This is a genomic window from Nonomuraea sp. NPDC003214 (assembly GCF_053590035.1).
In genome coordinates this window covers 1-57,011 of record NZ_JBSFSX010000004.1, presented here as the reverse complement: position 1 = coordinate 57,011, position 57,011 = coordinate 1, and the positions used below count along the sequence as shown (strand labels likewise).

Sequence of the window (57,011 nt, the reverse complement as noted above, 5' to 3'; positions counted from 1 at the left end):
GCCCCCGCCGCCTACCTGCTGTTCCAGCGCACGATGCGGCACGACCCGACCGATCCCACGTGGCTCGGCCGTGACCGCTTCGTGCTGTCGGCCGGGCACACCAGCCTGACCCTTTACATCCAGCTCTACCTGTCCGGCTACGGCCTGACGCTCGACGACCTGCGGCGGCTGCGCCAGTGGGACAGCCTGACGCCCGGCCACCCGGAGCACGGGCACACCGCCGGCGTGGAGACCACGACCGGGCCGCTCGGCCAGGGCCTGGGCAACGCGGTCGGCATGGCGATGGCGGCACGCCGCGAGCGCGGCCTGTTCGACCCCGACGCCGAGGCGGGCCGCTCGCCGTTCGACCACCACATCTGGTGCATCGTCAGCGACGGCGACATCGAGGAGGGCATCAGCCACGAGGCGAGCTCCCTGGCCGGTCACCAGAAGCTGGGCAACCTCGTCGTCATCTACGACGACAACCAGATCTCCATCGAGGACGACACGCTCATCGCCAAGTCCGAGGACGTGGTCAAGCGTTACGAGGCCTACGGCTGGCACACGCTGAGCGTCGACTGGACCCAGTCGGGCGACTACGTGGAGGACGTGCAGGCGCTGCACGAGGCGCTGGAGGCGGCCAAGGCCGAGACCGACCGGCCGTCGTTCATCCGGCTGCGCACGATCATCGGCTGGCCCGCGCCCAACAAGCAGAACACCGGCAAGATCCACGGCTCGGCGCTGGGCGAGTCCGAGGTGGCCGCCACCAAGCAGGTCATGGGCATGGACCCGGCCAAGACGTTCGACGTGCCGGCCGCGGTGCTGGAGCACGCCCGCGAGGTGGCGCGGCGCGGCCGCGAGGCGCACGCCGAGTGGGAGCGCGGCTACGCCGCCTGGCGCGAGGCCAACCCGGAGCGGGCCGCCGAGCTCGACCGCATCTCCCGCCACGAGCTTCCCGCCGGCTGGGCCACGGCGCTGCCGGAGTTCGAGACCGGCGGCTCGATGGCCACCCGCAAGGCGTCGGGCGAGGTGCTGAGCGCGCTCGCGCCGGTGCTGCCGGAGCTGTGGGGCGGCTCGGCCGACCTGGCCGAGTCCAACAACACCACGATGAAGGGCGAGCCGTCCTTCATCCCGGAGGAATACCAGACCAAGGACTTCCCCGGTAACCGCTACGGCCGCACGCTGCACTTCGGCATCCGCGAGCACGCCATGGGCGCGATCCTCAACGGCATCGCGCTGCACGGCGGCACCCGCCCGTACGGCGGCACCTTCCTGGTGTTCTCCGACTACATGCGGCCCTCGGTGCGCCTGGCGGCGCTGATGAAGCTGCCGGTCACGTACGTGTGGACGCACGACTCCATCGGCCTGGGCGAGGACGGCCCGACCCACCAGCCGATCGAGCACCTGTGGTCGCTGCGCGCGATCCCCGGCCTCGACGTGGTGCGGCCCGCCGACGCCAACGAGACCGCCTACGCGTGGAAGACCGTGCTGGAGCACACCGACCGGCCCGCCGCGCTCGCGCTCACCCGGCAGAACCTGCCGGTGTACGAGGGCACCAGCGCCGACGGCGTGGCCCGGGGCGGCTACGTCCTGCGCGACGCCTCCGACGGCCAGCCGAAGGTCATCATCATCGCCACCGGCAGCGAGGTGCAGCAGGCCGTCGACGGCCGTGAGCTGCTGGAGGCCCAGGGCATCCCGACGCGCGTCGTGTCGATGCCGTGTGTCGAGTGGTTCAAGGGGCAGGACTCCGCATACAGGCAGACCGTCCTGCCCTCGTCGATCAGGGCCCGGGTCGCGGTCGAGGCGGGCATCGCCCTCGGCTGGCACGAGTTCGTCGGCGAGTGCGGCGAGGTCGTCAGCCTGGAGCACTTCGGTGCGTCCGCGCCGTACAAGACGCTGTACGAGCAGTTCGGGCTGACGGCGGAGCGCGTGGCTGCGGCGGCCAAGGCGAGCCTGGCCAAGCTGGGCCAGGACAAGGGCGAGACGACGGGAAACTGAGGACATGAGCGAGATCCTGAACAAGCTGTCCGGCCAGGGCGTGTCCATCTGGCTCGACGACATCAGCCGTGAGCGCCTGCGCAGCGGCAACCTGGAGCAGCTGATCCGGGACAAGAACGTGGTCGGCGTCACGTCCAACCCGACCATCTTCGCCGGCGCGCTCAGCAAGGGCGACGCCTACAACGCCCAGCTGCACGACCTGGCCGTGCGCGGCGTGGACGTGGGCGAGGCCGTGCGCGCGATCACCACCTACGACATCCGCTGGGCCGCCGACGTGCTGCGCCCGGTCTACGACGCCACGCAGGGCGTCGACGGCCGGGTGTCGCTGGAGGTCGACCCGCGCCTGGCCCGCGACACCGAGAAGACCGTCGCCGAGGCGCGCGCGCTGTGGTGGATGGTGGACCGGCCCAACCTGTTCATCAAGATCCCGGCCACGATGGAGGGCCTGCCCGCGATCACGCAGGCGATCGGCGAGGGCATCAGCGTCAACGTCACGCTGATCTTCTCGCTGCAGCGCTACCGCGCGGTCATGGACGCCTGGCTGGCGGGCCTGGAGGCGGCCCAGGCCAAGGGCCTCAACCTGGCCACGATCGAGTCGGTCGCCTCGTTCTTCGTCAGCCGCGTCGACACCGAGATCGACAACCGGCTCGACAAGCTCGGCAAGCCCGAGCTGAAGGGCAAGGCCGGCGTCGCCAACGCGCGCCTGGCCTACGCCGCCTTCGAGGAGGTCATGAACTCCGAGCGCTGGCAGCGCCTGCGCGCCGCCGGCGCCCGCCCGCAGCGCCCGCTGTGGGCCTCCACCGGGGTGAAGAACCCCGACTACTCCCCCACGATGTACGTCGACGAGCTGGTCGCGCCGGGCACCGTCAACACGATGCCGGAGAAGACGCTCGACGCGACCGCCGCCGGCGGCAACGTCACCGGCGACACCGTGCGCCCCTTCTACGAGCAGGCGTGGAACACCATGGCCGCGCTGAAGGAGGCCGGCGTCGACTACGACGACGTGGTGCGGGTGCTGGAGGAGGAGGGCGTGCAGAAGTTCGAGGCGTCCTGGAACGAGCTGCTCGAGAGTGTCAGCAAGAACCTGGTTCCGTGACGAAGGCGTCCCGCCGCGGGGAGGGCGGGCCCTCCCCGCGCGGCGCCTCACTGGAGGTTTGAGATGAGTGACCCGGCAGGGCCCCCGGAGGAGGCCGTCGCCGTGGCGGCGGCCGTGGCCGGCACGTCCACGACGCTGGAGGTGGCCGCCGCCAACCCGCTGCGGGACCCGCGTGACAAGCGGCTGCCGCGGGTGGCGGGGCCGTGCGTGATGGTGTTGTTCGGCGTGACCGGCGACCTGGCCAAACGCAAGCTGCTGCCGGCGATCTACGATCTGGGCAACCGGGGGCTGCTGCCGCCGGGCTTCTCCCTGGTCGGTTTCGCCCGGCGTGACTGGCAGGACCAGGATTTCGCCAAACTGACGCACGACGCCGTGAAGACCCATGCCCGCACGCCCTTCCGCGAGGAGGTCTGGAAGCAGATCCGCGAGGGGATCCACTTCGTGCCGGGCGAGTTCTCCGACGACGGCGCGTTCGACGCGCTGGCGATGGCGTTGAAGGAGATCGACGAGCTGCGGGGCACGGGCGGCAACTACGCCTTCTATCTGTCGGTGCCGCCGAAGTTCTTCCCCGTGGTCGTGGAGCAGCTCAAGCGCACCGGGCTGGCCGAGGCGCCCGACGGCTCGTGGCGGCGGGTGGTCATCGAGAAGCCGTTCGGCCACGACCTGCGCTCGGCGCACGAGCTGAACGAGATCACCACCTCCGCGTTCCCGGAGAGCTCGATCTTCCGGATCGACCACTACCTGGGCAAGGAGACGGTCCAGAACATCATGGCGCTGAGGTTCGCCAACAACCTCTACGAGCCGATCTGGAACCGCAGCTTCGTCGACCACGTGCAGATCACCATGGCCGAGGACATCGGCATCGGCGGCCGGGCCGGCTACTACGACGGCATCGGCGCCGCCCGCGACGTGATCCAGAACCACCTGCTCCAGCTTCTGGCCCTGGTGGCGATGGAGGACCCGACCTCGTTCGAGGCGTCCTCGCTGCGCCGCGAGAAGGAGAAGGTGCTCAAGGCCGTGCGGCTGCCCGCCGACCTGGCCGCCAACACCGCGCGCGGCCAGTACGCGGCAGGCTGGCAGGGCGGCGAGAAGGTCGTCGGCTACCTGGAGGAGGAGGGCATCTCCAAGAGGTCCACCACCGAGACGTACGCGGCGATCAAGCTGGAGATCGCCAACCGGCGGTGGGCGGGCGTGCCGTTCTACCTGCGCACCGGCAAGCGGCTGGGCCGCCGGGTCACCGAGGTGGCCGTGGTGTTCCAGAAGGCGCCGCACCTGCCGTTCAGCGCCGACGACACCGAGATCCTCGGCCACAACGCGCTGGTCGTGCGGGTGCAGCCGGACGAGGGCATCACGGTCAGGTTCGGCTCGAAGGTGCCGGGCACGGCGATGGAGGTGCGCGACGTGTCCATGGACTTCGCCTACGGCGAGTCGTTCCTGGAGTCGTCGCCCGAGGCGTACGAGCGGCTGCTGCTCGACGTGATGATCGGCGACCCGCCGCTCTTCCCGCACCAGCGGGAGGTCGAGCTGTCGTGGAAGATCCTCGACCCGATCGAGGAGTTCTGGGCCACCCAGGGCCAGCCGGAGCCGTACCCGTCGGGATCGTGGGGGCCGCCCGCGGCCGACGCGATGATGGCCCGTGACGGGCGCGTCTGGAGGAGACTCTAGTGACCACGTTCATGCTGGCCGACACGACGGCGGGCAAGATCTCGGCGCAGCTCACGCAGCTGCGCCACCAGATGGGCGCGCCCGCGATCGGCATGGTGCTGACGCTCGTCGTGGTGTGCGAGGAACGCGACCAGTACGACTCGCTGCGGGCCGCCACCGAGGCCGCCCGCGAGCACCCGTCGCGCATCCTCGTGGTGATCAACCGGGAGACCGACGAGGCCAACCGGCTGGACGCCGAGCTGCGCATCGGCGAGTCGGCGCCGGGCGAGACCGTGGTGCTGCGCCTGTACGGCGAGCTGACCGAGCACGCCGACTCGGTCGTCAGCCCGCTGCTGCTGCCCGACACGCCCGTGGTGGCGTGGTGGCCGAGCCGCGCCCCTGACGTGCCGTCGGCAGACTCGATCGGCGTGCTGGCCCAGCGGCGGCTGACCGACGCCAAGAACGCCGACGACGGCGTCGCGTCCCTGGTGACGCGGGCCAAGGGCTACGCGCCGGGCGACACCGACCTGTCGTGGGCGCGGCTGACGCCGTGGCGCAGCCTGCTGGCCGCCGCGTTCGACCAGCCCGTGGGCCGGGTGCACGGCGGCGTCGTGGAGGCGTCGGCGGGCAACCCGAGCGCGCCGCTGCTGGCGTCGTGGCTGTCGGAGCGGCTGGGCGCCGAGATGGACGTGGCCGACTCGGGCGGGCCCGGCCTGACCGCCGTACGGCTCGCCACCGACGAGGGCGAGCTGTCGGTGGTGCGCACCGACGCCCGCCTGGCCACGCTGTCGCGTCCCGGCCAGCCCGACCGCAACGTGGCGCTGGCCCGCAGGCACCTGTCGGAGCTGCTGGCCGAGGAGCTGCGCCGGCTCGACACCGACGAGATCTACGGGGCCGCCGTCAAGCGCCTGGCCCGCCTCCGCTAGACCGCACGACTCCCCGTGCCCGGGCGCCCCCGAGGTGCCCGGGCACGGCCGTATCCATGAAAGGGTGGCGCTCGTGAGCGTTCCCACTGTTGTTGTGCACCGCGACGCCGACGTGCTGGCCAAGGCCGTGGCGGCGCGGATCATCACCCGGCTCGTCGACGCCCAGTCCGCCAAGGGCTCGGCCTCGCTGGTGCTGACCGGCGGCACCGTCGGCATCGCCACGCTGGCGGCGATCCGTGACACGCCGGCGCGTGACGCCGTCGACTGGCGCCGCCTGGACATCTGGTGGGGCGACGAGCGCTTCCTGCCGGCCGGCGACCCGGAGCGCAACGAGACCGGCGCCCGGCAGGCGCTGCTCGACCACGTCGACCTCGACCCCGCGCGGGTGCACGTCATGCAGGGCCCCGACTCGGGGCTGTCGGCGGAGGAGTCGGCCGACGCCTACGCCACGGAGCTGGCCAAGGCCGCCCGGCCGGAGGACCACGGCGCGGCGCCCGCCTTCGACGTGCTGCTGCTCGGCATGGGGCCCGACGCGCACGTGGCGTCGCTGTTCCCCGGGATGCCGGCGCTCTACGACACCCGCGCGGCGGTCGCGGTGCACGGCGCGCCCAAGCCGCCGCCCACGCGCATCTCGCTGACGCTGCCGGTCATCCAGGGGGCGCGTGAGGTGTGGGTGGTCGCGGCCGGCGAGGAGAAGTCGGGCGCGGTCCGGCTGGCGCTGTCGGAGTCGGGGCCCGTCCAGGTCCCGGCGGCCGGGGCGCGCGGCCGGGGCGGCACGCTGTTCCTGCTGGACCGGGCGGCCGCGGGCAAGATCCCGCCGGGCCTGGGCCGCATCGCCTCGCCCTAACGGGCCACCAGGGCGTCGATCTCGCCGAGGAGCGCCTGCTTGCGCTCCTGCGGCAGGTAGCTGGCCCGCACGCCGTTGCGGGCCAGCTCGGCGAGGTCCGCCTCCGCCAGGCCGAAGACGCGGGCCGCGACGCGATACTCGTCGGCCAGCGTGGTGGCGAACATGGGCGGGTCGTCGCTGTTGAGCGTGACGAACAGGCCCTCCTCCAGCATGCGCGGCAGCGGGTGGTCCTCGATGCGGGCGACCTGGCCGGTGCACACGTTCGAGGTGGGGCAGACGTCCAGCGGGAGCTGCGTCTCGCGCAGGTGGTCCACCAGGCGCGGATCGGCGAGGCAGGCGATGCCGTGGCCGATCCGCTCGGCGCCGAGCCCCTCGATGACCTCCCACACGGTCTCCGGGCCGGTCATCTCGCCGCCGTGCGGCACGCTGTGCAGCCCGGCCGCCCTGGCCGCGGCGAACGCGTCACGGTAGGCGTCGCGGTGGGGCGCACGGCTCTGCTCGATCCCGCCCAGCCCGAAACCTACCAAAGCAGCGGGAGGTTCCTGGAGCGCGTGGTCGAGCGTGACCTTGGCCGCCTCCTCCCCGAACTCGCCCGGGATGTCGAAGATGTAGGCCATCTCCACCCCGTGCTCGACGGGCGCCCGGCGGGCCGCGAGGTCCAGCGCCTCGGTGACCTCGCGGGCCGGCATGCCGACGACATGATGGGCGTACGGGGTGACCTGCAGCTCGGCGTAGCGCCCGCCCTGCGCCGCCAGGTCGCGGGCCAGGCCGAGCACGAGCGTGGCGATGTCCTCCGGCTCCCGGACCAGGGCGTTGACCGCGCCGTACACCTGGGCGAAGTGCGGGAAGTCGCGGAAGGTGTAGAAGGCGCGCAGCTCCTCCTCGCTGGTCGGCACCGGGCTGCCGGGGTGGCGGCGCGACAGCTCCAGCACCGTGTCGACGGAGGCGGAGCCGATCAGGTGGACGTGCAGTTCGACCTTGGGCAGTGCGTCGATGAACGCGTCAGGACTCATGCGGACGACCCTAGGCCGCGCCCCGGCCTCGTCTCCAGGCTTACGGGGCGAATATCACATGGATGTGTAAAGTTTTGGCGTTATGCTGTCCGGGGTGACCGATGCCGAAGCTTACGAGCGCGGATTCGCCCGGCTCAGCGCCCACACCGTCGGCCCGCTCCTCGACCGGGCGGGCCTCCCCACCGGACCGGCCGAGCGGCGGGCCGGGGTGCGGGTGCTCGACGCGGGGTGCGGGAGCGGCGTCGTGACGGCCGGGGCGCTGGCGCGCGGGGCCCGCGTGACCGCCTTCGACGCCGACGCCGCGATGGCCGGGCTGGCCGCGCGCCGCCATCCGGAGGCGGAGGTGGTGGTGGCGGCGCTGCCGTCGCTGCCCTTCCGGGACGGGACATTCGACGCCGTAGCCGGAAATTTCATCATCAACCACGCGCCCGACACCGCCGCCGCGCTCCGGGAGCTGCGCCGCGTCGCCCGGCCCGGCGCGGGCGTGGCGCTGACCTGGTGGGAGCCGTCCGAGATGACCGCCACCGGCGTCATCGCCGCCGCCGTCGAAGCCGCCGGCCACCCCTTCGCGTTCCCGCCCCGGCCCCTCGCCGCCGCCGCCGACCCCGGCCGCTTCGCCACGCTCATGCGCCGGGCGGGCTTCACCGGCGTAGCCGTCGACACCCTCCGCTGGCGCCACCCGTTCCACCCGGACGCCTGGCTCGCCGACGTCGTCGCCGCCGGCGGCCCCCGCTTCGGCCCCATCGCCGCCCAGCCCGCCGCCGTCCAGGCCCGCATCCGCGCCGCCTACCACCACCTTGCCGCCCCGTACGTCCCGGACGGCTTCCCCGTCACCGCCCACCTGGCCCACGCCACCACCCCCTGACCCCTGACCCAACGCCCCGCCTCCACGCCCTCCCTGGGACCTCACGCCCCTGGCCCCACCCGCCACCCTGCGCCCGGCGACCTGCGCCCCGCACCCGGCACCCCGCACCCGCACCCCGCACCCGCACCCGCACCCGCACCCGGCACCCGGCACCCGGCACCCGGCACCCGAGGATCGCGCGGCCCGCCGGGACGGCCCTCTTCGGAGGACGGCGGCCTGCCTTGCCTCCACGCCCCCTCCGAAGACCCGCCGCACACACGCGAGCTTCCTCGCCTCGCCCCGCGGCCACCTCCCGCGGGACCTCACGGCACACACGCGGCGGGCCCTCCTGGAGGACCTCGGGCGGCCTCCCCCGCCTCCCCTTGCGGCCACCCTTGGTGTTTCGCCAGGGACGGGGGCGGCGCCGTAGGACGGGGCCGTTGGGCAAGGGCGTTCGGGCGGCCATGGGCGGCGGCCGTGGGGCCGTTGCGGGCGGGGGTCGTGGGGGCCGCTGCGGGCGGGGGTCGTGGGGCGGCTGCGGGCGGAAAGTGCGGTCAGGTGTGGTCGGGGAGGCGTTGGCGGGCGTGGCGTTCTTCGCGGCGGGTGACTTCGAGGCGCTGGGCCGTCTCGGCGAGGCGTTTGCGCGCTTTGGCGAGCTTCGCCTCCAGGCGGGCGACCTTGTCGGCCCGTTCGGCGTGGTCGCGTTCGGCCTCCTCCAGGGCCTGGCTCCACTCGCGGTGGGCCGCCTCGGCCTCCTCGCGCTCCCTGGCCTTCCTGGCCTCGGTCTCGGCCCGGCGGCGCGCCGCGTCGGCCTCGGCCGTCTCGTCCGCCTGGGTGCCGGGTTTGCGGCGGCGGCCAGGGGGGCGGCCGGCGGGGGCGGGCGCCGGGGCGAAGCCGCTGTAGCGCAGCGGCTTGGCGAGCCGGCCGCGCCGCACCTCGTCGGCGGCTCCGGCGTCCACGACGGCGGCGTCGAGCGTCTGGTCCACCTCGGTGGCGGCGGCGGGCGACAGCTCGTCGCGGACCAGCCCGGCGACCCGCCCGGTGACCTCGCCGCGCCGCCGGGTCAGCTCGGCGAGCGCGTCGGCGTCGTGCGCCTGCCAGGCGTCGCGCAGCTCCTGGCCGAGCTCCAGCAGCTCCTCCAGGGCGTCGGGGTGCTCGCGGGAGATCCGGTTGACGGCCCACGCCGACACCGTGGGTTTGCGCAGCTTGCCGATCTCCCGGGCCAGCGCGGCGTCGCCCGCGTCCTTGGCCGCGCGGGCCTCGGCGGTGCGGGCGGCGGTGAAGTCGGCGGGCGCGAGCCCGTACAGCCTGCCGGTGACCTCCTCGAGATCCACACAAGGGGGATACCCCGCCCGGGCTGGTTCGTAGCGCACAGTGGAGGCAGCCCACTCGAACGGAGGCCCCCGTGTTCGAGCGCTTCACCGAGAGCAGCCGCCAGGCCGTCGTCCTCGCCCGGGAGGAGGCGCGGGCGATGCGTCACGGCGCCATCGGCACCGGGCATCTCCTGCTGGGGCTCGTCCGGGAGGGCGAGGGCCCGGCGGCGCGGGTGCCGGCCGAGTGCGGCGTGTCGCTGGAGGGCGTACGGGCCTGCGTGGAGGCCGAGAAGCCGCGCCGGGCGCCGACCCGGACGAGGTACGGCAGCGCGTGCTGGAAGAGGTGGGGCGCCGGGAGCCGCCCGGCGACGCGTCGCCGGTGAGCGCCCCGGAGCTGGCCGGGCGGCTGGCCCGCATCGAGGAGAGCCTGGAGCGCACCGAACGCCATCTCGGCATCCGGCGGACCGGCTCAGACTGACGCCAGCGCCCCCACGGCCAGCCTGGCCTCCACCACGGCGGGGTCCTCGGTGCGGGAGAGCGTGGCGCCGAGGCCGAGCATCAGCCGGCGCATGCGCGCGTTGTCGGCCAGCATCCCGGCCCTGACCTCGGCGTAGCCCAGGTCGCGCGCGGCGCACACCAGCGCCCTGGCCAGGGCCGTGCCCAGGCCGCGCCCCTGCCAGCGGTCCTCGACGAGCAGCGCGAGCTCGGCGATGCCGGGGTCGGCGGTGAACATCAGGCTGGCCAGCGCGACCACCTGCCCGTCGTCGGCCGCCACCACGGAGTGGCCGCGGGCGCGGTCGCAGAGCCGGTCGAACACGCGCGGCGGCAGCTCGGGCATCGAGGTGAAGTAGCGGAACCTGCGCGTCTCGGGCGAGCACCTGTCGTGCAGGTCGCGTACGGCCTCGCGGTAGAGGGAGGTGAGGGGGCGGACGGCGATCTCGGCGCCGTCGGCGAGCCTGACGGGACGCTCGGCCGGCTTGCCGTCGGGGCCGGCCGGCGGCTGGACGAGCCGGGCGAACGCGGCGGCCCTGGCGGCCTCGGTCAGCGTGAAGGGGAGCCCGGCGCGGCGCAGCCGGACCGACCGCCGGGCGGCGACGGGCACCACGAGCCGGGTCGGGTCGGGCAGGTCGGTCGCGGGCTCGCCGTAGATCCACCGGGCGTCGTCGGCGCGCAGCAGCTCGGCGAGCAGCTCGGGCAGCCGCCAGGGCGCGGCCCGCAGCCGGGAGGCCAGCAGCAGCGCCCGGGTGGGCTCGTCGGTCAGCTCGTGGGCGGTGGCGGCGACGACCCGGACGCGGCGCCCGCCCGCCGCCTCCAGGGCCTCGCGCACGTTCTCGGGGGTGGCCGGGATGTCGGCGACGAACTCGTCCACGGTGCCGTCGGCGTCGGGTTGTACGCTCAGGCCGAGGATGTTGCCGCCCCGGGCGGCCAGGGCGGCGGCGAGCGAGGCGAGCCGTCCCGGGCGTTCGTCGACCGTGGTGCGGATGCGCAGGAGTCCCATACGAAGAAGGATGCGGGGTCGCTGTTACGTTGCCGCTAACGTCGTGTTTCCATCACGGAATTCGTGGCGAGATGCGACACCTTCTCCGGATATAGCAGGATATGGCCCCATGAGCGTGCATGTTCCCCTGTCGTCCGGGTTCGTCAATGGCGACGTGTCCTTCTGGTACCGCTCCTCGGGCGTTCCCGCCCCCGGTCCCAGGCTCGACGGCGACCGCGAGGCGGACGTCGTCATCGTCGGCGCCGGCTACACGGGGCTGTGGACGGCCTACTACCTCAAGCGGGCCCGCCCGTCGCTCGACGTGGTGGTGCTGGAGCAGGAGTTCGCCGGGTTCGGCGCCTCGGGCCGCAACGGCGGCTGGCTGACGGGCGACCTGGCGGGCTCGCACGCGCGCTACGCCCGCACCCACGGCCGCGACGCCGCCCGGCGGCTGCAGCGGGAGATGTTCTCGTCGGTCGACGAGGTCATCGCGGTGTGCGAGAAGGAGGGCATCGACGCCGACATCGTCAAGGGCGGCGTCGTCAACGTGGCCCGCTCCACCGCGCAGGCCGCCCGGCTGCGCGCCTCGGTGGCCGAGTCCCGCGCCTGGGGCATCACCGAGAAGGACCTGCGCCTGGTCGACCCGGACGCCCACCTCAGGGTGGCGGGGGCCGTGAGCGCCACCTGGAGCCCGCACTGCGCGCGCATCCAGCCCGCCAAGCTGGCCCAGGGCCTGGCCCGGGTGGTGCGCGACCTCGGGGTGACGATCTACGAGCGCACGCCCGTCACCCGCATCGCGCCGCACCGGGCGGAGACGCCGTACGGGACCGTGCGGGCCGGGCACGTGCTCCGGGCCACCGAGGGGTTCACCGCGCGGATGGAGGGGCTGCGGCGGCAGTGGCTGCCGATGAACAGCTCGATGATCGTCACCGAGCCGCTGCCTGCGTCGTTCTGGGAGTCGGTCGGCTGGGAGGGCGCGGAGTTGCTCGGCGACCTGGCCCACTACTACATGTACGCCCAGCGCACCGCCGACGACCGCATCGCGTTCGGCGGGCGCGGCCGGCCCTACCTGTACGGCTCGCGCGTCGACGCCCGCGGCCACACGCACGAGTGGACCGTCGAGGCGCTGTGGGACCTGCTGGTCGACTTCTTCCCGGCGGCCCGCTCGTCCTCCGTCGCCCACGCCTGGTCGGGCGTGCTGGCGGTGCCGCGCGACTGGTGCTCGACCGTCCACGTGGACCCGGCGACCGGGCTCGGCTGGGCGGGCGGCTACACCGGCCACGGCGTCACCACCACGAACCTGGCCGGCCGGACCCTGCGCGACCTGGTGCTGGGCGAGCAGACGGAGCTGACGGCGCTGCCGTGGGTGGGGCGCAAGGTGCGCGCGTGGGAGCCCGAGCCGCTGCGCTGGCTGGGCGTGCACAGCATGTACCGCCTCTACCGGATGGCCGACCAGCGGGAGCGGTCGATGCCGCGCACCTCGGTCCTGGCCCGCTTCGCCGACCTGATCACCGGTCACTGACCATCCCTGCCAGATAGGAGATCTTCCATGAGCGTGCTGTTCCGGGGCGGGCGCGTGTTCACCGCGACGGGCGCTTTCGCCGAGGCGGTGCTGGTGCGCGACGGCGTCGTGGCGGCCGTGGGCACCGAACGGGAGCTGGCCCGGCTGGCGCCCTCCCACGAGACGGTGGACCTCGGCGGCGGCCTGCTGGTGCCGGGCTTCACCGACGCCCACCTGCACCCGGTGCAGGCGGGGCTGGAACGCGCCAGGTGCGACCTGGCCGAGGTGTTCGGGCTGGACGCCTACCTCGCGGCAGTCCGTGCGTATGCCGGCGCCAATCCCGGCAAGGAGTGGATCGACGGCGGCGGCTGGGACATGTCGGCGTTCCCGGGCGGGCTGCCCCGCAGGGAGCAGCTCGACTTCCTGGACCGGCCCGCCTACCTGATCCAGCGCGACCACCACGCCGCCTGGGTCAACAGCCGGGCGCTGGAGCTGGCCGGGATCACCCGCGACACGCCCGACCCGGCCGACGGGCGGATCGAGCGCGACCCCGACGGCACCCCGACGGGCGTGCTGCACGAGGGCGCGATGGACCTGGTGGGACTGCTCACGCCCCGCCCGACTGCCGCCGACCTGGACGCCGCGCTGGCCGAGGCCGAGGCGCACCTGTTCTCGCTGGGCATCACCGGCTGGCAGGACGCCATCGTGGGCTCGTACGCGGGCTCCGACGACCAGTTGCCCACCTACCTGTCGGCGGCCCGCTCAGGGCGGCTACGGGCCCGCGTGGTGGGCGCCCTGTGGTGGGACAGGACCCGCGGCCTGGACCAGATCGAGAGCCTGGTGGAGCGCCGGGCGTCGGCCGAGGGCCTGGACCGGTTCGCGGCCGGCTCGGTCAAGATCATGCAGGACGGCATCACGGAGAACTTCACCGCCGCCACCCTGGAGCCCTACTGCCGCTGCGGCGGCACGGGACTGTCGTACGTGGACCCGGTCAAGCTGAAGGAGTACGTGGCCGAGCTGGACCGGCTGGGCTTCCAGGTGCACTTCCACGCGATCGGCGAGCGGGCGGTGCGCGAGGCGCTCGACAGCTTCGAGGGCACCGATCCGGCCAACCGTCACCACATCGCGCACCTGCAGATCATCGAGCCGTCGGACGTGCCGCGCTTCGCCGCGCTGGGCGTCACGGCCAACCTGCAGCCGCTGTGGGCCACCCATCACGCGCAGATGGACGAGCTGACGCTGCCGTTCCTGGGCGAGCCGCGCTCGTCGTGGCAGTACCCGTTCGCGGACCTGCTGGCGCACGGCACCCGGTTCTGCGCGGGCAGCGACTGGCCGGTGTCGGACGCCGACCCGCTGCAGGGCATGCACGTGGCCGTCAACCGGACCGAACCGGGCGGTTCGGTGCACGCGGGCTACCCGACGGCGCAGACGCCGTTCCTGCCCGATCAGCGCATCGACCTGGCGACCGCGCTGACCGCGTACACGGCGGGCTCGGCGTGGATCAACCGCTCGCCAGCCGGGGTGATCGAGCCGGGCCGCCCGGCCGACCTGGTGGTGCTCGACCGCGACCCGTTCACGCTGCCGGAGAAGGACATCTGGACGACGCGGGTGCGGATGACGTTCGTCGACGGCGTCGCCGTCCACGAACGGGCCTGAACGACGAAAGGGCCCCGGCGGGAGAACCGCCGGGGCCCTTTCACGTCAGCCCACTACCAAGGGGACTTGTTGTTGCGCAGGCGCTCCAGCGCTTCCTCGAGGATCGCCTTGCCGTCCTTGTCGCTCCGGCGCTCCTTCACGTAGGCCAGATGCGTCTTGTACGGCTCGTTCTTCGGCGGAGCAGGCGGGGCCTCCTCGTCCTGGCCGGCCGGGAGGCCGCAACGCGGGCAGTCCCACAGCTCGGGGACCGCCGCGTCGCTGGCGAAGCTGGGGCGCGTCTCATGCATGTTGGCGCACCAGAACGAGACCCGCACTCTCGGAGCTGCCTCGCCGCGCTCGGCCTCCCCCATAGGGCCGGCGCCGACACGGCTGCCACGGATCGCGTTGCCACTACCCACGGATGAACTCCTCGCTCGATCGCCCCGTGTGACACGGGGGGAGAATCACTGTCACGCGTTGTCGTTTGCCTCAGGGCCTGACGAGCAGACCCAGAGCGATGATGCAGACGAACCAGACGACGCCCGTGATGACGGTGAGCCGGTCGAGGTTGCGCTCCACCACCGAGGAACCACCGAAGTTCGACGAGAAACCGCCGCCGAACATGTCAGACAGGCCGCCACCCTTGCCCTTGTGGAGCAGGACGAGCAAGATCATGAGCAGGCTCGTCAGGATGAGGGCGATGGAGATTCCGAGTTCCACGGTATGCCTGTTCCTTCAATGGTCTGGTACGCGTGACGATTCAAACTTGCCTCTTGAGGGTACGGCCTCGTGTCAAGTCGCACCCCCAGAACGGCTGAGTTAGCCGGGCATATCGGTGAAACGGCAGATCTTCACGAACTCCGCGGCGTCGATACTGGCCCCTCCCACGAGGGCGCCGTCGACATCCGGCTGAGCCATGATCCCTGCGATGTTTCCCGACTTGACCGAGCCACCGTAAAGGATACGGACCGCCGAGGCCACTTCGGGGTTGTAGAGCTCCGCGAGTCGCACCCGCAGCGCCCCGCAGACCTCCTGGGCGTCCTCGGGGGTGGCCACCTCGCCGGTGCCGATCGCCCACACCGGCTCGTAGGCCACCACCATCGATTGTGCCTGCTCGGCGGAGACCTTGCGCAGGGCTCCGTCGAGCTGGGCCAGCGTGTGGGCGATGTGACCGCCCGCCTGGCGCACCTCCAGGCCCTCGCCCACGCACAGGATCGGCGTCAGCGAGTGGCGCAGCGCGGCCAGCACCTTGGCGTTGACCAGGTCGTCGTCCTCGTGGTGGTACTGCCGCCGCTCGGAGTGGCCGACGGCGACGAACGTGCACCCCAGCTTGGCGAGCATCACGCCCGACACCTCACCGGTGTAGGCGCCCGCGTCGTGCGGGGACAGGTCCTGGGCGCCGTGCACGATGCGCAGCTTGTCGCCGTCGATGAGCGTCTGCACGCTGCGCAGGTCGGTGAACGGGGGCAGGACGGCCACCTCGACGCGGTCGAAGTCCTTGTCGCCGAGCGCGAAGGCCAGCTTCTGGACCAGCGCGATCGCCTCGAGGTGGTTGAGGTTCATCTTCCAGTTGCCGGCGATGAGCGGCTTTCTCAAGTCAGTCCTCCAGGGCGGCGAGTCCGGGGAGCGTCTTGCCCTCCAGATATTCAAGGCTGGCCCCGCCCCCGGTGGAGATGTGGGAGAAGCCGTCCTCGGGCAGGCCCAGCTTACGCACCGCGGCCGCCGAGTCGCCGCCGCCGACCACGGTGAAGGCGTCGGCTCCGATCAGGGCCTCGGCCACCGCCCGGGTGCCGCCGGAGAACGCGTCGAACTCGAACACGCCCATCGGGCCGTTCCAGAAGACGGTCTTGGCGTCGGCCAGCTTGGCGGCGAACAGCTCGCGGGTCTCGGGCCCGATGTCGAGGCCCTCGCGGTCGGCCGGGATGGCCGTGGCCGCGACCGCCTCATGAGGGGCGTCGGCGGCGAAGTGCGTGGCCGCCAGCACGTCGACGGGCAGCACCAGGTCGACGCCGCGCCGGCCGGCCTCGTCGAGGAAGCCGCGCACCTGGTCGAGCTGGTCCTCCTGCAGCAGCGACCCGCCGACCTCGTGGCCCTGGGCCTTGAGGAAGGTGTAGGCCATGCCGCCGCCGATGAGCAGCCGGTCGACCTTGGTCAGCAGGTTGGCGATGACGCCGAGCTTGTCGCTGACCTTGGCGCCGCCGAGCACGACCACGTAGGGGCGCTCGGTGTCCTCGGTGAGCCGCCTCAGCACGTCCACCTCGGCCACGACCAGCCCGCCCGCGGCGTGCGGCAGCAGCGCGGGCACGTCGTAGACGCTGGCGTGCTTGCGGTGCACGGCGCCGAAGCCGTCGCCGACGTAGAGGTCGGCGAGCGCGGCCAGCCTCTCGGCGAACGCGCGGCGGGCCGCGTCGTCCTTGGACTCCTCGCCCGGCTCGTAGCGCAGGTTCTCCAGCAGGGCCACCTGGCCCTCCTGGAGGCCCTGCACGGTGGCCTGGGCGCTGTCGCCGACCACGTCGGAGGCGAAGGCCACCTCCTGGCCGAGCAGCTCGCCCAGGCGGGCCGCGACGGGCCGCAGGGAGTATTTCGGGTTGGCCTCGCCCTTGGGCCGCCCCAGGTGGGCGCAGACGACGACCTTCGCGCCGCGTCCGGCCAGCTCCTGGATGGTGGGCACCGACGCGCGGATGCGCCCGTCGTCGGTGATCGTCTCGCCGTCGAGCGGCACGTTCAGGTCGGCGCGCACCAGCACGCGCCGTCCCTTCACATCGAGATCGTCGATCGTCCGCAACTGTGCTCCTTCTGCGGAGGCGCGCGGGCCGCCCGGACGGACGGCCCCGCTTCGCTCCGGAATCGGTCAGATGTCCGCGCCCACCAGCTGGATGAGGTCGACGAGGCGGTTGGAGTAGCCCCACTCGTTGTCGTACCAGCCGACGACCTTGACCTGGTTGCCGATCACCTTGGTGAGGCCGGCGTCGAAGATGCAGGAGGCCGGGTCGGTGACGATGTCGGAGGAGACGATCTCGTCCTCGGTGTAGGTCAGGACGCCCTTGAGCGGGCCCTCGGCGGCGGCCTTGAGCGCGGCGTTGACCTCCTCGACGGTGACGTCGCGGCCGACCTCGACGGTCAGGTCGGTGGCCGAGCCCGTGGGGATCGGCACGCGCATCGCGAAGCCGTCGAGCTTGCCCTTGAGCTCCGGCAGCACCAGGCCGATCGCCTTGGCGGCGCCGGTGGAGGTGGGCACCACGTTGAGCGCGGCGGCGCGGGCGCGGCGCAGGTCCTTGTGCGGGCCGTCCTGCAGGTTCTGGTCCTGCGTGTAGGCGTGGATGGTGGTCATCAGACCCTTCTCGATGGTGAAGGTGTCGTGGATGACCTTGGCCATCGGGGCCAGGCAGTTGGTGGTGCAGGAGGCGTTGGAGATGATCGTGTGCTGGGCCGGGTCATAGGAGTCGTGGTTGACGCCCATGACGATGGTGACGTCCTCGTTCTTCGCCGGGGCGGAGATGATGACCTTCTTGGCGCCGTTCTCGGCGTGCACCCGGGCCTTGTTGGCGTCGGTGAACAGGCCGGTCGACTCGACCACCACGTCGACCCCGAGGTCGCCCCACGGCAGCTTGCCCGGGTCGCGCTCCTCGAACACCTTGATGGCCTTGCCGTCGACGGTGATCTCGTCGCTGGAGGCCTTCACCTCGTACGGCAGGCGGCCCAGGATGCTGTCGTACTTGAGCAGGTGGGCCAGCGTCGCGTTGTCGGTCAGGTCGTTGACCGCGACGATCTCGATGTCCTTGCCACTGGCGGCGACCGCGCGCCAGAAGTTGCGACCGATGCGGCCGAAGCCGTTGACGCCTACGCGGATGCTCACGGAACCGATCTCCTCGTACGTGATGACGGGCTGATACCTCAACCCTCGAACCCTATCGGAACCAAATTGGTTTAGACCACTGCCACCCCCGCCTAGAGAATCGAGGTTCGGTAAGCACAATTTGTGAGGTTCGAGTAAAGTGCCCGACTCGTCGGAGTAAATTCAGGCATTCTCTGGGGGCTGAGATGTCACAACACCGATCCGGCCTGCTGTCCGGCCTGATCATCGGCTTCATCGCGATGCTGCTGTGCGCGGCCGGCGTCGCGGCGGCTTTCCTCTACGGCGACCGCATTCCCGAGGCCGTGCGAACCTTCGGCGACGGCGTCCCGCTGCTCGCCGGGATCGCCCTGGTCGCCGGTCTCCTGGTCGGCGCGGCGATCTGCCTGATCCGCCCGCGCGCCCTCGTGCTCCCGCTCGTGGCGGCGCTGTACGGGGGCGGGGCCGTCGTGGCCGGCGCGATCGCGAGCACGGCGGCGGTCCCCGGGTATTTCGCCTACACGCCGGCCTCGGAGCCGTCGAAGCCATCGCTGCCCACGCTCGAGGCGTTCCTGGCAGCCCTGCCCGACGCCGCCGCCCTCGTCTGGCCGCAGCTGTATCGGTCGTGGCAGGTCCCCGCGGTGGTGGCCGCCGCGGCCCTGCCCGCCTTCCTGCTCGTCCTCGTACGCGTCCTGCGCCTGCGCAGGAAGGCCAGGGCGGCGGCGGCCGACGAGAAGCCCGAGAAGCCCGAGGAGGGGGAGGAGCCCGAGTACCGGGCTCCCTTCGAGCCCCTGCAGGCGGCCAAGCCGGCCACCACCCCGCCCAGCCTCTTCACGCCGCCCGACCGCGACGCGACGTGACCCGGCGGTCCCGTACGGGGGACGTCAGGAGGAGAGCATCTCGACCGTGAGATTGGCCTCGGTGTTGGGGATGCCGAGGTCGGAGGCGCGCTTGTCGGCCATGGCGAGCAGCCGCCGGATGCGGCCCGCGATCGCGTCCTTGGTCAGCGGCGGGTCGGCGATCTGGCCGAGCTCCTCCAGGGACGCCTGCTTGTGCTCCACCCGCAGCCGCCCGGCCACCACGAGGTGGTCCGGCGCCTCGTCGCCGAGGATCTCCAGGGCGCGCTGCACGCGGGCGCCGGCGGCGACGGCGGCGCGGGCCGAGCGGCGCAGGTTGGCGTCGTCGAAGTTGGCCAGCCGGTTGGCGGTCGCCCGGACCTCGCGGCGCATCCGCCGCTCCTCCCAGGCGAGCACGCTGTCGTGGGCGCCGAGACGGGTGAGCAGGGCGCTGATGGCGTCGCCGTCGCGGACCACGACCCGGTCGACGCCGCGCACCTCGCGCGCCTTGGCGTGGATCTTCAGCCGCCGGGCCGAGCCGACCAGGGCCAGCGCCGCCTCCGGGCCGGGGCAGGTGACCTCCAGCGACATCGACCGGCCCGGCTCGGTGAGCGAGCCGTGGGCCAGGAACGCGCCGCGCCAGGCGGCCTCGGCGTCGCAGGCCGCCCCCGCGACCACCTGCCGGGGCAGGCCGCGCACGGGCCGTCCGTGGTTGTCGATCAGCCCGGTCTGGCGGGCCAGCGCCTCGCCGTCGCGGTAGACGCGGACCACGTAACGTGATCCCTTGCGCAGCCCGGCCGGCGCGAGCACCAGCACCTCCGCCTTGTGGCCGAACACCTCGCCGATGTCCTTGATGAGCCGCCGCGCGGTCGCGTTGGTGTCGAGCTCGGCCTCGATCACGATGCGCCCGCCCACGAGGTGCAGGCCGCTGGCGAAGCGCAGCAGCGTGGACACCTCCGCCTTGCGGCAGCAGGGCTTGAGCACCGGCAGCCGGCTCAGCTCGTCCTTGACCACACCCGTCATTGCCATAAGCGTTTAGTCCTCCCCCATCAGACCGGTCCTAGCAGTCTCTCGCACCTTCTCGCCACGCCGACCAGGATCAACGCTTCTGGAGGAAAATCTCGTCCAGGACGGAGGCAAGACGTCGTGCATCGTGCCTCGGCGAGCCGTCACGGGCGGCGACGTCGGCCAGGACCAGCCGGGCGCCGAACGCGGCGGCGGCCTTCTCCAGCGCGGCGGGGTCGTCGACCACGCCGGTGTCGGCGAGGACGACGTCGAGGGACAGCTCGGGGGCGTGCCGCCGCAGGACCTCCAGGTGCTGCTGGGGGGAGAAGTCGTCGGTCTCGCCCGGCTGCGGCGCGAGGTTGAGCGTGACCAGCCTGCGGGCCTCGGTGCGGTGGAGCGCGCGGGCCAGCTCGGGCACCTTGAGGTGCGGCAGCACGCTGGTGAACCACGAGCCGGGCCCGAACACCACCCAGTCGGCCTCCAGCACCGCCTCGACGGCCTCGGGCCGCGCGGGCGGGTCCTCGGGCACCAGGGAGATGGCCCGCACGCGGCCGGGCGTGAGCGCGCACGCCACCTGGCCGCGCACGGTGGAGACGACGCCGTCGAGCTCCACCTCGGCGACGATGTCGAGCGGCACCGAGGCCATCGGCAGCACCCGGCCGTGCGCGCCGAGCAGCCGGCCCACCCAGTCGAGCCCGGCGACGGGATCGCCGAGGAGCTCCCACAGCGCGACGATGAGCAGATTGCCGACGGCGTGGCCGTGCAGCTCGCCCTCGCTGCGGAAGCGGTGCTGGACGACCTCGCTCCAGGTGCTGCCCCACTCGTCGTCGCCGCACAGGGCGGCCAGCGCCATGCGCAGGTCGCCGGGCGGCAGCACGCCCAGCTCGCGGCGCAGCCGGCCGCTGGAGCCGCCGTCGTCGGCGACGGTGACGATGGCGGTCAGCGCGTCGGTCACCGCGCGCAGCGCCGACAGCGCGGCGTAGAGGCCGTGACCGCCGCCCAGCGCCACGACCCGCGGGCCCGTCTCTAAGTCGATGCCGCTCAGCGGATCGGCGAAGCCCTCATCCGTCACTCCCGGCCCACATCCCGGTGGCTGACCTGGACCTCCATGCCCCGGTCGCGCAGCCGGGAGGCGACCTGCTCGGCCATGGCGACGCTGCGGTGCTTGCCGCCGGTGCAGCCCACGGCGAGCGTGGCGTAGCTCTTGCCCTCGCGCGAGTAGCCGCCGGCGATGACGCGCAGCACCTCCTCGTAGGCGTCGAGGAACTCCTTGGCGCCGGGCTGGCCGAGCACGTAGTCGCGGACGGGCGCGTCGGTGCCGTTCATCGGCCGCAGCTCGGGCACCCAGTGCGGGTTGGGCAGGAACCGGCAGTCGACGACCAGGTCGGCGTCGACGGGCAGGCCGTACTTGTAGCCGAAGGAGACGACGTTGACCCGCAGGCCCGGCCGGTCCTCGCCGCCGAAGTAGGCCACGATCTTGTTGCGCAGCTCGTGCACGTTGTGGGCGCTGGTGTCGATGACGAGGTCGGCGTTGGCCCGCACCTCGCGCAGGATGCCGCGCTCGCGGGTGATGCCGTCGACCAGCCGGCCCTCGCCCTGCAGCGGGTGGGGGCGGCGCACGGCCTCGAAGCGGCGCACCAGCTCCTCGTCGCTGGCCTCCAGGAACACCACGCGCACCCGGACGCCGCGGCCGAGCAGCTCCTCGATGGCGGCGTTGAGGTCGGTGGTGAACGCCAGGCTGCGCACGTCGACGACGGCGGCCACCTTGTCGGCGGCCAGCTTGACCTTGCCCGCCTCCTCCGCCATGGCGAACAGCAGCCCCGGCGGCAGGTTGTCGATGACGAACCAGCCGAGGTCCTCCAGGGCCTTGGCGGCGGTGCTCCGCCCGGCCCCCGACATGCCGGTGACGATGACGAACGCCGGCTCGGTGGACTTCACTGACTCTCCCCCTTCAGGGTCGACACGATCACCTCGGCGGTGGCCGGGCCGATGCCCGGGACTTCGCGGATCTCGTCCGCGGTGGCCTCGCGCAGCTTCTTGACGGAGCCGAAGTGCCGGAGCAGGGCCTGGCGGCGAGCCGGGCCGAGACCGGGCACGCTGTCGAGCGCGCTCTCCTTCACCGTCTTGGACCTCTTGGCTCGATGGTAGGTGATGGCGAACCTGTGCGCCTCATCTCTGACCCGTTGTAGCAGGTAGAGGCCCTCGCTGGAACGCGGCATGATGACCGGCTGGTCGTCGCCCGGCAGCCACACCTCCTCCAGCCGCTTGGCCAGCCCGGCGACGGCCACGTCGTCGATGCCGAGCTCGTCGAGCGCCCGCTGGGCGGCGGCGGCCTGCGGCCCGGCGCCGTCGACGACGACGAGGTTGGGCGGGTAGGCGAACTTGCGTGGCTTGCCCGTCTCGGGGTCGATGGGGCTGTGCGCGTCGTCGTCGGCCGCCAGCTCGCCCGTGGCCGAGCGCTCCTCCAGGTAGCGGCGGAAGCGGCGCAGGATGACCTCGTGGATGGAGGCGACGTCGCCTTCCTTGGTCTTGACGGCGAAGCGCCGGTATTCGGACTTGCGGGCCAGGCCGTCCTCGAACACCACCATGGACGCCACCACGTTCTCGCCCTGCAGGTGGGAGACGTCGTAGCACTCGATGCGCAGCGGCGCCTGGTCGAGGTCGAGCGCGTCGGCGATCTCCTGCAGGCCCTTGCTGCGCGTGGTGAGGTCGCCGGCGCGGCGGACCTTGTGCTGGGCGAGCGACTCCTTGGCGTTGCGCTCGACGGTCTCCATGAGCGAGCGCTTGTCACCGCGCTGCGGGACGCGCACGTCGACACGGGCGCGGCGCTGCTCTGACAGCAGCTCGACGACGGCCTCGGCGTCGGGCGGCAGCGCCGGGACGAGCACCTCGCGGGGCATCGACTCGGGGCTCGCCTCGGCGTACATCTGCAGCAGGAACTGCTCGACGAGCTCGCCCGGCGAGGTCTCCTCCACCTTGTCGACGACCCAGCCGCGCTGGCCTCTGATGCGCCCGCCGCGTACGTAGAAGACCTGGACGGCGGCCTCCAGCGGGTCCTCGGCGAGCGCCACGACGTCGGCGTCGGTGCCCTCGCCGAGCACGACCGCCTGCTTCTCCAGCGCCCGCTGGAGCGCCTGGATGTCGTCGCGCAGCCGGGCGGCGCGCTCGTACTCCTGCTCGGCGGCGGCCTCGCGCATGTCCTTCTCCAAGCGCTTGATGAAGCGCCCGGTGTTGCCCGCCATGAAGTCGCAGAAGTCCTCGGCGAGGTCGCGGTGCTCCTCGGGCGTGACGCGGCCGACGCACGGCGCCGAGCACTTGTCGATGTAGCCGAGCAGGCAGGGCCGGCCGATCTGCCCGGCCCGCTTGAACACCCCGGCGCTGCAGGTGCGCACCGGGAAGACGCGCAGCAGCAGGTCGACGGTCTCGCGGATGGCCCAGGCGTGGGAGTAGGGGCCGAAGTAGCGGGTGCCCTTGCGCTTGGCGCCGCGCATGACCTGCACGCGCGGGAAGTCCTCGCCCATGGTGACGGCGAGGTAGGGGTAGGACTTGTCGTCGCGGTACTTGACGTTGAAGCGCGGGTCGTACTCCTTGATCCAGGAGTATTCGAGCTGCAGCGCCTCGACCTCGGTGCCGACGACGGTCCAGTCGACGCCGGCGGCGGTGGTGAGCATGCTCTGGGTGCGCGGGTGCAGCGTGGAGAAGTCGGCGAAGTAGGAGTTGAGCCGCTGACGCAGGCTCTTGGCCTTGCCGACGTAGATCACCCGGCCGTGGGGGTCGCGGAACCGGTAGACCCCGGGGGAATCGGGGATCGACCCTGACTTCGGCCGGAAACTCAAGGGGCTGCCCGCTGATCTCGCCACGTTTCCAGCCTAGTGGCCGCCACCGACAAGCTCACCCGCCGTGCCCCCGGGCAGGCACGACGGGTAGGCACGGCGGGCAGGGGTGGGTCAGGCGAGGGAGATCTGGTCGCCTTCGACCTTGATCTGCCGGGCGGGCAGCGCCTCGGTCGCGGGGCCCTGGGCCACGGAACCGTCCTCGATCTTGAACTTGCTGCCGTGGCACGGGCAGTCGATGGTGCCGTTCTCCACGCTCGCGACCGGGCAGCCCTTGTGGGTGCAGTCGGCGCTGAACGCCTTGAACTGGCCCTCCGCCGGCTGGGTGATGACGATCTTCTGCTCCTTGAAGATCGTCCCGCCGCCGACGGGGATGTCGGAGGTCTTGGCCAGCCCGCCCTGCGGCGCGCTCCCGGCGGACGCGGTGGGCGCGGTGGGCGCGGCGGGCGCGCTGGTCGCGGTGGTGGCGGTGGTCGCGCCGGTCGTGCCGCTGTCGCCGCCGCACGCGGTCAGGGCCACGGCCAGGCCACTCGCGCCCACCCCGGCGATCACCGCTCTGCGGCTCTGAAGGTCTCGTCCCATGCCGGCCAGCCAACCGCATCCAGGTGAGAATTCGATGAAGAACCCCTTTAGCCCAGCCTGATCTTGCCGCCGGACACGGTGATCTTCTTCTCGGCGAGCGGCTCGGTGGCCGGGCCCTCCGCCACGGACCCGTCCTCGATCCTGAACTTGCTGCCGTGGCACGGGCAGTTGATCGTCCCGCCGACGACCTCGGCGACCGTGCAGCCCGCGTGGGTGCACGTCGCGGTGAACGCCTTGAACTCGCCCTCGACCGGCTGGGTGACGACGACCTTCTGCTTGTCGAAGATCACGCCCTCGCCGGCGGGGATGTCGGCGGTCTCGGCCAGCGCCTTCGGCTCTTTCTTCTTCTTGGGCGCGGCCTGCGACTCCTCGGCGGGCGGCTCCTCGGCCGCGTCGACGGCGGCGTCGACGGCCGCCTCCCCGGTGGGCTGCCCGTAGGCGGCGCAGGCGGTCAGGACCGCGGCCAGCCCGGCGCCTCCGGCTCCGAACACCACCGCCCGGCGCGTCGTATCGGTCATGGTGCGTCCTTCCAGGTTTCGGGTCTCACTCGCAGGTACGGCCGGCGGCCGTGAGCCGGTTCAGCCTCCCGCGCCCCGATCCCGGGAACCACGCACAATTACCCGTTCACACCACCACGATGCCGTCGCCCTCGACCTTGACCGCGTAGGGCGTCAGCGGCCCCTGCGCCGGCCCGCTCAGCACCGCGCCGGTGTCGGCGGCGAACTCGCTGCCGTGGCACGGGCACCGCATCACGTTGTCCTCGGGCGAGCCGACCGCGCATCCGCGGTGCGGGCAGCTCGCGCTGTACGCCTTGAAGACGCCCTCCGACGGCTGCGCCACCACGATCTTCCACTTGCCGATGACCTTGCCGCCGCCCACGGGCACGTCGGCGACCTTGGCGATGACGTGGCCCTTGACCCCGGGCGTCTGGCGTGTCCTGGCGTCACCGGTGCCGCACGCGCCGAGCGCCACCCCGCACGCCATCACCCCGGCAGCTCCCAGCGCCTCACGCCGGCCGACTCCAGGCATGGCGGAGCCCCCCTCCATGATCGATGACCCCCTGCAGGTCACGGTTCACCCTAGGGGCGGTGATGTCCGGTCCGGTAAGCGGGTGCGGGTGCGGGCTTTGTGACGGGTCACAGCGGCGGCCCGCCGACTTTGCCGCGCCGTCCAATTCACAGGATGCCGCCGACGGATCATCGTGTGCTGCGAACGCCCTCACGCACGCACGGGAGTCGCCATGCAGCGTCGCACGTTCCTCCGCACCGTCTCCGCCGGGCTGGGCGCCGTCGCCTTCTCGGGCGCCCTCTGGCACGAGGCGGCGACGTCGGCGAGCAGGTCGGCGAGCACGTCGGCGGTCGCCGCGGGCGCGAGCCCGTACGGCCCGCTCGGCCCGCCGGACGCGAACGGCGTCGCGCTGCCCGCCGGGTTCACCAGCCGGGTGGTGGCCAGGACGGGCCACCCGATCGGCGGCACGCTGTGGCACCCGGCGCCCGACGGCGGCGCCTGCTTCGCCGCGGGGGCGGGCTGGATCTACGTGTCCAACTCGGAGGTGCCGCTGGTCGGCGGCGCGACCGCGATCCGGTTCCGCCCGGACGGCTCGGTCGAGCGCGCCTACCGCATCCTCGACGGCACCAACGTCAACTGCGCGGGCGGCCGTACGCCGTGGAACACGTGGCTGTCCTGCGAGGAGATCTTCCGGGGCCGCGTGTACGAGACCGACCCGTACGGTGAGCGCGCGGCACGGTCGCGGCCCGCGATGGGCCGGTTCAAGCACGAGGCGGCGGCCTGTGACCCGGACCGGCGGGTCGTCTACCTGACCGAGGACGAGTCCGACGGCTGCTTCTACCGGTTCGTCCCGGACACGTGGGGCGACCTGTCCAGCGGGCGGCTGGAGGTGCTGTGCGGCGACGCGGCCGGCGGCCCGGTGGAGTGGCGTCCGGTGCCCGACCCGGCGCCCGGCGTGCTGGAGCGGCAGACGCGCCACCAGGTGAGCGCCGCCCGGCACTTCGACGGCGGCGAGGGCTGCCACTACGCGGCCGGGATCTGCTACTTCACGGCCAAGGGCGACCGCAAGGTGTGGGCGTACGACGCCGTGCGGCAGAGCCTGAGCTGGGTCTACGACGGCGGCGGGACGCTCGACGGCGTCGACAACATCACCGGCGCGCCCACCGGCGACCTGTACGTGGCCGAGGACGGCGGCAACATGGAGATCAACATCATCACGCCCGACGGCGTGGTGGCGCCGGTGCTGCGGCTCGACGGCCACGGCGGCTCGGAGATCACCGGGCCCGCGTTCTCCCCGGACGGCACCCGCCTCTACTTCTCCTCGCAGCGCGGCACCAGCGGCGAGCGCGCCGGCACCGGCGGCATCACCTACGAGGTGACGGGCCCGTTCCGTCACTGATCCCTCTTGCCCGGCCGCCGTCACCCCGCGGCGGACCCCCACCCCCCACCGAAGGATGCCCGCATGCTCCGACGAACGACGGTCGCGCTCGCCGCCGCCCTGCTGCTGGCCGGCCTGGCTCCCCCCGCCCACGCCCAGCAGGGCGAGTCCTACGTCGCGCTGGGCGACTCGGCCGCCGCCGGGCCGCTCGTGCCCGACCAGGTGCTGCCCGACCTGGGCTGCCTGCGTTCCGACCGGAACTACCCGCACCTGACCGCGCGGGCGCTCGGCGTGGCGTCCTTCCGCGACGTCACCTGCTCGGGGGCCAAGACGCGGCACATGTACCAGCCGCAGGAGACCGAGCTGGGCTCGGTGCCACCCCAGCTCGACGCGCTGCGCCCGGACACCACGCTGGTCACCGTGCACATCGGCGCCAACGACGTCGGCCTGACCGGCTTCATCGAGGACTGCCTCAACCTGCTGCCGCCGCCCGTCGGCGACGCCTGCTACAACGACTACACCGACGAGAACGGCCAGGACACCTGGCGGGTCAAGACCGAGGCGCTGCGCCCGACGCTCGTCACGCTGGCCGGCGACATCCGGGCCCGCTCGCCGCAGGCGCGGATCTTCCTGGTCGGCTACGCCACCTACGCCCGGCCGGACGGCTGCTACCCGCGCGTCCCGATCATCCGGCAGGACGCCAACTACATCCGGGCGACTCTGATGTACTTCAACCGGATGCTCGCCGAGCAGGCCGCCGCCGCCGGGATCGGCTTCATCGACCTGCAGACGCCCAGCGCCGGCCACGACCCGTGCGCCTCCCCCGGGGTGCGCTGGATCGAGCCGTACATCCCGGCCTCGCCCGCCGCGCCGTTCCACCCGAACGCGCTGGGCATGCGCAACTTCGCCACCATCGTCACCGGAGCCGTCACCTCCGCGGCCCGCTGACCCGCCCTGGCACGCGCTCGAGACCGGCACGCGCCCGGGACCGGCACCCTCCCAGACCCGGGCGCGCTCTCAGGCCCGGCGGCCGAGCTGCCGCCGGGCCGTCAGCGCGGCCCCGATCCGCTGGAGCTGGGCCGGGTCCATCGGGTCGAGCCCCGTCAGGCTCACCGCCCGGCGCAGCCGGTAGTCGACGGTGTTCGGGTGGACGTGCAGCAGCTCGGCGGTCCGCCGCCGGTCCAGCCCCGTGTCCAGGTACGCGGTCAGCGTCCGCAGCAGGTCGGGATGGGCGCCGAGCGGGTCGAGCAGCCCGGCGAGCCCGGCCACGGCGGCGCTGGGCCGGGTCAGCTGATACTCCAGCAGCACGTCGGCCAGCCGGTGCGCCCCCGGCGGCAGCCCGGCCCCGCGCGCGACCTCCAGCACCTCCTCGGCCAGCTTGGCCGCCTCGGGCACGCCCGCCGGCTCGGCCCACTCCGCCGCCGCCCACACCGGCGCCCCGGCGGCCCGCGCGGCCTCCGCGACCATCTCGCCGACCTCGCACCAGGCCGGCTCCTCGGCGAGCGGCACGAGCACCAGCCCGCCGGTGGCGTCGAGCGCCGACAGCACCTGCTCGGCGGCGTGCCGCTGGACGGCCGTGCGGACCCGGTGCAGCTTGCGCCGCCCGGCGATGGCGCGGCTCACCCGGTCGCTGGCCTCGTCGGGGTGCGCGCCCAGCGCCGTGGCCACCACCAGGTAGCCGGGCGCCAGCCGCACCCCGGCCAGCGCCGCCCGGTCGCCCGCCAGCAGCGCCGAGACGGTGGCGTGCATGGCGTGCTGCTCCTGGCTGAGCATCGCCTCCCGCTCCCCCAGGTACGCGCCGCACACGGCGGACGTGACGGTGCCCGTGTAGGAGAGGATGAGGCGGTTGGCGGCCAGCACGTCGTCCAGGTCGCCTGGGCCGGCGAGCGCGAACAGGTGCTCCCACACCCGGGTCACCCCCAGGTGGTAGGCCGACAGCAGCGCGTCCAGCGGCACCCCCTCCTGCGCCCGCCGCGCCGCCGACGCCCGCAGCGGCGCCAGCTCGGCGCGGGTCGGCGGGCGCCGCTCCCGGAACATCCCGCAGATCATGCGCAGGTTGTGCACGGTGATGCCGGTGATGTCGCCGTCGAGCTCCTCGCGGGGCAGCCGCCGGTAGAGCGGGATCTCCTCGGCGAACGCGGCGACCAGCTCCCTGGCCAGCCGCACCGCCTGACGCTCCAGGAGCTCGTGCACCGGGCACCCGCCCAGCGTGAGCGCCCGGAGCGCATGATCCGCCACGGTCAGACCCTGTCAAATCCCCCGTCGGTAAACAAGGCACCCAACCGTGGCGCTATCGCATCCGCGTTCCCGCGTCGTCAGGACCCCAGGAGCTTGCGCAGGAAGCGGCCGGTGTGACTCTCGTCCACCTGGGCCACCTCCTCCGGCGTGCCGGCCGCGACCAGCGTGCCGCCGCGGGAGCCGCCCTCCGGGCCCATGTCGATGATCCAGTCGGCGGTCTTGATGACGTCGAGGTTGTGCTCGATGACGATGACCGTGTTGCCGCCGTCGACGAGCCGCCCCAGCACGCCCAGCAGCCGCCGGATGTCCTCGAAGTGCAGCCCGGTCGTCGGCTCGTCCAGGACGTAGACCGTCCGGCCCGTCTGCCTGCGCTGCAGCTCGGAGGCCAGCTTGACGCGCTGCGCCTCGCCGCCGGACAGCGTCGTGGCCGGCTGGCCGAGCCGCACGTAACCGAGGCCCACGTCGTTGAGCGTCTGCAGGTGGCGCTTGATCGCCGGGATCGCGTCGAAGAAGGCGAGCGCCTCCTCGATCGGCATGTCGAGCACCTCGGAGATCGTCTTGCCCTTGTAGTGGACCTCCAGCGTCTCCCGGTTGTAGCGGGCGCCGTGGCAGACCTCGCACGGGACGTAGACGTCGGGCAGGAAGTTCATCTCGATCTTGATGGTGCCGTCGCCCGCGCACGCCTCGCAGCGCCCACCCTTGACGTTGAAGCTGAACCGGCCCGGCTGGTAGCCGCGCACCTTGGCCTCGGTCGTGGCCGCGAACAGCTTGCGCACGTGGTCGAACACGCCGGTGTAGGTGGCCGGGTTGGAGCGCGGGGTGCGCCCGATCGGCGACTGGTCGACGTGCACGACCTTGTCGACCTGGTCCATGCCGTTGACCCGGGAGTGGCGGCCCGGCACCGTGCGGGCGCCGTTGAGCTCCTTGGCCAGCGCGTTGTAGAGGATGTCGTTGACCAGCGTCGACTTGCCGGACCCGGACACGCCGGTCACGGCGGTGAACAGCCCGAGCGGGAAGTCGATGTCGACGCCCTTGAGGTTGTGCTCGCGCGCGCCCTTGACGGTGATCTGCCGCTTCTTGTCGCGCTTGCGGCGCTTGGCGGGCACGTGGATGCTCCGGCGGCCCGACAGATACTGCCCGGTCAGCGACTCCTCGCTGTTGAGCAGGTCCTGGACGGTGCCGGAGACGACGACCTGGCCGCCGTGCTCGCCCGCGCCCGGGCCGATGTCGACCACCCAGTCGGCGGCGGCGATGGTGTCCTCGTCGTGCTCGACCACGATGAGCGTGTTGCCCATGTCGCGCAGCCGGATCAGGGTGTCGAGCAGCCGCATGTTGTCGCGCTGGTGCAGCCCGATGGACGGCTCGTCGAGCACGTACAGGACGCCGACGAGGCCGGAGCCGATCTGCGTGGCCAGCCGGATGCGCTGCGCCTCGCCGCCCGCCAGGGTGGCGGCGGCGCGGTCCATGCTCAGGTAGTCGAGGCCGACGTCGAGCAGGAAGCCCATCCGCGCGTTGATCTCCTTGACCACCCGCTCGGCGATGTGCATGTCGCGGTCGGACAGCTTGAGCGCGGCCAGGAACTTGGCGCACTCGCCGATCGACATGGACGCGACCTCGGCGATCGACTTGCCCGCGACCGTGACGGCCAGCGTGACCGGCTTGAGCCTGGCCCCCTTGCACGCCGGGCAGGGGATCTCACGCATGTAGCCCTCGAAGCGCTCGCGCGTCGAGTCGCTCTCCGCCTCGGCGTGACGGCGCTGCACCCACGGGATGACGCCCTCGTAGGTGGTGTAGTAGGAGCGCTGGCGGCCGTAGCGGTTGGCGTAGCGGACGTGGACCTGCTCGTCGTGGCCGAACAGCAGCGACTTCTGCGCCTTCTTCGGGAGCTTGTCCCACGGCGTGTCGAGGGTGAAGCCCATGGTGTGGCCGAGCGCCTCGACGAGCCGGACGAAGTATTCGCTGGTGTGGCCGCCGGACCAGGGGTGCAGCGCGCCGTCGCGCAGCGTGCGCTCGGGGTCGGGCACGACGAGGTCGGGGTCGACCTCCATCTTGGTGCCCAGACCGGTGCACTCCGGGCAGGCGCCGAAGGGCGAGTTGAAGGAGAACGAGCGCGGCTCCAGCTCCTCGAACGACAGGTCGTCGTAGGGGCAGTAGAGGTGCTCGGAGTAGAAGCGCTCGCGGCCCGGGTCGTCCTCGGGCAGGTCGACGAACTCCAGCGTGATCGTGCCGCCGGACAGCTGCAGCGCCGTCTCGACCGAGTCGTTGAGCCTGCGCCGCGACGACTCCTTGACCGAGAGCCGGTCGACGATGACCTCGATGTCGTGCTTCTCGTACTTCTTCAGCACCGGCGGCTCCTCCAGCCGCACGACGGTGCCGTCGACCCGGGCGCGGGCGAAGCCCTTGGTCTGCAGCTCGCGGAACAGCTCGGCGTATTCGCCCTTGCGGCCCCTGATGACCGGGGCCAGCACCTGGAAGCGGGTGCCCTCCTCCAGGTCCATCACCCGGTCGACGATCTGCTCCGGCGTCTGCCTGGCGATCGGGCGCTCGCACACCGGGCAGTGCGGCTTGCCGATGCGCGCCCACAGCAGCCGCAGGTAGTCGTAGACCTCGGTGATCGTGCCGACCGTGGAGCGCGGGTTCTTGCTGGTGGCCTTCTGGTCGATCGACACCGCGGGCGACAGGCCCTCGATGAAGTCGACGTCGGGCTTGTCCATCTGCCCGAGGAACTGCCGGGCGTAGGCCGACAGGGACTCGACGTAACGCCGCTGCCCCTCGGCGAAGATCGTGTCGAAGGCCAGGCTCGACTTGCCGGAGCCGGACAGGCCGGTGAAGACGATCATCGCGTCTCGCGGCAGGTCGAGCGAGACGTCCTTGAGGTTGTGTTCACGTGCGCCACGCACGATCAGGCGGTCAGCCACGGCGATCCCGATGTCGAAAAGGCGGATAGGTCCACGGGGGATGGTAGACGGGGGCTCCGACAATTTCGGCAGGGCCGCATACCGCCCTGGCGAAAATCCGTCCCTCCCAGGTTACGGCCTGCGCCCACCCGGGCAGGAGGCCTTTCCCTGTCAACGCCATATCAACGCCGCGACCTGCGGCTTTATGCCCGTCCGGCGCTGGCACCCGACCTCCGGATGATGAAATATCCCCTTATGACCGCCCTTCAGAGCTTGCGTGCCGAGCTGACCGAGGCGACGTCCGGGCTGCTCGCCACGGCCGCCTCCCTGTCCGACGCCGACGTCGCCGCCCCCTCCCGGCTGCCCGGCTGGTCGCGCGGCCACGTCCTCACGCACCTCGCCAGGAACGCCGACAGCCTCGTCAACCTCCTCACCTGGGCGCGGACCGGCGTCCCGACACCGCAGTACCCGGACGCGCGGGCGCGCGAGGCGGGCATCGAGGCCGGCTGCCACCGGCCCGCCGCCGAGCAGCTCGCCGACCTGCGCGAGAGCGCCGGCCGCCTGGACGCCGCCGCCGACGCCGTCCCCGAGCCCGCCTGGGGCACCCCGGTCGGCGGCCTGCGCCCGCCGCACCACCCCGCCTGGTACGTCCTGGTACGCCGCCTCCGTGAGGTGGGGCTGCACCATGCCGACCTGGGCGCCGGCTACGGCCCGGCCGACTGGCCCGAGACGTTCGTCCGACGCGAGCTGCACGACTGCCTGCGCACCTGGCCGCACGACCTCAGCACGGTGAGCGCGGTGCGGTTCGTCACCCCCGCGAGCGGCCCGGTCGCCGCCGGGTGGGAGGGGCTCGGCGACGGTCCGGTGGTCGAGGGCGCGCCGGCCGACGTGCTGGCCTGGCTGACCGGCCGCTCGGCAGGTGAGGGAGTTAAAGTGGTGCCCGAGGGACGGCCGTGCCCGCCGCCACCGCCGTGGCTGACCACGACCGCGCCCGCTGACCTGCCCGCGACGCCCCCGAAGGACTACCCATGACCTACACCGGCGACGTCCAGGTAGGCGGCCCCGCCGACGTGCGGGAGCTGCCCGATCTGACGATCTGCAAGCTCGCCGTCGGCCCGTACGAGAACAACGCCTACCTGCTGCGCTGCACCGAGACGGGCGACGGCCTGCTCATCGACGCGGCGGCCGAGCCCGACCGGCTGCTGGCCCTGATCGCCGACCAGCCGATCAGCGCGATCGTCACCACCCACCAGCACGGCGACCACTGGCAGGCGCTGGAGCAGGTGCGCAAGGTGACGGGCGCCAAGGTGCTGGCCCATCCGCTGGACGCGCCCGGCCTGCCGGTCCCGGCCGACCGCCTGGTCGAGCACGGCGACCGCATCGCCGTCGGCGTCGTCACCCTGGAGGCGATCCACCTGCGCGGCCACACGCCGGGCTCGATCGCCCTGCTGTACGACGGCGGCGAGGGCAACAAGCACCTGTTCACCGGCGACTCGCTGTTCCCCGGCGGCGTCGGCAACACGTGGAAGGACCCGGAGCGCTTCGAGCAGCTCTACACCGACGTGGTGGAGCGCGTCTTCGACCGGCTGCCCGACGACACGTGGGTCTACCCGGGCCACGGCAAGGACACCACGCTGGGCGCCGAGCGCCCGTCCCTTCCCGAGTGGAAGGCCCGGGGCTGGTAGCTGCCGGAAGAGGGTCAGCGGCGGGCCAGGACGCGCACGATGCGCTCGGCCGCCGGCCCCGGCTGGTCGGCCTGCCCGACCAGCTCGCCCCACGACCAGCGGTAGAACCATCCGCCCTGGAGCGGCACGCAGTCGACGGTCTCGGCCAGCAGCGCGGTGCCGGGATCGCTGACCCGCAGCACGGGCGGGTCGGCTCTCAGCGTGGCGGTCAGCCCGCGCCGCTCCAGCTCGGCGGCGAGCTTGCCGAGGAAGTACGTGCGCGTGTGCTCGACCGGCATGGCTCCATCAAAGCCGAAGGCGCCGGAGAAGTCCCGCTTCTTCCGGCGCCCCTGCTCAAATGCTCACTGCCCGAATGGTCACTGCCCGATGCGGGAGGCCTCACGGCGCAGTTCGCGCTTGTAGAAGAGCATCCGCAGCGGGATGGCCGCGACGAGCGCGATCTGCATGGTGGCGCCGATCTTGATCGGCAGGTCACCGCCCTCGGGCCAGGCGACCCAGAAGGTGAGGAACGCGACGTTCACCATGATCCATCCGAGGACCACGGCGGCGAGCTGCCCCTTGGGCTTGGGGTACTCGATCCGGCTGACCATGAGCCAGGCCACGCCCAGCACGGCCAGCAGCGACCAGATCCCCGGCTCGAACAGCAGCACGATCGAGATCACGGTCATCGCGCCCATGGGGATCGGCAGTCCCATGAAGTCGCCGCTCTTGGTCTTGACGCAGGCGAAGCGCGCCAGCCGTACGACACCGGCGACGAGCACGGCCGCGGCGGCGCCCACCACGGCGAAGAACGGCACCTGGTGGGTGAACCCGCCCCAGATCACGACCATGAACGCGGGCGCGAACCCGAAGCTGATGACGTCGGCCAGGTTGTCGAGCTCGGCGCCCATCGCGGAGGCGCGGAAGCGCCGCGCGACGAGCCCGTCGAACAGGTCGCAGGTGGCGCCGATGAGCAGCAGCACCACGGCCGTGGCGAAGTAGCTGGGCGCCGGGGTGAAGCTCCCGTCGGTGCGCAGCGCCTCGATGGCCGAGGCGGCCAGCACGCACACGGCCAGGAAGCCGCACAGCGCGTTGCCCAGGGACAGGGAGTCGGCGGCGGACAGGCGGAACGCCTTGCCGACCGGGCCGCGAGGTTCTTCCTCTTCGGCCGGCCAGCCGCCGGCGTCAGCTGTGGTCAATTCTGGTCACCCCCGCAACCGTCTTCTCGCCCACGGACACCGCGGGTGAGATCCCTTCGGGAAGGTAGATGTCGACCCTGGATCCGAGCCTGATGAGCCCGATCCGCTCGCCCTGCGCGACCTTCGCCCCAGCGGTCAGGTACGGCACGATCCGGCGCGCGACCGCGCCCGCGATCTGCACCATCTCGATGTCGCCGAGCGTGGTCTCGAAATGCCACACCACGCGCTCGTTCTGGTCGCTGTCCTTGTTGAAAGCCGGCAGGAACCCACCTGGCACATGCTGCACGGAGGTGACATTTCCCGCAAGTGGCGCCCGATTGACGTGGACGTTCAGCGGGCTCATGAAGATCGCGACCCGGGTGCGGCCGTCCGGCCACGGGTCGACGCTCTGGACGACCCCATCGGCCGGTGACAGGATCCGCCCCTCGCCCGGCCTGCGGTCGGGGTCGCGGAAGAACCAGAGCATTCCACCGGTGAGGGCGCCCAGCGGCACGGCCGCGAGCGCCCAGCGACGGTCCCGTCGCGTCAGGAACGCGGTGGCGGCCGCCGCGGCCGCCGTCGGGAGGAGCCACGGGGAGACCCCGCGTGCGAGCCTGACACGGCCCGGCTTGGCAGAATCGACTGACACGTACAACCTTTGGATGGTGACTGGAACGGAAGCGCTTTGCCGTGATGCTACAGAACGCACAACTATGACACGACGCAACTACACCAGCAAAGCGCCTCGAAAGCCGTTTTTCTAGACCTGCTCCGAGTGGGTTTCCTCGCTCTTGCGGGTGTCCCTGCGGGCCTTGACCAGGCTCGCCACGGTGGTGATGACCATCGTGGCGCCGATGACCGACAGCGAAACCCAGATCGGGATCGCCGGGGCCCAGGAGAACCCGCTGTGGTGCAGAGCCTCCAAAATCAGCTTAACCCCGATGAAGCCCAGAATGAACGCCAAACCATAACTGAGGTAGACCAGGCGCTGCAGCAGCCCACCGAGCAGGAAGTAGAGCTGACGCAGTCCCATCAGGGCAAAGGCGTTGGCGGTGAAGACGATGAAGGGGTCCGTGGTGAGCCCGAAGATCGCCGGAATCGAGTCGAGCGCGAACAGCAGGTCGGTGCTGCCGATGGCGATCATGACGATCAGCATCGGCGTGACCATGCGCTTGCCGTCGATCTTGACGGTGACCTTGGACCCGACGTAGCCGTCCGTGGTGGGGAAGGCCCGCCGCACCCAGCGGAGCAGGACGTTCTCGGGGACCTGCTCCTCTTCGCCCTTGACGTGCTGGCGGACGATGTTGATCGCGGTGTAGACGAGGAACGCGCCGAAGACGTAGAACAGCCAGCCGAACCGCTCCAGCGCCGCGGCGCCGAGCGCGATGAAGATGCCCCGCATGACCAGGGCGAGCAGGATGCCGACGAGCAGCACCTTGTGCTGGTACGCCTTCGGCACGGCGAACCGGCTCATGATGATGAAGAAGACGAACAGGTTGTCGACGCTGAGGCTGTATTCGGTGATGTAGCCGGCGAAGAACTCGCCCGCCTTCTCCGGCCCCGTCGTCACCCAGAGGATCACCCCGAAGATCACGGCCAGCGTGATGTAGAAGGTGACCCAGAATCCCGCCTGGCGCATCGAGAACTCGCGGGCTTCACCGCGGTCGACGATCCACAGGTCGATGGCCAGGACGAGCAGGAGCCCGCCGATCACGACGATCCAGGCCCACAATGGTTCGCTCACGTTGTATTACCTCCGGCATACACGTCAGAACGCCGGAGGTCTCTCCCGCCCGCTGGGCATGGCGGACCGGCAGCCCCGGGGGCCCCATGGAGCGGGACTGCACCGTGATGACGAGGCTGCCGCGAAGGGATACTCCCCTCCCTTAACGCACGCAGTATACGAGAACGCGAAAGGCTCACCTAATCATCCAGATGATGTTGACGAACCGTAGGCGTCCAGCACCGCCCGCACGGCGTCGTCCTCATCCGGCAGCTCGGCGCCACGCCGGGCCGCCGCCGCGGCCAGTCCGGCCGCCTTCTCAGGATCGGCGATCACTTCCTGTACGGCCGCGCGCAGGGCGGGCACGTCACCGTAGGGCACGAGCGCACCGGCGTCGCCGACGAGCTCGGGGATGCCGCCGACGGCCGTGGCGACCACCGGGCGTCCGGCCATGAGGGTCTCGCTGAGGCTGAGCGGCTGCCCCTCCCACCGGCTGGGCCACACGGCCACGGCGGCGGCGGCCAGCAGGTCGGGCACGTCGTCCCGGTTGCCCAGCAGCACCACGGGCAGCCCGTCACGGTCGATCCGGCGCTGCAGCGTCTCGCGCAGCGGGCCCTCCCCGGCGATCGCGAACAGCGGCTCGGGCCCCGGCCACGGCCCGGCGGCTGCGTCGAGCAGGGTCTCCAGCCCCTTCTGCTGGGCCAGCCTGGCGATGGTGAGCACGACGGGCCGCTCCCCGGCCCCCAGCTCGGCGCGCACCTCGGCGGCGGGCCGCCCGGCGGGGCGCGGCACTGGCGCGGGCACCACCGCGGCCCGCACGTCCCGCGCCCCCAGGGCCCGCATCCGCTCGCCCAGGTCGGGCGAGACGACCAGCACCCGGTCGGCCAGCCGCGCCACGATCCGCTCCAGCACCCCGTACACCAGGCCGACCGTCCCGCCCGCGGTGAGCGCGTTGTGCAACGTCACCACCAGCCGCGGCCGCCGCCGGCCCCGGGACGGGACGCGCCCGAGCCCGGCCAGGGTGAGCCCGAGCCCGGCCAGGGCCCCGGCGCGCAGGCCGTGGGCGTGCACGACGTCCGCGCCCCGGGTGAGCCGCCCGGCGGCGAGCACCGCCCGCGCGTCGGCGAGCGGCCTGGGCCGGTCGGTGACCTCCACCTCCGCAAGCCGCGCCCCCGCCTCCCGGAACGCGAACCCCTCCCCGACCTCGCGCGGCGCCACCACCAGCACCCGGTGCCCGCGCCGCACCAGGCCCCGGGCCAGCATCGCCACGTGCCGCCCGGTCCCGCCGGACGTGGTCCCCAGCACGAACGCCACCCGCACAGCCGCTCCTCCGCTCACTCGCCCGCCTACCTCATCCACCCACTGGCCCGCCCGTCGGCCCGCCCGCCGGACCGCCCACCTCATCCGCCCGCCGGCCCGTCCGCCGGCCCGCCTCGGCGGCGCAGCAGCGCGGCCACGGCGGCGGCGTCGGCGCGGTCCACGAGCGCCACGACGCCCACTCCCGCCGCCAGCGCCACCACGGCCGCCAGCAGCGTGCCCGCCACGCTCCCCCACGTCCCGGCCCCGCCGAACAGCCCGGCGACCCAGCCGCCCGCCACGAACCCGGCCCCGCCCCCGGCGAGCGCCGCCGCCCCGGCCCGGCCCAGCCCGGCGATCGCCGCGGCCCCCCGCGCCCGTACGACGGACGCCAGCAGCAGCGCCCCGCCGGCGGTCATGCCCGCGCTCATCCCCAGCGCCAGCCCCGCCACCTGCCACTCGCGCGGGAACGCCAGCGCGAACCCGGTCTGGGCCACGATCACCACGCCCCACCCGGCCACCGTCCCGGCCGCGACCGCCCGCCCGCGCCCGGCGGCGTACAGCACCCGGCTGAGGTGCGCGATCAGCCCGTAGCCGATCAGCCCCGGGGCGAACAGCGCGACGGCCCGCGCCAGCTCCACCGGTGACACGGTCGTCTTGGCTCCCAGGAACACCACGGCCCCCGGCCCGGACGCCGCCGCGAGCACCCCGGCCGCCACCCCGGACACGAGCACCACGGCCCGGGTCGTGCGGGCGGCGAGCTCCGCGAACGCCGCCCGGTCCCCCTCCACGGCCGACAGCCGGGGGAAGGCGCTGGTGGCGATGGGCACGGCGAGCACCGCGTACGGCACCAGGTAGATCGCCCACGCGTAGTTGTAGACGGCCAGCGCCCCGCCGCCGATCACGTTGTTGGACAGCGCCAGCACCCCGGCCATGGCCGCCTGCTGGGCGAGCAGCGCCGCGATGCCCGCCAGCGCCAGCCGCCGCACCCGCACGGCCACCCCGCCGGGGAAGCGGAACACGGGCCGCCACCGCAGCCCGAGCCCCGCCACCGGCCCGGCGACGGTGAGCACGAGCGCCAGCACGCCGAGGCTGGTGCCGACGGACAGCGCGAGCTCCGCCGCGAGCGGCACCTCGGCGCTTCCGGCCCGGCCGTCGCTGAGCGGCACGAACAGCAGGTACGCCACGATGACCACGAGGCTCGACACGAGCGGCGCCACGGCGGGCCCGGTGAAGCGGTGGTGCGCCTGCAGCACGCCGTAGAGCACGACGACCACGCCGTAGAGCGGGATCTGCGGCGCGAAGACGACCAGCATCCGGGTGGCGACCGCGTGCATCTCGCAGTCGCCGCCGCCGAACAGCCCCATGATCGGCCCCGCCAGCAGCGCGGTCAGCACCGCCACGGGGACGAGCACGACCAGGGTCCAGGTCAGCAGCGCCGAGCCGATCCGGCCGGCCCGCTCGCGGTCGCCCGTGGCGGCGGGTTCGGCGAGCACCGGCACGACCGCCCCGGCCAGGGCGCCGCCGACGACCACCTCGAAGACGATGTTGGGGATCTGGTTGGCGGTGAAGTAGGCGCTGGTCAGGCAGTTGGTGCCGACCGTCTGGGCCAGGGCGTACTGCTTGGCGAAGCCCGCGACGCGGGCCAGCACGGTGATCACCGCGATGAGCAGCGCGCCTCCGGCCACGCCGCGCGCCAGCCGTGGGGTCACGCCCTGCCCGCCTCTCCGGTCATTCCGGACATCATGGCAGGCCGTACGGACAGGCGCGTCACACGGTCTCTCAGACGGCGTCGGCGGGGCGGCGGCCGAGCAGGTCGAGCCGGTTGAGCACCGGGTTGCCCGCGATGACCTTGGTGAAGCTGATCTTCTCGGAGGCGGCGGTGAGCGCGGCGACGGTGCCGAGCAGGACGAGCCTGCCGGGGCGGCCGAGCCGGGTGACGGCGGCCAGGCCGAGCAGCGCGCCGAGCGCGTTGGCCCCGGCGTCGCCGAGCATGGCGCGCTCTCCGAGGTCGTCGGGCAGCAGCGCGGCGGCGGCGCCCAGCGGCACGGCGGCCAGCGCGGCGGTCGCCGGTGAGCCGCCCGCTACCGCGCTGACCAGGAGGGGGCCGCCGGTGAGCAGGCCGACCTTGATGGCGCGGCCGGGCCGCAGGTCGAACAGGTTGGCCAGGTTGGCGGCGCCCGCGATGGCGGCGCCGTTGACGAGCGTGTCGGCCGGGCCGCGGGAGACGAGCGCGGCGGCGCCGAGCCCGGTCGCGCCGATGCCGAGGATCTTGACGGCGCCGCTGGTGACCTCGCCGCGGGCCAGAGCGGTCAGATGGCCCTTGAAGCCCTTGGAGGAGGTGGTGCCGTAGAGGTCGTCGTAGGCGCCGAGCGCGCCGCTGCCCGCCCCGGCGAGCAGCGCGGCCGCCCGTACCCGGGGCGGCAGGCCGGGCGCGAGCGCGGCGGCCGCTCCCGCCCCGGCCACGAACGCGGGCCCTTCGAGCAGCGTGACGGCCTCGCCCCGGTGGTTCTTACGGGTCCAGCGGCTGCCCGGGTCGACGCCGCGCGCCCGGGTGAACGCGGTGTAGGCGGCGCGGGCGGCGGCGGCGCCGATCGCGGCGCCGGCGACGGCGTAGAGCAGGCTGCGGGCCATGTCAGCTCCCTGAGTCGGAGGACGACGGGGTCGGCTGGGGCGTGGTCGGCGCCGGGCTCGGCACCACCGGCTGGAACGCGGTGATCCCGGTGCCGATGCCGTAGTGCCCGGCGGCCCCGGCCAGTTGCTCCCGCAGAGCGTAGACGATCACGACGCGGCCCGCCGGGATATCGGCGCTGTCGACGGTGGAGACGCGCTTGGCCACCTCGGTGCTGTCGCGCACGGCGGTGACCGCGCCGCCGGGCCCGGTGGCGGGGACGGTGCCCGCCACGACCAGGCCGCGCCCGCCCGCGTCGAGCCCGGAGGCCAGCGCCACGAACGCGGCGGCCTGCGTCTCGGCGTTCTCGCCCTCGTACGGGACGTCGGGGGCGAACATGACGACGAGCGTGGCCCGCTTGGCCGGGTCGCCGTCGAGGTTGACGAACCCGCCGGTCTCCAGCCCGCCGAGCACCGAGGCGGTCGCCGCGTTGGGGGTGCCCGCGACGGCCGGGTCGGTGGTGGTCACGGTGGCGGCCAGCAGGGTGGCGGCCTTGTCGTAGGCGGTGGCGGGCGTGGGGAAGGTCATCTCGGCCGGCTTGAGCTGCCCGGCCAGGCCGTCGAGGACGCCGCCGCTCTTGGGGTCGAAGAACTTCTCCGTCAGCGAGAGCCTGCCGGTGATGGTGGCGCCCGCGTCGGTCAGCACCTCCTGGGTGGCCTCGCGCTGCGCCGCGCCCGCTCCGGGCGCCTCCACGAGCAGCACCTCCTCGCCGGTGAGCTCACCGGCGACGAGCTTGGGCGTGAGCGTGGTGACGAACGCGTCGCCCGCCTGCTCCCGGCTGCGCAGGTCGTCGATCTGGCCGCGCTGCTCCTGCTTGTCGGCGGTGAGCTGGCGGGTGAGCTCCTCGGCCGATCTGATCGCGGGGTCCTGGAGCAGCGTGGTGCCCATGACGATGCCCACGGCCAGCGCCAGGAAGATGGCGACGATGGAGACGAGGTGATAACGGAAATCGATCACGAGAAGAGCCCGACCAGCCAGAAGATGAACGCGTTCCAGAAGTCTTGCAGCCCGTTCAGCCAGGTCTGGCCGAGCGGGGAGAACGACAGGGCGACACCCATCGTGATCAGCGCGGTGATCGCCAGCAGCAGCAGCTGCGGGGTGGAGATGCGGCTGCGGTAGAGGCGGCTGACGCCCTTGGCGTCGACGAGCTTGCTGCCGACGCGCAACCGGGTGAGGAAGGTGCTGGCCATGCCGGAGCGCCCCTTGTCGAGGAACTCCTCCAGCGTGCCGTGGGTGCCGACGGCGACGATGAGCGAGGCGCCCTTGTCGTCGGCCATGAGCATGGCGATGTCCTCGCTGGTGCCGGTCGACGGGAAGATCACCGCGTCGCGGCCGAGCTGGCGAACCCGTTCCAGGCCGGGCGCGCGGCCGTCGCGGTAGGCGTGCACGACGAGCTCGGCGCCGCAGGTGAGGGCCTTGGCCGAGACGGAGTCGAAGTCGCCCACGATGATGTCGGGCAGGTAGCCGGCCTCCAGCAGCGCGTCGGCGCCGCCGTCGACGCCGATCAGCACCGGGCGGTATTCGCGCAGGTAGGGGCGCAGGGTGGCGATGTCTTCCTTGTAGTGGTAGCCGCGCACCACGATGAGGGCGTGCCTGCCCTCGATGGGGGTGCGGATCTCGGGCACGCCGACGCCCTCGATGAGCAGCTTGCCCTCGCCGCGCACGTACTCCATCGTGTTGACGGCGAACGCCTCGATCTGCACGGCCAGCCCGGCGCGGGCCTCGGCCATGGCCGCCTCGACGGCCTCCATGTGCTGCTCGTCCCCCTTGCCGACGACCTCGTCGTCGAGGTGGATGACGCCCTCGTGCAGCCGGACGACGTCGCCGTCCTTGACGCGTTCGAACAGCTCGTGGCTCGCGTTGTCGACGAACGGGATGCCTGCCTCAAGGATGATCTTCGGTCCGAGGTTGGGGTAGCGCCCGCTGATGCCCGCGGCCACGTTGACCACGGCCGCGGCTTCGCACGCCACCAGTGCCTCCGCGCTGACCCGGTCCACGTCGACATGGTCGATGATGGCGATCTCGCCTGGCTTGAGGCGCTTGGTGAGCCTCTTGGTCCGCCGGTCAATCCTCGCCACACCCGTGACACCGGGAAGGTCGTTGACCTTCCTTCCGCGGAGGCCCGGCATCTTGTTCCCCGGAACCTTCATCAGTGACCATCCTGCCAGAGGGAAACACGTGGGAGGTCACGCACTGCGGGGCGTGTCCGCTATGTCACCCAGGATCACCTGTCGGCGGCGGCCAGTCCCAGCAGCTCCTCCGCGTGTGCCCTGCCCAGCTCGGAATCCTCCAGTCCGGCGAGCATCCGCGACAGCTCGCGCACCCTGCCCTCGTGGTTGAGGGTGACCACGCCGCTGCGCACGACGCTGCCGTCACTGGCCTTCTCGACCACCAGATGCTGGTCGGCGAAGGCCGCGACCTGGGGCAGATGTGTGACCACAATCACCTGCGCGGTGCGCGCCAGCCGGGCCAGGCGGCGGCCGATCTCGACGGCGGCCTTGCCGCCCACGCCCGCGTCGACCTCGTCGAAGACGAACGTCGGCACCGGGTCGGCCCCGGCGAACACCACCTCGATGGCGAGCATGACCCGGCTCAGCTCGCCGCCGGAGGCGCCCTTGTTGAGCGGCAGCGGCGGCGCGGCCGGGTGGGCGGCCATGCGCAGCTCGACCTCGTCGACGCCCTCGGGGCCGAACTCGGCGGCCCGGGAGAGCTGGACGACGACGCGGGCGTGCGGCATGGCCAGCGCGGTCAGCTCCTCGGTGACGGCCGCGCCGAACCGCTCGGCGGCGGCCTGGCGCACCTTGGTCAGCTCGGCGGCCAGGTCGGTGAGGCGCGCGGTGAGCTCCTCCAGCTCGCGGGTGAGCTCCCCGATGCGCTCGTCGTCGCCCTCCAGCTCGGCCAGCCGGGCGGCCGAGCGCTGCGCCCAGGCCAGCACGCCGGCGCTGTCCTCGCCGTACTTGCGGATCAGCCCGGTCAGCGCGGAGCGCCGCTCCTGGACGGCCGCCAGCCGGGCCGGGTCGGCCTCGATCGACTCGGCGTAGGCGGCCAGGTCGGTGGCCACGTCGGAGATCAGGTAGCCCGCCTCGGCCAGCCGGTCGGCCATCCCGGCGAGCTGGCTGTCGAAGTCGCGCACCGCGTCGACGGCCGCCCGCGCCTCGCCCAGCAGCGAGATCACGTCACGCGCGCCGCCCGCGGCCTCCATCGGGTCGCCGAGCAGCGCCGAGTGCGCGGTGGTCGCCGCGCCGCGCAGCGCGTCGGCGTGCGACAGCCGCTCCTCCTCACCGCGCAGGTCGGCGTCCTCTCCGGCCTTCGGGTCGACCTTCTCGATCTCCTCCAGCCCGAACCTGAGCAGGTCGGCCTCCTGCGCCCGCTCCCGGGCGCGCGTGGTCAGCTCCTCCAGCAGCGCCGCCACCTGCTTGTGCCTCTTGTACGCCTGCGCGTACGCGCGCAGCGGCTTGACCAGGTCGTTGCCCGCATAGCGGTCGAGCGCGGCGCGCTGCCTGGCGGGCTGCAGCAGCCTCTGCTGGTCCATCTGGCCGTGCACCGCCACCAGGTCGTCGGCCAGGTAGGTCAGGGTGCCGACGGGCACCGTGCGGCCGCCGAGCCAGGCGCGCGACCTGCCCTCGGCCGAGACGGTGCGGGAGATGATGAGCTCGCCGTCGTCGACCTGGCCGCCGATGTCCTCGACCTGCTGGGCGACCCGGCCGCCCGGGTCGATGACGAGCGTGCCCTCGACGCTGGCCTTGTCGGCGCCGGGGCGGATCCGGGAAGGGTCGGCCCGGCCGCCGAACAGCAGCCCGAGACCCGTGACGACCATCGTCTTGCCCGCGCCGGTCTCACCGGTGACCACGTTGAAGCCCGGCGAAAGCTCCAGCACGGCCTCGTCGATGACGCCGAGCCCCTGGATGCGGACCTCCTCGACCCTTGGTCGCACTGCCCACTCCCGTCACTTACGTGCTTTCCGAACACTCGTGCGGATGCGATCCTACGCGTTCGCGTCCCCATTCACTCAGGGTCGCACCCTTCCGCGCCACCCCTGGACGGGTAGTTCGAACTTGGCGACCAGCCTGTCGGTGAAGGGTGCCCCGGTGCTCTCCACACCGTGCAGCCGGGCCAGCCGTACCGGCTCGCTGCCGCGCCGCACCTCCACGCGGGTGCCGGCGGGAAGGTCGAAATGGCGGCGCCCGTCGCACCACAGGACCCCGACGGGTGTGTCGGGCAGGATCTCGACGGCGAGCGTCGAGCGCGGCGAGACCACCAGCGGGCGCGCGAACAGGGCGTGCGCGCTGATCGGCACCATGAGCAGCGCCTCCACCTCCGGCCACACCACCGGGCCGCCGGCGGAGAAGGCGTAGGCGGTGGAGCCGGTCGGCGTGGCGCAGATCACGCCGTCGCAGCCCCAGCGCGACAGCGGCCGCCCGTCGATCTCGGCGACCACCTCCAGCATGCGCTCGCGCTTCTCGACGGTGACCTCGTTGAGCGCCCACGTGTCGGCGATGACGCGGCCGTTCTGCCGGGCCAGCACGTCGATCGTCATGCGCTCCTCGACGTCGTAGCGGCCCGCGACCACGCTGTCGACGGCGGCGGCCAGGTCGGCGACCTCGGCCTCCGCCAGGAAGCCGACGTGGCCCAGGTTGACGCCGAGCAGCGGGGTGCCGGCGGGCCTGGCCAGCTCGGCCGAGCGCAGCAGCGACCCGTCGCCGCCGAGCACGATCATCACCTCGGCGTCCTTGGCCGCGCCCGGCTCGGCGGGCACGACGTCAACGCCGCCGCACCCGATGTCGGCGGCCTCGCCGTCGAGCACCCGGACGCTCAGCCCGGCGGCCACCAGCCGCCCGATGACCAGCCTGGCGCTCTCCACGGCGGCCTCCCGCCCGGTGTGCGCGGTGACCAGGACGGTCCGGCTCGCTGCCCGGCTCATTGGGGCCCCTCCGCCACGGCGCGCCGGATCTCGGACTCCAGGTCGGCGACCGGCGGCGCCCCTTCGCCCTTGCCCAGCCACAGCAGGTATTCGACGTTGCCCGACGGGCCCGGCAGCGGGCTCGCGGTCACGCCGCGCACCGCCAGCCCCAGCTCACCGGCCTTCGCGGCGGCCTGCCGCACGGCTCCCGCCCGCAGCTCCGGGTCGCGCACCACGCCACCGGCCCCCACGAGCTCCTTGCCCACCTCGAACTGCGGCTTGACCAGCATGACGAAGTCGGCGCGCGGCGCGGCGACCTCGGCCAGCGCGGGCAGCACGAGCCGCAGCGAGATGAACGACAGGTCGCCGACGACCAGCGTGGGCGCCTCGCCGACCATGCCCGGCGTGAGGTCGCGCACGTTGAGCCGCTCCATCACCGTGACCCGCTCGTCGCTGCGCAGCGACCAGGCGAGCTGCCCGTAGCCGACGTCGACGGCGACCACGTGCGCGGCGCCGCGGCGCAGCAGCACGTCGGTGAACCCGCCCGTGGACGCGCCCGCGTCGAGGCAGCGCCGCCCCGTCACGTCCAGCTCGGGGAACGCCTCCAGCGCCCCGAGCAGCTTGTGCGCTCCGCGCGAGACGTAATCAGGCCCGCCGGGCGACTCGGCGACGACGATGGCCGAGGCGGTGTCGACCTGGGTGGCGGGCTTGCCGGCCCGCTGGCCGCCGACGGCGACGCGGCCCGCCTCGATCAGCTGGGCCGCCTGCTCCCGCGAACGCGCCAGCCCGCGCCGCACCAGCTCGGTGTCGAGCCGGACCCTGCGGCTCACCGCGCCTCCACGGCGCCGAGGGCGGCCTCCAGCCCGGAGAACGCCTCCTCGAACACCGCCACGTGCTCGCCCACCGGCAGCCCGGCCAGGCGGCCCAGATCCGCGAGGACCGCGTCGACCCGCTCGTCGCCGGTTGCCTCTGGCAGCTCACTCATGACTCGACGGTAACGCCTCGGGCGAGCGCCCGGCACCTTGGCGGGCGTGTCACACGTTGGAGGGTCATACGGGGTGCTCCGATGTGGAACGCTACGGACCCTGAAGACAAGGAAAGGAAGGCGGATCATGGCAAGCGTCGAGGAGTGCCGGGAGGCGCTGGTCAAGCTCGTCGCCCAGTTCGACGAGATCGACGAGCAGGACCGGGCCAAGCACGTGGTCGAGCGCACGGTCAGCTGCCGGGTGTCCGACCTCGACGTCACCTTCTACGGCCGGCTCCACCACGGCGGCCTCGACCCGTTCACCGAGGAGCCGCCCGCGAACGGCAAACCGGCCGAGGTCAAGCTGACGATCGTGTCCGACGACCTGATCGCGCTGGTCGACGGGGAGCTCGACCTGGCGCGCGCGCTGCTGGGGGGCCGCGTCAAGATCGACGCCAGCTTCGGCGACCTCCTGCGCCTCCGCCGCCTCCTCTAACCCCGCTGCCCCCATTTGCCCCCGCACCTTAACCGGCAGGCTCTGTCCCGCACGACCTGACCCTCGCCCCGTCCCGCAGGGCCTGCCCCGCAGGACCTGCCCCGGCCTGCGCCGACCCGGTCCTGCGCCGACGCGCGCTTGGACCCACCTGCCCTGGTAAGCGCGCCCTGGTAGGCGCGCCCTGGTGGGCCCGCTCTGGTGGGCCCGCCCTCGTAGGCCGCTCTGAGCACCCACCCTCGTAGGCCACTCTGAGCACCCACCCTCATGGGCCGCTCAGAGCTCCACTCTGGTTGACCCGCCCTGATGGGTCTGCGGTTCGTGTGCCCCTGCGTCAGCCGATGCCTCAGCCGATGCGGTCGAGGGCCTCCTTGACCGCATCCTCCTCGGCGCGGCCGTCGCCGACGGCCGCCCACACGGCGTCGCACGCCGCCCTCAGCCCGTCGATACGGCTCCCGTCACCGTCGAGCCGCAGCGCCCCTCCGGCCCACCGCGCCCGCCACCCGCCGCACTCCCCGTCGCGCACCGGCGGATACGGCTCCAGCAAGGCCCCCAGGTCCTCGCCCACGTAGGTCGGCCGATGCCGCGGCCCCGCCGTGAGCAGGTCGACCGGTCTGGCGACCCCCGTCAGCACCAGCAGCCCGTCCACGCCCGCGTTCACCGCGCCCTCGATGTCGGTGTCGAGCCGGTCCCCCACGACCAGCGGCCGCCGCGCCCCCGTACGGATCACCGACTCCCGATGCAACGGCGGATCAGGCTTACCCGCATAGACCGGCTCAACCCCGGTCGCATGCGCGATCACCCGTACCATCGCCCCGTTCCCCGGCTGTTCCCCCCGCCCGGTCGGCATGGTCGCGTCCCCGTTGGACGCCACGAACAACGCCCCCCGCCGCACCGCCAGCGCCCCCTCCGACAGCAGCTCGTACGACAACCCGGGCGCGATCCCCTGCACCACCGCCGCGGGCTCCGCCGCCGCCGTGGTCACCGGCCTCAGCCCCCGATCCCGTACGGCCAGCCGCAGCCCCGACCCGCCCACCACGAGGACGTTCGACCCGGCGGGCACCCGCTCGGCCACCACCCGCGCGGCCGCCTGCGCCGACGTGACGACGTCCGCCGCCTCGGCCGGCACCCCCAGCTCCCGCAGATGCGTCGCGATGGCGGCGGGCGTCCGTGAGGCGTTGTTCGTCACGTACGCCAGCCGCGCCCCGCGCCGCCGAGCCTGCTCCAACGCCTCCGGCGCCCCGGGCACCGCATGCCGCCCCAGGTAAACGACCCCGTCAAGGTCAAGCAGCAGGGTGTCATAGCCGTCGATCAGCACAATGCCTCATTCCCCTAGCCCACCCACATCCCGTGAGACTCTAACCGCGTCCCAACTCCGGCCTCGATGCCCCACCCGACCCCCACGCTGCCGAAGCCCCGAACCGCCCCGGTGCCCGACCTCCACGCTGCCGGAGCCCGGCCCTCCCCCATGCCCGACCGCCCCGTATGCCCCAGGACCACCCCCCGTGCCCCACCGACTGCCACTGCCCAACCGGCTGGCCCATCCCCGCCTGACCGCCCCATCCGCCCGACTCGCCCCATCGCCCGGTCCACCCGATACGCTCCATCGCCCGGTCCGCCCGGTCCGCCCTCGACGGGCCTACCAGCCCCGAGCCTGCCCCTCGCACGACCGGCCACCCGGGCGTGACCGCGTGCGCTCGCGTAGCCCCCGGCCATCGGCCTGCCCCCGCCCGACCGGCCGCCCCCTGCCCCGGAGGCTCAGCAGGTCGCCACACGGCCCACAGCAGCGGCGCCCCCTTCCCCGGCCACGCCCCTCCTCCTGGCTACGCATCCCACCCGGCTACGCGCCCCTCCCCCGACTGTGCGCGCGACCTTCACGCAGGTTCGCCTGCACGCGCCAGCCCATCGTGGGCTCACGCGCGCCGCCCGGTCACCGGGCCCTCAGCGCCATTCGCCGCCGCTCAGCACCGCCGGGGTAGGCGTCCTTGCGGCATGCACCGGTCTCTCAGCGACGTCGCCCCTCGCCGCTCACTGGTCGCCCCGCCCTGTCCACGTACGTCCGGCCATCCACTCGTTGGCGTCGGTGACGGTGATCAGGGTGAGGTGGACACAAACGCACGGACCCTGACGACGGGGCGGGGTCACATCTCTCGTCGGGCGCGGAGGGTCGCCCGTACGCTCTTCAACGCCGACACGTAGTGCCCCTCATCGGGCCGCATCGCCACGGCGATCGCGAGCGGCTCCTGCGCTCCCTCGATGTCACCGGTGCGCCACAACGACAGGCCAAGCCCGAAGTACGCGTAGTCCTCCGCGGGGTTGGCGTCGACGATCCGCCGGAAACTGTCGGCCGCCTCCGCGTACTGCCGCGAGTTGAACTGAGCCCTGGCCAGCGCCTCCCTGATGCTGCGGGAGTCCGGCTCGGCACCGGCCGCCCGTTCCAGCAGCGCGGCCGCGGCCGCCGGGCTGCCTTCCTTGAGCAACTTCACTCCACGCTGGTACCAGTCGTAAACGTCGCCCCTCGGAGCGCCCGTCGGGGAATCTTCGTGAGGGTTTTCACCTTGGACCATTGCGTGAGCTCTCCTTCATCGGCAATCGACGGGTTCGCTGGGGAATCGGGCACCGGCGGAGCGTCGGGGCGACCACGGAAAGACACGGACGTCTATGACAGCATGCCCGGTATGGGGAATTCCGAACTGCCGATACCGGATGGTCTCGAACTGCGCCCCTTCCGGGGCGTACGATTCGCCGTCGACGATCCCGCCAAGGTGACCTCCCCGCCGTACGACCTGATCTCGGACGGTGATGTCCACGCGCTGCTGGACTCCCATCCCTACAACGTCGTCCGTCTCATCCTTCCCATCTCGCCCCCGGGAGACGCCAACCAGCCGGCTCCCGCTGACCACTCCGGCGAGAGCACTCCCGCCTCCGGTACCCCGGCAAACCCAGGCACACCACCCGCACATTCCCAGCCGCACAGCCATGCGCCCTCAAAGCCCACCCCCACGCCCGGAGGCTCCGCAGCCGCGCCACCATCTGGACGCCCTGCCGCCGCGCCACAGCCTGGAGGCCCTGCAGCAGAGCCACCATCTGGACGCCCCGCAACTGCGGAACGGCACGGACGTGCCGCTGCCACTCCGGAGGCCGGCAGCAGCGAAGCGCCGCCGGCCCGCTATGGCCAGGCGCGCGACACGTTGCAGGCGTGGCTGGCCTCGGGTGTCCTGGTGGTCGACGACCGTCCCGCCCTCTACCTGTACGAGCAGCGCGGCGAGCACGTCGTGCAGCGCGGCCTCATCGGGGACGTGTGCCTGGCGGACCCCGCGCAGGGCATCGTCCTGCCCCACGAGGACGTCATGCCCGGCCCCATCGCGGACCGTCTCGCCCTGATGAGCACCACCCAGGCCAACCTTGAGCCCATCTTCCTCCTCTACGACGGCGCCACCGGCACGGCGACGACCCTGGTGGACGAGGTCGCCGCGACCCGCCCGCCCCTGGTGACCGCCCATACGGAGGACGGCCTGACGCACCGCCTCTGGGCCATCACGGACGAGGCCGAGATCGACGCCGTCAACGCCGACCTCCACGCCCGCCAGGCCCTGATCGCCGACGGCCACCACAGATACGCCACCTACCGCGTACTCCAGCGCCAGGAACACGCGACCCGCCCCCAGCCCGCAGGAAGTCAGGTTCCGTCGTCCGGCGCGTCCCCGTTGAGCCGTCGGGCCGGAGGCGGGCCGTGGGACTTCGGGCTGGCTCTGCTCGTCGACTCACGCGCGTACCCGCCCGACCTGAAGGCCATCCACCGCGTCATCCCCGGGCTCCCCTTGCCCGAGGCAGCCGCGCGTGCCAAGGGCGCATGGCGGGTTCAGGACCAGAGGGACCTCGCCGAGGGCATGGCCGCCCTCGACGCCGCCGAGAACCCGGCCTTCCTGTTGGCCGGAGCGGAGGGCGTCCACCTGCTGACCCATCCCGATCCGGTGCAGCTCGCGCTGGCCATGCCCGCCGACCGCTCGGACCGCTGGAACTCGCTGAACACCTCCATCCTCACCCAGTTCGTGCTGCCCAAGGTGTGGGGGCTGCAGGACGACGAGAAGACCGTGCGGATCGTGCACCATGACCCGTATGCGGCTCTGCGCCTGGCGGTCGAGACCGGTGGCACCGCCGTGCTCCTCAAGCCGCTGGCCGTGGACGATGTGCTGGCGGTCGCGGCCGGTGGAGAACGAGTGCCCCGGAAATCCACCTCCTTCGGCCCCAAGCCCCGTACGGGCCTCGTCCTGAGGACTTTCGCCATCGATTGACCTCCTGCAGTTGCGGCATCTTCTACGGGCTCGCACGCTGTCCACGACGGAGCGAGTGGCCCATGCGCGCCCCAGCTCGCATGGGCTCAGCGACCGCCTACCCGGGTGGCGGGGTCAGCCGGTCTCGGCGAGGACCGCCACGGGGCGGGGAGTGGTCGGTGGCGGCGGCTCGGGAGGTTCCTGAGGCAGGGGGTCGGCTTCGATGACCCTGGCCGACGACACCTCCACCTCGTAGCTCCAGACCTTGGCCTGCGCCGGTCCGAAGATGCGGCAGCGGAAGGCGCCGGTGAGCTCCAGCGGGTCTCGCGGTTTGAGGCTCCGGACCAGGTCGGCCACCTCGGCGTCGAACGTGACGCACGGGATGCTGTCGGTCATCGTGCCGTGGCGCCGGTGCCTGCGACGGCGCACCAGCAGGCGCCACTTCGTCATCGTGTCGCCGCTGGGCAGCTCGCGGTCCTCGACACCCGCCGACAGCCGGCCCACCAGCAAGACCTCGTTACGGTCCACAGTCGTCCTCCCATTGGTGTTCGGGTGAGGATCACTCTCTACGATGAGGACGAGGCCGGTTCGGCTGGAACGCCGTTCTGGGGATAGCGGACGCGGTTCAGGAGTTGCCTGTGGACAACATCACCGCCCTCGGCGGCGACGTCTATGAGATCGACACGAAAATGGCCGGCTACTCGGGCATCACCGCCGGTTATCTGATCCTGGGCGATCGCCCATGCCTGGTGGAGACCGGTACGTCCACGTCCGCGCCCGTGGTGCGCGACGCGCTGGCCTCGCTCGGCGTCGGGCCGGGCGACCTCGCGACGGTCGTGGTCACGCACATCCACCTGGATCACGCGGGCGGAGTGGGGGACATCGCGAAGTTCTTCCCGTCCGCGCAGGTGGTCGTCCACGAGAAGGGGGCACGGCATCTGGCCGAACCGTCACGGTTGATGGCCAGCGCCCGGATGGTGTGGGGAGACCGTCTCGACACGCTGTTCGGTGAATTGTCCCCCACTGAGGCCGAACGCATCGTCGCGCTGGGCGACACGGGCGCCATCGACCTCGGCAACGGCAGGACGCTGAGCAGCCACTACTCCCCCGGCCACGCCAAGCACCACGTCGGCCTGATCGATTCGTACACCGGTGACCTGTATGTCGGCGACGCGGCCGGCGTCTACCTACCGCAGACCGGCGACCTGCGCCCGGCGACCCCACCGCCGGACTTCGACCTGCAGACCGCGCTCGACTCGATCGCGCTGTTCGAGGCGCTGGGGCCGCAGCGGCTGCTGTTCAGCCACTACGGGCCCGTCGACGCGGTGCAGGAAACGCTCGAAAGGTCGGCGGAGGAACTGCGCATCTGGGTTGATCTCACCCGGCAGGCGCACGCGGAGGGCATGGATCTCGACCACGCCGTCGCCATGGTCCGCGACCGCACCAAGGAGCGTTACACGGCGCTCGCCGCCGACGACGAGACGGCCGAGCACTTCGAGCTCCTCAGCGGCGCCCCGTCGAACGTCGCGGGCATCCTCCACTGGCTCGACCGCGTCTCACCGTAATTTTTTGTGCGGGTACGGGACCCGTACCCGCACAAGGTGTTACTCGTCGCGCTTGGCCGCTTCGTCGGCCTCGTCACCCTCGTCGAGGTCGTCACCGAAGTCCGGCTCGATGAAGGCAGGGTTGATACCGGCCACGGCGGCCGAATCACCGGACTTCACCGGCTCGGAGCCGGTGTCCGCCTTCGGAGCCTCCGCCGGGCGGGTTTCCGCCTGACGAGTTCCCGCCTTCGGGGCCTCCGCCTTAGGGGCCTCCTGCTTCGAAGCCTGGGCCTCCTGCTTCGACTCGGGCTCCTGGGAGTCCGAGTCATCCTCGGCTGCCCGGGGCTCCGGCGACGGCTCGGCGTCCTGGATCACGTCGGCAGACTCGGCGCTCGCGGCCGCACCCACCTCCTCGGACGTCTCGCGGTCGGCACCGGCCGACCCGTCAGCCGCCTCATCGGCGTCCCTGGAATCGGCATCATCCAGGACAGAGCCGACGGCGGCCGTCTCCGCCGAGGACTGCCCGGCATCGGCGTCCTCGTCCGGCGCCTCGCTCAGGTGCTCAAGCTCGGCATCGACCGTCTCGGCCTCCGGGGTGGCGAGCAGGTCGCCCGCCTCGGCGAGCGCCTCGGCGTCGTCGGGCGAGTCGTCCTCCTCAGGCTGGTCCGAGGCCGCGCCGGCGTCGTCGAAGTCGTCCTCGTAGTCGAACTCCTCCTCGACGTCCTCGATGACGGCTCCGGTCAGCTCGGCGTACCGCTCGGCGGCGTCCGTCTCACCGTCCTCGTCGAACGCCATCGCCCGGCCGAACCAGTCGGTGGCCGCCTCCTGGTGTCCGGCCTCGGCCAGCGCGTCGGCGTACGCGAACGCGAGCCGCGCCGACCATGGCCGGGGCTGCGGGTCGCGCAGCTCGGGCAGGCGCTGGAGCGTGATGACGGCGGCGTCGTGCTGGCCGAGGTCCCGGCGGGCGCCAGATTCCACGATGCTCAGCTCGATCTTCCCGGCCCTGTCGAGGCGTTCGGCCTCGGGCGAACGTACGAGGTCGAGCGCCCGCTCGGGCCGGCCCATCCCGCGTTCGCAGTCGGCCATGACCGGCAGGTACGCCTCCGAACCGGTCATCCTTCTCGCGGCGCGCAGATCGCTCAGCGCCTCCGAGAAGTGCCCGGCACGGTAGGCGACGATGCCGGCGGCCTCCCGTACGACACCGATGCGGGCCGCGAAACGGCGGGCCACCTTGGTGTGTTCGTGAGCCTTGTCGGGGTCGTCCGCCTCGAGCGCCCGCTCGGCGGCGACGAGGTGCCTGCCCACCAGCTCGGCCAGGTCGCCGGGCAGGGAACGCAGCTCCTCGCGTACTTCCTTCTCGAGCTCGTCGGCGGTGATGTCGGGCTCGACCTCGGGCAGCCTCTCGCGCTGCGGAGCGCCGGCTTCGTCCTCCGGCCTGCCGAACCGCGCCCGGGTGCCGCCCGGCCGCTCGTCACGCGAGAACGGCCGCGAACGGTCGTCCCGGTATCCACCGCTTCGGGGGCCTCGGTCGTCACGGTCGCGGAACGGACGGCGCTCGCCGCCATCGCGCGAGCCCCGGTAACCACCACTGTCGCTACGCGGCCCACGGTCGTCGCGGTACCCGCCCTCGCGACGCGGACCCCGGTCATCCCGGTCACGGAACGGACGACGCTCACCGGCGTCGCTACGCGGGCCCCGGTCGTCACGGTCACGGAAGGGACGACGCTCGCCACTGTCGCTACGCGGGCCACGGTCATCGCGGTCGCGGAACGGGCGACGCTCGCCGGCGTCACGCGGACCCCGGTAACCACCGCTGTCGCTGCGCGGCCCGCGATCGTCACGGTATCCGCCCTCACGCCGAGGGCCACGGTCATCGCCATCCCGGAACGGACGCCGCTCGCCACTGTCGCTACGCGGACCCCGGTCATCGCGGTCACGGAACGGGCGACGCTCGCCACTGTCACTGCGCGGGCCACGGTCATCCCGGTCTCGGAAGGGACGGCGCTCACCGCCATCGCGCGAACCCCGGTAACCACCACTGTCAGAACGCGGCCCACGGTCATCGCGGAACCCGCCCTCACGCCGAGGACCCCGGTCATCCCGCTGGTATCCACCCTCACGACGGGGACCCCGGTCATCGCGATCCCGGAAGGGGCGACGCTCGCCACTGTCGCTACGCGGACCTCGGTCATCCCGGTCACGGAACGGGCGACGCTCACCGCTGTCACTGCGCGGGCCACGGTCATCGCGGTCGCGGTACGGACGGCGCTCGCCGGCGTCACGCGGCCCCCGGTAGCCGCCACTGTCGGAACGCGGCCCACGGTCATCCCGGAACCCGCCCTCGCGACGCGGACCCCGGTCATCCCGGTCACGGAACGGGCGACGTTCACCACTGTCACTGCGCGGCCCACGGTCATCCCGGTCACGGAAGGGACGACGCTCACCACTGTCGCTCCGCGGACCGCGATCGTCACGGTCGCGGAACGGACGGCGCTCGCCACCATCCCGCGAGCCCCGGTAACCACCGCTGTCGCTACGCGGCCCACGATCGTCACGGTATCCGCCCTCACGCCGAGGACCCCGGTCGTCGCCCTCCCGGAACGGGCGGCGGGGGCCGCGGTCGTCCCACGACCTGCGGTCGCCCGAGTTGCGGTCCTGGTAAGGCCGCCGGTCCTCACTGCGCGGTCCTCTGCTGCCGTCGTCACGACGGCCGCCACGGTCATCCCGGTTGTCCCGGCCATACGACCGCGATCTATCGGCATCGGCGCGGAACGGACGGTCGCCCCGGGAGTCACGTTCGCGGGAACCCTGCCCGCCGCTCCTGTCGCCTCCGCCTGAGCGCCTCTCCCCGTAGTCGCCGCGCTCGCGCTGTCCGCCGTCCGATCCGCTATCTCTGTTCACTTCTGGTCCATTTCGTTGGCTCACTCAGCGGACCCTTGCTCCCTGTACGGCGGTCCGCCGTGGCTGGTCGCCGCCTGTCGAAGGCCTTACGCGACGAAGGCCACCCGTGGGGGGTGGCCCGGTACCCTCAAGCGTAGCAAGCCACACCGTGTCCCTTGGCCGACACATATTCGATCGCACGCAGGCGGCCCCCTTGGGCAGACTCTCCGCATGTCCTTGCGCTTCCACGAGATCGCCGAATCCCGCCACAACATCCTTAACCCGCTCAACGAGCTCAAACTTCAACAGCTCGGCGAGATGTGCCGCATCACTCCCGGTACGCGCCAGCTCGACCTGGCGTGCGGCAAGGGCGAGCTGCTCGCCACCTGGTCCGCCAGGTACGGCCTGCACGGCGTGGGCGTCGACATCAGCAAGGTCTTCCTGGACGCCGCCAGAGCCCGCGTGAACGAACTGGACGTGGCCGACCGCGTCCGCTTCGTCGAAGCCGACGCCGGGACGTATGAGGACACCCCCGAGACGTACGACATCGTGTCCTGCATCGGGGCCACCTGGATCGGCGGCGGCCTGGCCGGCACGCTGAACCTGATGCGCCGCCCGCTGCGCCGCGACGGCCTCGCCCTGGTGGGCGAGTGCTACTGGATCTCCCCACCGCCGGAGAAGGCGTACGAGTCTCTGCAGGTCCCGATGGGCAGCTTCGCTTCACTCGCGGAAACGGAGGAGGTGTTCGACGCCGCCGGGTTCGAGCTGCTGGACATGGTTCTCTCCAATCAGGACGACTGGGACCGGTACGCAGCCAGCCAGTGGTGGACGCTGAGCGATTGGCTGCGCGACAACCCCGCCGATCCTGACCACGCCGCCGTGCGCGACTTCCTGAACCGTGCCAGGCGGTCCCATCTCGAGTACGGCCGGCAGTATCTGGGCTGGGGCGTGTTCGTGCTCCGCCAGAAGAACACCTGACAGAGCAGCCCTCCACAACGCGAAAGGGCCCCCGGCAGTGCCGGAGGCCCTTTTCGGAACGCGAAGAAGGCCCCGACAATCAGCTTGTCGGGGCCTTCTTCTGAAAGATTGTCCGGCGGTGACCTACTCTCCCACACCCTCCCGAGTGCAGTACCATCGGCGCAGGGAAGCTTAACTTCCGGGTTCGGAATGTAACCGGGTGTTTCCTTCCCGCCATAACCGCCGTAACTCTATGAAACTGTCAAGCGAACCGCTTGTTGTTTCAGAATTGCATAGTGGACGCGAGCAAGTATTCTGCGATGCGGCGCTTCTCCGGACCCGGCGAAGAGTTACGGAGCGCTGCACACACCACAGAACTTTAGCTTTGTGGTCAAGTCCTCGGCCTATTAGTACCGGTCAGCTCCACACGTTACCGCGCTTCCACCTCCGGCCTATCAACCCGGTCGTCTACCGGGAGCCTTACCCCCTCACGGGGTGGGAGACCTCATCTCAAGGCGAGCTTCCCGCTTAGATGCTTTCAGCGGTTATCCCTTCCGAACGTAGCCAACCAGCCGTGCACCTGGC

53 protein-coding genes and 2 rRNA genes (1 of these 55 running past the window's edge) are annotated in these 57,011 nt (G+C 72.4%); 19 read left to right on the top strand and 36 right to left on the bottom strand.

Annotation, left to right across the window (positions count from 1 at the left end; genetic code table 11):
- The 5 genes from tkt to pgl form a co-directional block, all read left to right on the top strand.
- Nucleotides 1-1,977 carry the 3' portion of a transketolase gene (tkt, locus tag ACWDXC_RS12680; RefSeq protein WP_449982025.1) on the top strand. It extends 54 nt beyond the left edge of the window, so the window shows 1,977 of its 2,031 coding nt (coding positions 55-2,031); the start codon falls outside the window, past its left edge; its stop codon occupies nt 1,975-1,977.
- Between the two features lie 4 nt (nt 1,978-1,981).
- Nucleotides 1,982-3,073 (top strand): transaldolase, encoded by a 1,092-nt coding sequence (tal, locus tag ACWDXC_RS12675; protein ID WP_449981097.1) that lies wholly within the window; start codon nt 1,982-1,984, stop codon nt 3,071-3,073.
- Between the two features lie 63 nt (nt 3,074-3,136).
- On the top strand, nt 3,137-4,738 hold the full coding sequence (gene zwf / locus ACWDXC_RS12670) for a glucose-6-phosphate dehydrogenase (RefSeq protein ID WP_449981095.1): 1,602 nt from the start codon (nt 3,137-3,139) through the stop codon (nt 4,736-4,738).
- Complete coding sequence (locus ACWDXC_RS12665) at nt 4,738-5,643, top strand: glucose-6-phosphate dehydrogenase assembly protein OpcA (protein WP_219509939.1); 906 nt, start codon at nt 4,738-4,740, stop codon at nt 5,641-5,643. The genes zwf and ACWDXC_RS12665 overlap by 1 nt, the downstream gene beginning before the upstream one ends.
- Nucleotides 5,644-5,716: 73 nt before the next feature.
- Nucleotides 5,717-6,490, top strand: a complete 774-nt coding sequence (pgl, locus tag ACWDXC_RS12660) for a 6-phosphogluconolactonase (protein ID WP_449981093.1) — start codon at nt 5,717-5,719, stop codon at nt 6,488-6,490.
- On the opposite strand, the gene add is transcribed toward pgl, so the two are convergent.
- Nucleotides 6,487-7,503: an adenosine deaminase gene (gene add, locus ACWDXC_RS12655; protein ID WP_219509937.1), complete on the bottom strand. Its 1,017-nt coding sequence runs from the start codon at nt 7,501-7,503 to the stop codon at nt 6,487-6,489. The two genes, pgl and add, sit on opposite strands and share 4 nt — an antisense overlap.
- A gap of 94 nt (nt 7,504-7,597) precedes the next feature.
- On the opposite strand from add, the gene ACWDXC_RS12650 reads away from it, so the two are divergent.
- Entirely contained in the window at nt 7,598-8,368 is a 771-nt protein-coding gene (locus tag ACWDXC_RS12650; protein WP_449981091.1) for a class I SAM-dependent methyltransferase, read from the top strand.
- 533 nt (nt 8,369-8,901) lie between these two features.
- On the opposite strand, the gene ACWDXC_RS12645 is transcribed toward ACWDXC_RS12650, so the two are convergent.
- Nucleotides 8,902-9,681, bottom strand: a complete 780-nt coding sequence (locus ACWDXC_RS12645) for a hypothetical protein (RefSeq protein WP_449981089.1) — start codon at nt 9,679-9,681, stop codon at nt 8,902-8,904.
- Between the two features lie 71 nt (nt 9,682-9,752).
- Between ACWDXC_RS12645 and ACWDXC_RS12640 the strand changes: the two genes are divergently transcribed.
- Nucleotides 9,753-10,043 carry a Clp protease N-terminal domain-containing protein gene (locus ACWDXC_RS12640; RefSeq protein ID WP_449981087.1) on the top strand — a complete coding sequence of 97 codons (291 nt, stop codon included), beginning with the start codon at nt 9,753-9,755 and terminating at the stop codon, nt 10,041-10,043.
- An 86-nt stretch (nt 10,044-10,129) separates the two neighbouring features.
- On the opposite strand, the gene ACWDXC_RS12635 is transcribed toward ACWDXC_RS12640, so the two are convergent.
- Nucleotides 10,130-11,158, bottom strand: coding sequence for an N-acetyltransferase family protein (locus ACWDXC_RS12635; protein ID WP_449981085.1), 1,029 nt, complete (start codon nt 11,156-11,158; stop codon nt 10,130-10,132).
- A 109-nt stretch (nt 11,159-11,267) separates the two neighbouring features.
- Between ACWDXC_RS12635 and ACWDXC_RS12630 the strand changes: the two genes are divergently transcribed.
- The gene (locus tag ACWDXC_RS12630) at nt 11,268-12,659 is read left to right on the top strand and encodes an NAD(P)/FAD-dependent oxidoreductase (RefSeq protein WP_449981083.1); all 1,392 of its coding nucleotides are present in this window, start codon (nt 11,268-11,270) and stop codon (nt 12,657-12,659) included.
- A 27-nt stretch (nt 12,660-12,686) separates the two neighbouring features.
- Nucleotides 12,687-14,294, top strand: coding sequence for an amidohydrolase (locus ACWDXC_RS12625; RefSeq protein ID WP_449981081.1), 1,608 nt, complete (start codon nt 12,687-12,689; stop codon nt 14,292-14,294).
- A gap of 53 nt (nt 14,295-14,347) precedes the next feature.
- Here ACWDXC_RS12625 and ACWDXC_RS12620 read toward each other — a convergent pair whose 3' ends face one another.
- From ACWDXC_RS12620 to gap, 5 genes are all read right to left on the bottom strand, one after another.
- Nucleotides 14,348-14,692, bottom strand: a complete 345-nt coding sequence (locus tag ACWDXC_RS12620) for an RNA polymerase-binding protein RbpA (RefSeq protein ID WP_090942943.1) — start codon at nt 14,690-14,692, stop codon at nt 14,348-14,350.
- Between the two features lie 70 nt (nt 14,693-14,762).
- Nucleotides 14,763-14,993: a preprotein translocase subunit SecG gene (secG, locus tag ACWDXC_RS12615; protein WP_049564200.1), complete on the bottom strand. Its 231-nt coding sequence runs from the start codon at nt 14,991-14,993 to the stop codon at nt 14,763-14,765.
- 99 nt (nt 14,994-15,092) lie between these two features.
- Entirely contained in the window at nt 15,093-15,869 is a 777-nt protein-coding gene (gene tpiA / locus ACWDXC_RS12610; RefSeq protein WP_449981078.1) for a triose-phosphate isomerase, read from the bottom strand.
- 1 nt (nt 15,870) lies between these two features.
- Nucleotides 15,871-17,058, bottom strand: coding sequence for a phosphoglycerate kinase (locus ACWDXC_RS12605; protein ID WP_364169950.1), 1,188 nt, complete (start codon nt 17,056-17,058; stop codon nt 15,871-15,873).
- Between the two features lie 66 nt (nt 17,059-17,124).
- On the bottom strand, nt 17,125-18,129 hold the full coding sequence (gene gap, locus ACWDXC_RS12600) for a type I glyceraldehyde-3-phosphate dehydrogenase (RefSeq protein WP_219509925.1): 1,005 nt from the start codon (nt 18,127-18,129) through the stop codon (nt 17,125-17,127).
- Between the two features lie 185 nt (nt 18,130-18,314).
- Here gap and ACWDXC_RS12595 point away from each other — a divergent pair, with 185 nt between their 5' ends.
- Nucleotides 18,315-18,965 carry a hypothetical protein gene (locus tag ACWDXC_RS12595; RefSeq protein ID WP_449981076.1) on the top strand — a complete coding sequence of 217 codons (651 nt, stop codon included), beginning with the start codon at nt 18,315-18,317 and terminating at the stop codon, nt 18,963-18,965.
- A gap of 24 nt (nt 18,966-18,989) precedes the next feature.
- On the opposite strand, the gene whiA is transcribed toward ACWDXC_RS12595, so the two are convergent.
- From whiA to ACWDXC_RS12560, 7 genes are all read right to left on the bottom strand, one after another.
- Nucleotides 18,990-19,970 carry a DNA-binding protein WhiA gene (gene whiA / locus ACWDXC_RS12590; protein WP_219509922.1) on the bottom strand — a complete coding sequence of 327 codons (981 nt, stop codon included), beginning with the start codon at nt 19,968-19,970 and terminating at the stop codon, nt 18,990-18,992.
- Between the two features lie 70 nt (nt 19,971-20,040).
- Nucleotides 20,041-21,018 (bottom strand): gluconeogenesis factor YvcK family protein, encoded by a 978-nt coding sequence (locus tag ACWDXC_RS12585; RefSeq protein WP_357586646.1) that lies wholly within the window; start codon nt 21,016-21,018, stop codon nt 20,041-20,043.
- Nucleotides 21,015-21,884 (bottom strand): RNase adapter RapZ, encoded by an 870-nt coding sequence (gene rapZ, locus ACWDXC_RS12580; RefSeq protein ID WP_219509921.1) that lies wholly within the window; start codon nt 21,882-21,884, stop codon nt 21,015-21,017. The genes ACWDXC_RS12585 and rapZ overlap by 4 nt, the downstream gene beginning before the upstream one ends.
- Nucleotides 21,881-23,782 carry an excinuclease ABC subunit UvrC gene (gene uvrC / locus ACWDXC_RS12575; protein WP_372455402.1) on the bottom strand — a complete coding sequence of 634 codons (1,902 nt, stop codon included), beginning with the start codon at nt 23,780-23,782 and terminating at the stop codon, nt 21,881-21,883. The genes rapZ and uvrC overlap by 4 nt, the downstream gene beginning before the upstream one ends.
- A gap of 111 nt (nt 23,783-23,893) precedes the next feature.
- Complete coding sequence (locus tag ACWDXC_RS12570; protein WP_449981073.1) at nt 23,894-24,361, bottom strand: Rieske (2Fe-2S) protein; 468 nt, start codon at nt 24,359-24,361, stop codon at nt 23,894-23,896.
- A 47-nt stretch (nt 24,362-24,408) separates the two neighbouring features.
- Nucleotides 24,409-24,879 (bottom strand): Rieske (2Fe-2S) protein, encoded by a 471-nt coding sequence (locus tag ACWDXC_RS12565; RefSeq protein ID WP_449981071.1) that lies wholly within the window; start codon nt 24,877-24,879, stop codon nt 24,409-24,411.
- A 106-nt stretch (nt 24,880-24,985) separates the two neighbouring features.
- Nucleotides 24,986-25,390, bottom strand: coding sequence for a Rieske (2Fe-2S) protein (locus tag ACWDXC_RS12560; protein ID WP_449981069.1), 405 nt, complete (start codon nt 25,388-25,390; stop codon nt 24,986-24,988).
- Between the two features lie 211 nt (nt 25,391-25,601).
- Between ACWDXC_RS12560 and ACWDXC_RS12555 the strand changes: the two genes are divergently transcribed.
- Complete coding sequence (locus ACWDXC_RS12555; protein ID WP_449981067.1) at nt 25,602-26,768, top strand: alkaline phosphatase PhoX; 1,167 nt, start codon at nt 25,602-25,604, stop codon at nt 26,766-26,768.
- A 63-nt stretch (nt 26,769-26,831) separates the two neighbouring features.
- Nucleotides 26,832-27,695 (top strand): SGNH/GDSL hydrolase family protein, encoded by an 864-nt coding sequence (locus tag ACWDXC_RS12550; RefSeq protein ID WP_364169934.1) that lies wholly within the window; start codon nt 26,832-26,834, stop codon nt 27,693-27,695.
- A 69-nt stretch (nt 27,696-27,764) separates the two neighbouring features.
- On the opposite strand, the gene ACWDXC_RS12545 is transcribed toward ACWDXC_RS12550, so the two are convergent.
- Both ACWDXC_RS12545 and uvrA read right to left on the bottom strand, forming a co-directional pair.
- Nucleotides 27,765-28,985 carry a PucR family transcriptional regulator gene (locus tag ACWDXC_RS12545; protein WP_449981064.1) on the bottom strand — a complete coding sequence of 407 codons (1,221 nt, stop codon included), beginning with the start codon at nt 28,983-28,985 and terminating at the stop codon, nt 27,765-27,767.
- 77 nt (nt 28,986-29,062) lie between these two features.
- Nucleotides 29,063-31,903: an excinuclease ABC subunit UvrA gene (gene uvrA, locus ACWDXC_RS12540; RefSeq protein WP_219509912.1), complete on the bottom strand. Its 2,841-nt coding sequence runs from the start codon at nt 31,901-31,903 to the stop codon at nt 29,063-29,065.
- A gap of 234 nt (nt 31,904-32,137) precedes the next feature.
- Here uvrA and ACWDXC_RS12535 point away from each other — a divergent pair, with 234 nt between their 5' ends.
- Nucleotides 32,138-32,914, top strand: coding sequence for a maleylpyruvate isomerase family mycothiol-dependent enzyme (locus ACWDXC_RS12535; RefSeq protein ID WP_449981062.1), 777 nt, complete (start codon nt 32,138-32,140; stop codon nt 32,912-32,914).
- Complete coding sequence (locus tag ACWDXC_RS12530; protein WP_219509910.1) at nt 32,911-33,567, top strand: MBL fold metallo-hydrolase; 657 nt, start codon at nt 32,911-32,913, stop codon at nt 33,565-33,567. The genes ACWDXC_RS12535 and ACWDXC_RS12530 overlap by 4 nt, the downstream gene beginning before the upstream one ends.
- Before the next feature lie 14 nt (nt 33,568-33,581).
- Here the strand turns inward: ACWDXC_RS12530 and ACWDXC_RS12525 are convergent, their stop codons facing one another.
- From ACWDXC_RS12525 to ACWDXC_RS12465, 13 genes are all read right to left on the bottom strand, one after another.
- The gene (locus ACWDXC_RS12525; protein ID WP_449981059.1) at nt 33,582-33,845 is read right to left on the bottom strand and encodes a hypothetical protein; all 264 of its coding nucleotides are present in this window, start codon (nt 33,843-33,845) and stop codon (nt 33,582-33,584) included.
- 78 nt (nt 33,846-33,923) lie between these two features.
- Nucleotides 33,924-34,745: a CDP-diacylglycerol--serine O-phosphatidyltransferase gene (pssA, locus tag ACWDXC_RS12520; RefSeq protein ID WP_219509908.1), complete on the bottom strand. Its 822-nt coding sequence runs from the start codon at nt 34,743-34,745 to the stop codon at nt 33,924-33,926.
- Entirely contained in the window at nt 34,732-35,373 is a 642-nt protein-coding gene (locus tag ACWDXC_RS12515; protein WP_219509907.1) for a phosphatidylserine decarboxylase, read from the bottom strand. The genes pssA and ACWDXC_RS12515 overlap by 14 nt, the downstream gene beginning before the upstream one ends.
- 111 nt (nt 35,374-35,484) lie before the next feature.
- Nucleotides 35,485-36,468: a TerC family protein gene (locus tag ACWDXC_RS12510; protein ID WP_449981057.1), complete on the bottom strand. Its 984-nt coding sequence runs from the start codon at nt 36,466-36,468 to the stop codon at nt 35,485-35,487.
- Between the two features lie 183 nt (nt 36,469-36,651).
- The gene (locus ACWDXC_RS12505; protein ID WP_449981055.1) at nt 36,652-37,767 is read right to left on the bottom strand and encodes a glycosyltransferase family 4 protein; all 1,116 of its coding nucleotides are present in this window, start codon (nt 37,765-37,767) and stop codon (nt 36,652-36,654) included.
- Between the two features lie 80 nt (nt 37,768-37,847).
- Nucleotides 37,848-39,455 (bottom strand): murein biosynthesis integral membrane protein MurJ, encoded by a 1,608-nt coding sequence (murJ, locus tag ACWDXC_RS12500; protein ID WP_449981053.1) that lies wholly within the window; start codon nt 39,453-39,455, stop codon nt 37,848-37,850.
- 70 nt (nt 39,456-39,525) lie between these two features.
- The gene (locus ACWDXC_RS12495) at nt 39,526-40,377 is read right to left on the bottom strand and encodes a hypothetical protein (RefSeq protein ID WP_357586628.1); all 852 of its coding nucleotides are present in this window, start codon (nt 40,375-40,377) and stop codon (nt 39,526-39,528) included.
- 1 nt (nt 40,378) lies between these two features.
- A complete protein-coding gene (locus tag ACWDXC_RS12490) occupies nt 40,379-41,371 on the bottom strand; it encodes a copper transporter (RefSeq protein ID WP_449981051.1) in 993 nt (330 codons plus the stop codon).
- Nucleotides 41,368-42,564: a putative cytokinetic ring protein SteA gene (gene steA / locus ACWDXC_RS12485; RefSeq protein WP_219509900.1), complete on the bottom strand. Its 1,197-nt coding sequence runs from the start codon at nt 42,562-42,564 to the stop codon at nt 41,368-41,370. The genes ACWDXC_RS12490 and steA overlap by 4 nt, the downstream gene beginning before the upstream one ends.
- Before the next feature lie 74 nt (nt 42,565-42,638).
- Nucleotides 42,639-44,348 (bottom strand): DNA repair protein RecN, encoded by a 1,710-nt coding sequence (gene recN / locus ACWDXC_RS12480; protein ID WP_219509899.1) that lies wholly within the window; start codon nt 44,346-44,348, stop codon nt 42,639-42,641.
- Between the two features lie 75 nt (nt 44,349-44,423).
- The gene (locus ACWDXC_RS12475) at nt 44,424-45,335 is read right to left on the bottom strand and encodes an NAD kinase (protein WP_219509898.1); all 912 of its coding nucleotides are present in this window, start codon (nt 45,333-45,335) and stop codon (nt 44,424-44,426) included.
- The gene (locus tag ACWDXC_RS12470) at nt 45,332-46,144 is read right to left on the bottom strand and encodes a TlyA family RNA methyltransferase (protein WP_357586626.1); all 813 of its coding nucleotides are present in this window, start codon (nt 46,142-46,144) and stop codon (nt 45,332-45,334) included. Before ACWDXC_RS12470 ends, ACWDXC_RS12475 begins: the two co-directional genes overlap by 4 nt.
- Nucleotides 46,141-46,299: a hypothetical protein gene (locus ACWDXC_RS12465; RefSeq protein ID WP_219509896.1), complete on the bottom strand. Its 159-nt coding sequence runs from the start codon at nt 46,297-46,299 to the stop codon at nt 46,141-46,143. Before ACWDXC_RS12465 ends, ACWDXC_RS12470 begins: the two co-directional genes overlap by 4 nt.
- A gap of 127 nt (nt 46,300-46,426) precedes the next feature.
- Between ACWDXC_RS12465 and ACWDXC_RS12460 the strand changes: the two genes are divergently transcribed.
- On the top strand, nt 46,427-46,774 hold the full coding sequence (locus ACWDXC_RS12460; protein ID WP_364169904.1) for an SCP2 sterol-binding domain-containing protein: 348 nt from the start codon (nt 46,427-46,429) through the stop codon (nt 46,772-46,774).
- Nucleotides 46,775-47,117: 343 nt separating this feature from the next.
- Here ACWDXC_RS12460 and ACWDXC_RS12455 read toward each other — a convergent pair whose 3' ends face one another.
- Both ACWDXC_RS12455 and ACWDXC_RS12450 read right to left on the bottom strand, forming a co-directional pair.
- Nucleotides 47,118-48,089 (bottom strand): HAD-IIA family hydrolase, encoded by a 972-nt coding sequence (locus ACWDXC_RS12455; RefSeq protein WP_449981047.1) that lies wholly within the window; start codon nt 48,087-48,089, stop codon nt 47,118-47,120.
- Between the two features lie 823 nt (nt 48,090-48,912).
- Entirely contained in the window at nt 48,913-49,338 is a 426-nt protein-coding gene (locus ACWDXC_RS12450) for a tetratricopeptide repeat protein (RefSeq protein WP_219519537.1), read from the bottom strand.
- 102 nt (nt 49,339-49,440) lie between these two features.
- On the opposite strand from ACWDXC_RS12450, the gene ACWDXC_RS12445 reads away from it, so the two are divergent.
- Nucleotides 49,441-51,066 (top strand): DUF1015 family protein, encoded by a 1,626-nt coding sequence (locus ACWDXC_RS12445; RefSeq protein ID WP_449981045.1) that lies wholly within the window; start codon nt 49,441-49,443, stop codon nt 51,064-51,066.
- A gap of 114 nt (nt 51,067-51,180) precedes the next feature.
- Here ACWDXC_RS12445 and ACWDXC_RS12440 read toward each other — a convergent pair whose 3' ends face one another.
- A complete protein-coding gene (locus tag ACWDXC_RS12440) occupies nt 51,181-51,573 on the bottom strand; it encodes a single-stranded DNA-binding protein (RefSeq protein WP_449981043.1) in 393 nt (130 codons plus the stop codon).
- Between the two features lie 110 nt (nt 51,574-51,683).
- Between ACWDXC_RS12440 and ACWDXC_RS12435 the strand changes: the two genes are divergently transcribed.
- The gene (locus ACWDXC_RS12435) at nt 51,684-52,610 is read left to right on the top strand and encodes an MBL fold metallo-hydrolase (RefSeq protein ID WP_357586617.1); all 927 of its coding nucleotides are present in this window, start codon (nt 51,684-51,686) and stop codon (nt 52,608-52,610) included.
- 39 nt (nt 52,611-52,649) lie between these two features.
- On the opposite strand, the gene ACWDXC_RS12430 is transcribed toward ACWDXC_RS12435, so the two are convergent.
- Nucleotides 52,650-53,894, bottom strand: a complete 1,245-nt coding sequence (locus ACWDXC_RS12430) for a hypothetical protein (protein WP_449981041.1) — start codon at nt 53,892-53,894, stop codon at nt 52,650-52,652.
- On the opposite strand from ACWDXC_RS12430, the gene ACWDXC_RS12425 reads away from it, so the two are divergent.
- Both ACWDXC_RS12425 and ACWDXC_RS12420 read left to right on the top strand, forming a co-directional pair.
- Nucleotides 53,832-55,427 carry a hypothetical protein gene (locus ACWDXC_RS12425; protein ID WP_449981039.1) on the top strand — a complete coding sequence of 532 codons (1,596 nt, stop codon included), beginning with the start codon at nt 53,832-53,834 and terminating at the stop codon, nt 55,425-55,427. The genes ACWDXC_RS12430 and ACWDXC_RS12425 overlap by 63 nt on opposite strands.
- Nucleotides 55,428-55,700: 273 nt before the next feature.
- Nucleotides 55,701-56,447 carry an SAM-dependent methyltransferase gene (locus tag ACWDXC_RS12420; RefSeq protein ID WP_449981037.1) on the top strand — a complete coding sequence of 249 codons (747 nt, stop codon included), beginning with the start codon at nt 55,701-55,703 and terminating at the stop codon, nt 56,445-56,447.
- A 110-nt stretch (nt 56,448-56,557) separates the two neighbouring features.
- On the opposite strand, the gene rrf is transcribed toward ACWDXC_RS12420, so the two are convergent.
- A 5S ribosomal RNA gene (gene rrf, locus ACWDXC_RS12415) occupies nt 56,558-56,674 on the bottom strand.
- A 139-nt stretch (nt 56,675-56,813) separates the two neighbouring features.
- Nucleotides 56,814-57,011, bottom strand: a 23S ribosomal RNA gene (locus tag ACWDXC_RS12410); the annotation flags it as partial.

What these genes read in the sequence shown, in the direction of transcription:
- ACWDXC_RS12555 (WP_449981067.1), top strand. Translation starts at nt 25,602, where the DNA reads ATGCAGCGTCGCACGTTCCTCCGCACCGTCTCCGCCGGGCTGGGCGCC.
- ACWDXC_RS12420 (WP_449981037.1), top strand. Translation starts at nt 55,701, where the DNA reads ATGTCCTTGCGCTTCCACGAGATCGCCGAATCCCGCCACAACATCCTT.
- ACWDXC_RS12560 (WP_449981069.1), bottom strand. Translation starts at nt 25,390, where the DNA reads ATGCCTGGAGTCGGCCGGCGTGAGGCGCTGGGAGCTGCCGGGGTGATG.
- ACWDXC_RS12525 (WP_449981059.1), bottom strand. Translation starts at nt 33,845, where the DNA reads ATGCCGGTCGAGCACACGCGCACGTACTTCCTCGGCAAGCTCGCCGCC.
- add (WP_219509937.1), bottom strand. Translation starts at nt 7,503, where the DNA reads ATGAGTCCTGACGCGTTCATCGACGCACTGCCCAAGGTCGAACTGCAC.
- ACWDXC_RS12630 (WP_449981083.1), top strand. Translation starts at nt 11,268, where the DNA reads ATGAGCGTGCATGTTCCCCTGTCGTCCGGGTTCGTCAATGGCGACGTG.
- zwf (WP_449981095.1), top strand. Translation starts at nt 3,137, where the DNA reads ATGAGTGACCCGGCAGGGCCCCCGGAGGAGGCCGTCGCCGTGGCGGCG.
- whiA (WP_219509922.1), bottom strand. Translation starts at nt 19,970, where the DNA reads ATGGCAATGACGGGTGTGGTCAAGGACGAGCTGAGCCGGCTGCCGGTG.
- ACWDXC_RS12475 (WP_219509898.1), bottom strand. Translation starts at nt 45,335, where the DNA reads ATGAGCCGGGCAGCGAGCCGGACCGTCCTGGTCACCGCGCACACCGGG.
- ACWDXC_RS12450 (WP_219519537.1), bottom strand. Translation starts at nt 49,338, where the DNA reads ATGGTCCAAGGTGAAAACCCTCACGAAGATTCCCCGACGGGCGCTCCG.
- ACWDXC_RS12460 (WP_364169904.1), top strand. Translation starts at nt 46,427, where the DNA reads ATGGCAAGCGTCGAGGAGTGCCGGGAGGCGCTGGTCAAGCTCGTCGCC.
- steA (WP_219509900.1), bottom strand. Translation starts at nt 42,564, where the DNA reads ATGAAGGTTCCGGGGAACAAGATGCCGGGCCTCCGCGGAAGGAAGGTC.
- tal (WP_449981097.1), top strand. Translation starts at nt 1,982, where the DNA reads ATGAGCGAGATCCTGAACAAGCTGTCCGGCCAGGGCGTGTCCATCTGG.
- ACWDXC_RS12495 (WP_357586628.1), bottom strand. Translation starts at nt 40,377, where the DNA reads ATGGCCCGCAGCCTGCTCTACGCCGTCGCCGGCGCCGCGATCGGCGCC.
- ACWDXC_RS12625 (WP_449981081.1), top strand. Translation starts at nt 12,687, where the DNA reads ATGAGCGTGCTGTTCCGGGGCGGGCGCGTGTTCACCGCGACGGGCGCT.
- ACWDXC_RS12565 (WP_449981071.1), bottom strand. Translation starts at nt 24,879, where the DNA reads ATGACCGATACGACGCGCCGGGCGGTGGTGTTCGGAGCCGGAGGCGCC.
- ACWDXC_RS12465 (WP_219509896.1), bottom strand. Translation starts at nt 46,299, where the DNA reads ATGAGTGAGCTGCCAGAGGCAACCGGCGACGAGCGGGTCGACGCGGTC.
- ACWDXC_RS12530 (WP_219509910.1), top strand. Translation starts at nt 32,911, where the DNA reads ATGACCTACACCGGCGACGTCCAGGTAGGCGGCCCCGCCGACGTGCGG.
- ACWDXC_RS12550 (WP_364169934.1), top strand. Translation starts at nt 26,832, where the DNA reads ATGCTCCGACGAACGACGGTCGCGCTCGCCGCCGCCCTGCTGCTGGCC.
- ACWDXC_RS12445 (WP_449981045.1), top strand. Translation starts at nt 49,441, where the DNA reads ATGCCCGGTATGGGGAATTCCGAACTGCCGATACCGGATGGTCTCGAA.
- ACWDXC_RS12535 (WP_449981062.1), top strand. Translation starts at nt 32,138, where the DNA reads ATGACCGCCCTTCAGAGCTTGCGTGCCGAGCTGACCGAGGCGACGTCC.
- ACWDXC_RS12635 (WP_449981085.1), bottom strand. Translation starts at nt 11,158, where the DNA reads ATGGGACTCCTGCGCATCCGCACCACGGTCGACGAACGCCCGGGACGG.
- ACWDXC_RS12570 (WP_449981073.1), bottom strand. Translation starts at nt 24,361, where the DNA reads ATGGGACGAGACCTTCAGAGCCGCAGAGCGGTGATCGCCGGGGTGGGC.
- ACWDXC_RS12595 (WP_449981076.1), top strand. Translation starts at nt 18,315, where the DNA reads ATGTCACAACACCGATCCGGCCTGCTGTCCGGCCTGATCATCGGCTTC.